General features: G+C 62.3%; 53 protein-coding genes, 2 tRNA genes, 1 pseudogene and 1 riboswitch (1 of these 57 only partly in view). Of the genes and pseudogenes, 21 read left to right on the plus strand and 35 right to left on the minus strand.

Annotated features, from left to right (window positions below; translation table 11 throughout):
- Positions 1-25 precede the first annotated feature (25 nt).
- Positions 26-682 (minus strand): GTP cyclohydrolase I FolE, encoded by a 657-nt coding sequence (folE, locus tag AB5Y70_RS11030; protein WP_010674171.1) that lies wholly within the window; start codon positions 680-682, stop codon positions 26-28.
- A gap of 370 nt (positions 683-1,052) precedes the next feature.
- Between folE and moeA the strand changes: the two genes are divergently transcribed.
- Both moeA and moeB read left to right on the plus strand, forming a co-directional pair.
- Positions 1,053-2,279 (plus strand): molybdopterin molybdotransferase MoeA, encoded by a 1,227-nt coding sequence (gene moeA / locus AB5Y70_RS11035; RefSeq protein ID WP_043154257.1) that lies wholly within the window; start codon positions 1,053-1,055, stop codon positions 2,277-2,279.
- Complete coding sequence (gene moeB, locus AB5Y70_RS11040) at positions 2,276-3,031, plus strand: molybdopterin-synthase adenylyltransferase MoeB (protein WP_043154238.1); 756 nt, start codon at positions 2,276-2,278, stop codon at positions 3,029-3,031. Before moeA ends, moeB begins: the two co-directional genes overlap by 4 nt.
- 67 nt (positions 3,032-3,098) lie before the next feature.
- On the opposite strand, the gene AB5Y70_RS11045 is transcribed toward moeB, so the two are convergent.
- From AB5Y70_RS11045 to moaA, 16 genes are all read right to left on the minus strand, one after another.
- Positions 3,099-3,875 (minus strand): alpha/beta fold hydrolase, encoded by a 777-nt coding sequence (locus AB5Y70_RS11045; RefSeq protein WP_043154236.1) that lies wholly within the window; start codon positions 3,873-3,875, stop codon positions 3,099-3,101.
- Between the two features lie 67 nt (positions 3,876-3,942).
- Complete coding sequence (gene modC / locus AB5Y70_RS11050; protein WP_043154234.1) at positions 3,943-4,998, minus strand: molybdenum ABC transporter ATP-binding protein; 1,056 nt, start codon at positions 4,996-4,998, stop codon at positions 3,943-3,945.
- Positions 4,995-5,675: a molybdate ABC transporter permease subunit gene (gene modB / locus AB5Y70_RS11055; RefSeq protein ID WP_010674165.1), complete on the minus strand. Its 681-nt coding sequence runs from the start codon at positions 5,673-5,675 to the stop codon at positions 4,995-4,997. The genes modC and modB overlap by 4 nt, the downstream gene beginning before the upstream one ends.
- Positions 5,676-5,791: 116 nt before the next feature.
- Positions 5,792-6,520 (minus strand): molybdate ABC transporter substrate-binding protein, encoded by a 729-nt coding sequence (gene modA, locus AB5Y70_RS11060; RefSeq protein ID WP_043154232.1) that lies wholly within the window; start codon positions 6,518-6,520, stop codon positions 5,792-5,794.
- Positions 6,521-6,574: 54 nt separating this feature from the next.
- Positions 6,575-7,054: a molybdopterin synthase catalytic subunit MoaE gene (moaE, locus tag AB5Y70_RS11065; protein ID WP_043154230.1), complete on the minus strand. Its 480-nt coding sequence runs from the start codon at positions 7,052-7,054 to the stop codon at positions 6,575-6,577.
- Positions 7,055-7,057: 3 nt separating this feature from the next.
- Positions 7,058-7,303 carry a molybdopterin synthase sulfur carrier subunit gene (moaD, locus tag AB5Y70_RS11070; RefSeq protein WP_010674162.1) on the minus strand — a complete coding sequence of 82 codons (246 nt, stop codon included), beginning with the start codon at positions 7,301-7,303 and terminating at the stop codon, positions 7,058-7,060.
- Positions 7,300-7,794 carry a cyclic pyranopterin monophosphate synthase MoaC gene (gene moaC / locus AB5Y70_RS11075; protein WP_043154228.1) on the minus strand — a complete coding sequence of 165 codons (495 nt, stop codon included), beginning with the start codon at positions 7,792-7,794 and terminating at the stop codon, positions 7,300-7,302. Before moaC ends, moaD begins: the two co-directional genes overlap by 4 nt.
- Positions 7,795-7,844: 50 nt before the next feature.
- Entirely contained in the window at positions 7,845-8,351 is a 507-nt protein-coding gene (moaB, locus tag AB5Y70_RS11080) for a molybdenum cofactor biosynthesis protein B (RefSeq protein ID WP_039038846.1), read from the minus strand.
- 193 nt (positions 8,352-8,544) lie between these two features.
- Positions 8,545-9,135: a cytochrome c3 family protein gene (locus AB5Y70_RS11085; protein WP_010674159.1), complete on the minus strand. Its 591-nt coding sequence runs from the start codon at positions 9,133-9,135 to the stop codon at positions 8,545-8,547.
- Between the two features lie 11 nt (positions 9,136-9,146).
- Positions 9,147-9,602, minus strand: a complete 456-nt coding sequence (locus AB5Y70_RS11090; RefSeq protein WP_041212738.1) for a nitrate reductase cytochrome c-type subunit — start codon at positions 9,600-9,602, stop codon at positions 9,147-9,149.
- Positions 9,602-10,477, minus strand: a complete 876-nt coding sequence (gene napH, locus AB5Y70_RS11095) for a quinol dehydrogenase ferredoxin subunit NapH (RefSeq protein WP_043154227.1) — start codon at positions 10,475-10,477, stop codon at positions 9,602-9,604. The genes AB5Y70_RS11090 and napH overlap by 1 nt, the downstream gene beginning before the upstream one ends.
- Positions 10,474-11,208, minus strand: coding sequence for a ferredoxin-type protein NapG (gene napG, locus AB5Y70_RS11100; protein ID WP_043154225.1), 735 nt, complete (start codon positions 11,206-11,208; stop codon positions 10,474-10,476). Before napG ends, napH begins: the two co-directional genes overlap by 4 nt.
- A 16-nt stretch (positions 11,209-11,224) precedes the next feature.
- Positions 11,225-13,714, minus strand: a complete 2,490-nt coding sequence (gene napA, locus AB5Y70_RS11105; protein ID WP_041215512.1) for a nitrate reductase catalytic subunit NapA — start codon at positions 13,712-13,714, stop codon at positions 11,225-11,227.
- 189 nt (positions 13,715-13,903) lie between these two features.
- A complete protein-coding gene (locus AB5Y70_RS11110; RefSeq protein ID WP_010674154.1) occupies positions 13,904-14,206 on the minus strand; it encodes a chaperone NapD in 303 nt (100 codons plus the stop codon).
- Complete coding sequence (gene napF / locus AB5Y70_RS11115) at positions 14,203-14,712, minus strand: ferredoxin-type protein NapF (protein WP_041212734.1); 510 nt, start codon at positions 14,710-14,712, stop codon at positions 14,203-14,205. Before napF ends, AB5Y70_RS11110 begins: the two co-directional genes overlap by 4 nt.
- Before the next feature lie 251 nt (positions 14,713-14,963).
- Positions 14,964-15,959, minus strand: a complete 996-nt coding sequence (moaA, locus tag AB5Y70_RS11120; RefSeq protein WP_043154223.1) for a GTP 3',8-cyclase MoaA — start codon at positions 15,957-15,959, stop codon at positions 14,964-14,966.
- Positions 15,947-16,086: riboswitch (molybdenum cofactor riboswitch) on the minus strand. It overlaps the preceding gene by 13 nt.
- Before the next feature lie 78 nt (positions 16,087-16,164).
- On the opposite strand from moaA, the gene narQ reads away from it, so the two are divergent.
- From narQ to AB5Y70_RS11140, 4 genes are all read left to right on the plus strand, one after another.
- Complete coding sequence (gene narQ, locus AB5Y70_RS11125) at positions 16,165-17,877, plus strand: nitrate/nitrite two-component system sensor histidine kinase NarQ (protein ID WP_041215515.1); 1,713 nt, start codon at positions 16,165-16,167, stop codon at positions 17,875-17,877.
- Entirely contained in the window at positions 17,877-18,515 is a 639-nt protein-coding gene (gene narL, locus AB5Y70_RS11130; RefSeq protein WP_039038841.1) for a two-component system response regulator NarL, read from the plus strand. The genes narQ and narL overlap by 1 nt, the downstream gene beginning before the upstream one ends.
- A gap of 146 nt (positions 18,516-18,661) precedes the next feature.
- The gene (locus AB5Y70_RS11135; protein ID WP_041215516.1) at positions 18,662-19,087 is read left to right on the plus strand and encodes a globin domain-containing protein; all 426 of its coding nucleotides are present in this window, start codon (positions 18,662-18,664) and stop codon (positions 19,085-19,087) included.
- Between the two features lie 302 nt (positions 19,088-19,389).
- Positions 19,390-19,965: an LON peptidase substrate-binding domain-containing protein gene (locus AB5Y70_RS11140; protein WP_041212730.1), complete on the plus strand. Its 576-nt coding sequence runs from the start codon at positions 19,390-19,392 to the stop codon at positions 19,963-19,965.
- A 272-nt stretch (positions 19,966-20,237) separates the two neighbouring features.
- Here AB5Y70_RS11140 and AB5Y70_RS11145 read toward each other — a convergent pair whose 3' ends face one another.
- Together AB5Y70_RS11145 and AB5Y70_RS11150 are read right to left on the minus strand one after the other, a co-directional pair.
- Positions 20,238-22,313: an ATP-binding protein gene (locus AB5Y70_RS11145; RefSeq protein WP_049636343.1), complete on the minus strand. Its 2,076-nt coding sequence runs from the start codon at positions 22,311-22,313 to the stop codon at positions 20,238-20,240.
- A gap of 18 nt (positions 22,314-22,331) precedes the next feature.
- Complete coding sequence (locus AB5Y70_RS11150; protein WP_049636344.1) at positions 22,332-23,513, minus strand: FIST signal transduction protein; 1,182 nt, start codon at positions 23,511-23,513, stop codon at positions 22,332-22,334.
- 113 nt (positions 23,514-23,626) lie between these two features.
- Between AB5Y70_RS11150 and yvcK the strand changes: the two genes are divergently transcribed.
- Positions 23,627-24,550, plus strand: a complete 924-nt coding sequence (yvcK, locus tag AB5Y70_RS11155; protein WP_029314269.1) for a uridine diphosphate-N-acetylglucosamine-binding protein YvcK — start codon at positions 23,627-23,629, stop codon at positions 24,548-24,550.
- Positions 24,551-24,562: 12 nt separating this feature from the next.
- On the opposite strand, the gene AB5Y70_RS11160 is transcribed toward yvcK, so the two are convergent.
- The 3 genes from AB5Y70_RS11160 to lpcA all read right to left on the minus strand — a co-directional run bounded on the left by AB5Y70_RS11160 (position 24,563) and on the right by lpcA (position 26,687).
- Positions 24,563-24,898, minus strand: coding sequence for an Hpt domain-containing protein (locus AB5Y70_RS11160; protein ID WP_010674144.1), 336 nt, complete (start codon positions 24,896-24,898; stop codon positions 24,563-24,565).
- A 300-nt stretch (positions 24,899-25,198) separates the two neighbouring features.
- On the minus strand, positions 25,199-25,996 hold the full coding sequence (locus AB5Y70_RS11165) for a class II glutamine amidotransferase (protein ID WP_043154215.1): 798 nt from the start codon (positions 25,994-25,996) through the stop codon (positions 25,199-25,201).
- Positions 25,997-26,108: 112 nt separating this feature from the next.
- On the minus strand, positions 26,109-26,687 hold the full coding sequence (lpcA, locus tag AB5Y70_RS11170) for a D-sedoheptulose 7-phosphate isomerase (RefSeq protein ID WP_049636345.1): 579 nt from the start codon (positions 26,685-26,687) through the stop codon (positions 26,109-26,111).
- Between the two features lie 252 nt (positions 26,688-26,939).
- On the opposite strand from lpcA, the gene fadE reads away from it, so the two are divergent.
- Both fadE and AB5Y70_RS11180 read left to right on the plus strand, forming a co-directional pair.
- Entirely contained in the window at positions 26,940-29,396 is a 2,457-nt protein-coding gene (fadE, locus tag AB5Y70_RS11175; protein ID WP_049636346.1) for an acyl-CoA dehydrogenase FadE, read from the plus strand.
- 174 nt (positions 29,397-29,570) lie between these two features.
- Positions 29,571-31,086 (plus strand): annotated as a pseudogene (locus tag AB5Y70_RS11180) (HD domain-containing phosphohydrolase).
- 75 nt (positions 31,087-31,161) lie between these two features.
- Here the strand turns inward: AB5Y70_RS11180 and AB5Y70_RS11185 are convergent.
- A complete protein-coding gene (locus tag AB5Y70_RS11185) occupies positions 31,162-32,412 on the minus strand; it encodes a TIGR03503 family protein (RefSeq protein WP_043154211.1) in 1,251 nt (416 codons plus the stop codon).
- The gene (gene dnaQ / locus AB5Y70_RS11190; protein WP_039038833.1) at positions 32,409-33,143 is read right to left on the minus strand and encodes a DNA polymerase III subunit epsilon; all 735 of its coding nucleotides are present in this window, start codon (positions 33,141-33,143) and stop codon (positions 32,409-32,411) included. Before dnaQ ends, AB5Y70_RS11185 begins: the two co-directional genes overlap by 4 nt.
- Before the next feature lie 75 nt (positions 33,144-33,218).
- On the opposite strand from dnaQ, the gene rnhA reads away from it, so the two are divergent.
- Positions 33,219-33,683: a ribonuclease HI gene (gene rnhA, locus AB5Y70_RS11195; RefSeq protein WP_043154208.1), complete on the plus strand. Its 465-nt coding sequence runs from the start codon at positions 33,219-33,221 to the stop codon at positions 33,681-33,683.
- A 6-nt stretch (positions 33,684-33,689) separates the two neighbouring features.
- Here the strand turns inward: rnhA and AB5Y70_RS11200 are convergent, their stop codons facing one another.
- Positions 33,690-34,412: a class I SAM-dependent methyltransferase gene (locus tag AB5Y70_RS11200; protein ID WP_010674137.1), complete on the minus strand. Its 723-nt coding sequence runs from the start codon at positions 34,410-34,412 to the stop codon at positions 33,690-33,692.
- Positions 34,413-34,491: 79 nt separating this feature from the next.
- On the opposite strand from AB5Y70_RS11200, the gene gloB reads away from it, so the two are divergent.
- Positions 34,492-35,256: a hydroxyacylglutathione hydrolase gene (gene gloB, locus AB5Y70_RS11205; RefSeq protein WP_039038832.1), complete on the plus strand. Its 765-nt coding sequence runs from the start codon at positions 34,492-34,494 to the stop codon at positions 35,254-35,256.
- 87 nt (positions 35,257-35,343) lie between these two features.
- Here gloB and AB5Y70_RS11210 read toward each other — a convergent pair whose 3' ends face one another.
- A complete protein-coding gene (locus AB5Y70_RS11210; protein ID WP_010674135.1) occupies positions 35,344-35,616 on the minus strand; it encodes a hypothetical protein in 273 nt (90 codons plus the stop codon).
- On the opposite strand from AB5Y70_RS11210, the gene AB5Y70_RS11215 reads away from it, so the two are divergent.
- On the plus strand, positions 35,545-36,867 hold the full coding sequence (locus AB5Y70_RS11215; RefSeq protein WP_223302529.1) for a LysM peptidoglycan-binding domain-containing protein: 1,323 nt from the start codon (positions 35,545-35,547) through the stop codon (positions 36,865-36,867). The genes AB5Y70_RS11210 and AB5Y70_RS11215 overlap by 72 nt on opposite strands.
- 95 nt (positions 36,868-36,962) lie before the next feature.
- Here the strand turns inward: AB5Y70_RS11215 and AB5Y70_RS11220 are convergent, their stop codons facing one another.
- Positions 36,963-37,808, minus strand: a complete 846-nt coding sequence (locus tag AB5Y70_RS11220) for an endonuclease/exonuclease/phosphatase family protein (protein WP_029314263.1) — start codon at positions 37,806-37,808, stop codon at positions 36,963-36,965.
- A gap of 111 nt (positions 37,809-37,919) precedes the next feature.
- Here AB5Y70_RS11220 and AB5Y70_RS11225 point away from each other — a divergent pair, with 111 nt between their 5' ends.
- The gene (locus AB5Y70_RS11225) at positions 37,920-38,144 is read left to right on the plus strand and encodes a hypothetical protein (RefSeq protein WP_010674132.1); all 225 of its coding nucleotides are present in this window, start codon (positions 37,920-37,922) and stop codon (positions 38,142-38,144) included.
- A gap of 6 nt (positions 38,145-38,150) precedes the next feature.
- Here the strand turns inward: AB5Y70_RS11225 and yciA are convergent, their stop codons facing one another.
- From yciA to AB5Y70_RS11250, 5 genes are all read right to left on the minus strand, one after another.
- Positions 38,151-38,549, minus strand: a complete 399-nt coding sequence (gene yciA, locus AB5Y70_RS11230; protein WP_029314261.1) for an acyl-CoA thioester hydrolase YciA — start codon at positions 38,547-38,549, stop codon at positions 38,151-38,153.
- 139 nt (positions 38,550-38,688) lie between these two features.
- A complete protein-coding gene (locus AB5Y70_RS11235) occupies positions 38,689-39,501 on the minus strand; it encodes an NAD-dependent epimerase/dehydratase family protein (protein WP_049636347.1) in 813 nt (270 codons plus the stop codon).
- Between the two features lie 246 nt (positions 39,502-39,747).
- A complete protein-coding gene (locus tag AB5Y70_RS11240; protein ID WP_039038828.1) occupies positions 39,748-40,746 on the minus strand; it encodes a LacI family DNA-binding transcriptional regulator in 999 nt (332 codons plus the stop codon).
- Positions 40,747-40,923: 177 nt separating this feature from the next.
- Positions 40,924-42,840, minus strand: a complete 1,917-nt coding sequence (locus tag AB5Y70_RS11245; RefSeq protein ID WP_049636354.1) for a transglycosylase SLT domain-containing protein — start codon at positions 42,838-42,840, stop codon at positions 40,924-40,926.
- Positions 42,841-42,923: 83 nt separating this feature from the next.
- Positions 42,924-45,443 carry an EAL domain-containing protein gene (locus tag AB5Y70_RS11250; RefSeq protein ID WP_043154202.1) on the minus strand — a complete coding sequence of 840 codons (2,520 nt, stop codon included), beginning with the start codon at positions 45,441-45,443 and terminating at the stop codon, positions 42,924-42,926.
- 392 nt (positions 45,444-45,835) lie between these two features.
- Between AB5Y70_RS11250 and raiA the strand changes: the two genes are divergently transcribed.
- The gene (gene raiA / locus AB5Y70_RS11255; RefSeq protein ID WP_010674126.1) at positions 45,836-46,168 is read left to right on the plus strand and encodes a ribosome-associated translation inhibitor RaiA; all 333 of its coding nucleotides are present in this window, start codon (positions 45,836-45,838) and stop codon (positions 46,166-46,168) included.
- Between the two features lie 63 nt (positions 46,169-46,231).
- On the opposite strand, the gene AB5Y70_RS11260 is transcribed toward raiA, so the two are convergent.
- On the minus strand, positions 46,232-46,744 hold the full coding sequence (locus AB5Y70_RS11260; protein ID WP_043154199.1) for a VC2046/SO_2500 family protein: 513 nt from the start codon (positions 46,742-46,744) through the stop codon (positions 46,232-46,234).
- Positions 46,745-46,870: 126 nt separating this feature from the next.
- Here AB5Y70_RS11260 and AB5Y70_RS11265 point away from each other — a divergent pair.
- A tRNA-Tyr gene (locus AB5Y70_RS11265) sits at positions 46,871-46,955 on the plus strand.
- A 31-nt stretch (positions 46,956-46,986) separates the two neighbouring features.
- Positions 46,987-47,071, plus strand: a tRNA-Tyr gene (locus tag AB5Y70_RS11270).
- Positions 47,072-47,275: 204 nt separating this feature from the next.
- Here the strand turns inward: AB5Y70_RS11270 and AB5Y70_RS11275 are convergent.
- Together AB5Y70_RS11275 and AB5Y70_RS11280 are read right to left on the minus strand one after the other, a co-directional pair.
- Positions 47,276-51,049: a translocation/assembly module TamB domain-containing protein gene (locus tag AB5Y70_RS11275; RefSeq protein ID WP_043154197.1), complete on the minus strand. Its 3,774-nt coding sequence runs from the start codon at positions 51,047-51,049 to the stop codon at positions 47,276-47,278.
- A 76-nt stretch (positions 51,050-51,125) separates the two neighbouring features.
- The gene (locus AB5Y70_RS11280) at positions 51,126-52,901 is read right to left on the minus strand and encodes an autotransporter assembly complex family protein (RefSeq protein WP_042017328.1); all 1,776 of its coding nucleotides are present in this window, start codon (positions 52,899-52,901) and stop codon (positions 51,126-51,128) included.
- Positions 52,902-53,437: 536 nt separating this feature from the next.
- Between AB5Y70_RS11280 and AB5Y70_RS11285 the strand changes: the two genes are divergently transcribed.
- The 5 genes from AB5Y70_RS11285 to AB5Y70_RS11305 form a co-directional block, all read left to right on the plus strand.
- The gene (locus AB5Y70_RS11285; RefSeq protein WP_043154193.1) at positions 53,438-53,833 is read left to right on the plus strand and encodes a hypothetical protein; all 396 of its coding nucleotides are present in this window, start codon (positions 53,438-53,440) and stop codon (positions 53,831-53,833) included.
- 59 nt (positions 53,834-53,892) lie between these two features.
- Positions 53,893-54,171, plus strand: a complete 279-nt coding sequence (locus AB5Y70_RS11290; protein ID WP_010674120.1) for a peptidylprolyl isomerase — start codon at positions 53,893-53,895, stop codon at positions 54,169-54,171.
- A gap of 127 nt (positions 54,172-54,298) precedes the next feature.
- Positions 54,299-55,009 carry a DUF1499 domain-containing protein gene (locus AB5Y70_RS11295; RefSeq protein ID WP_043154191.1) on the plus strand — a complete coding sequence of 237 codons (711 nt, stop codon included), beginning with the start codon at positions 54,299-54,301 and terminating at the stop codon, positions 55,007-55,009.
- Positions 54,999-55,574 (plus strand): carboxymuconolactone decarboxylase family protein, encoded by a 576-nt coding sequence (locus tag AB5Y70_RS11300; protein WP_043154188.1) that lies wholly within the window; start codon positions 54,999-55,001, stop codon positions 55,572-55,574. The genes AB5Y70_RS11295 and AB5Y70_RS11300 overlap by 11 nt, the downstream gene beginning before the upstream one ends.
- Positions 55,571-56,049: the 5' end (the start) of an FAD-dependent oxidoreductase gene (locus AB5Y70_RS11305; RefSeq protein ID WP_043154186.1), read on the plus strand. 1,678 nt of this gene lie beyond the right edge of the window; 479 of the gene's 2,157 nt are visible here — the first part of the coding sequence; it begins with the start codon at positions 55,571-55,573; its stop codon lies beyond the right edge, outside the window. The genes AB5Y70_RS11300 and AB5Y70_RS11305 overlap by 4 nt, the downstream gene beginning before the upstream one ends.

Genomic DNA, 56,049 nt, shown 5'->3' on the forward strand with positions numbered 1-56,049 from the left:
CTGTCGGCGACAGGCCCCGGGAGCACTACCCTTTCAGACCACCGAGGAATTCGGCGCGGGTGTCGGGCTGGGTCTTGAAGACGCCGCCCAGGGAGGTGGTGGTAGTGTAGGAGGTGGAGTCCATCACGCCACGGGCCTTCACGCAGAAGTGGGTCGCCTTGATGCTGATGGCCACGTCCCTGGTGCCAAGCAGGGTCTGCAACGCCAGCAGGATCTGCTGGGTCAGCCGCTCCTGTACCTGGGGACGGCGGGCGAAGAACTGCACGATGCGGTTGATCTTCGACAGGCCAATCACCTTGCCGCGGGGAATGTAGGCCACGTGGGCAAAGCCGTCTATGGTGACGAAGTGGTGCTCGCAGGTGCTGGTGAGGCTGATGTCCCGCACCATGATCATCTCGTCCACCTTCATCTTGTTCTCGATCACCGTCACCTTGGGGAAGGTGGCATAGTCGAGGCCGGAGAAGATCTCGTTCACGTACATCTTGGCAATGCGGTGCGGGGTCTCGGCCAGACTGTCGTCGGCCAGATCCAGTCCCAGCGTCTCCATGATGGCGCGCATATGACCTTCGATTTTTTCCTTTTTCTGCTGGCCGCTCAATTCATTGGCCACCAGAGGTGTCTCAAGGCCCTCGGCCTCGAGCGCCGCCCTGACCAACAGGGCTTCCTGGCTTAAGCTCGTCATCGTGTTTATCTCCCACGCTCAGGGACTGTGCTGGCCTGCGGCATGGTGCCGCGGCGCAATCTTACAGGGCGATTATTGTCATAATTCTGTCTAACTCAAGCCCGGTGCCCGACTTTATGCCAAACCACCCCGTTTTGTCCGCACCGGCCTGCCCATTCGGGGGCAAGGCGCACGGCCGTGCCGCCTCTTCCCCACCTGCCATCCCGCGCAAGCCTCGCCCTGGTTACCCATCAGGAGGTAATTCAACGGGATAGCGCCCCATAATCCGATCACTCCGGGGCATCTGCCCCCCATTACCGCACCTTCGGCCTGCCCATCGGAGCGGATTTTTGGGATAATCCGCCCCCTACACACCAGAGAGGTCATGATGATGGGATTCGATACCGGTGCACTCCTCCCCTTGGACAAGGCCCTGCAAGGGATGCTGGAACAACTCACCTGCTGCTGCGAGACGGAGCGGTTGCCCCTGCCCCAGGCGCTGGATCGGATCCTGGCCGAGGAGATAAGCTCCCCCCTCTTCGTCCCCCCCTTCGACAACGCCGCCATGGACGGCTATGCCGTGCGCCTGGCGGATCTCGCCGCCGGGATGCCGCTCCCCGTGGCGGGCAAGGCCTTTGCGGGCCAGCCCTATGAGGGGGAGTGGCCCGCCGGCCACTGCATCCGCATCATGACCGGGGCCCCTGTGCCCCCGGGTGCAGACGCTGTGGTGATGCAGGAAGAAACGCAAGCCGGCGACAACGGGATCACTTTCCTGACCGCGCCCACGCCTGGCCAGAACATCCGTCGCCGCGGCGAGGATCTGGCGCAGGGCGCCCGGGTGCTCGAAAGCGGCCTTCGCCTGAGCCCCAGAGAGCTGCCGCTGCTCGCCTCCCTTGGCATCGCGAGCGTCACGGTGCGCCGTCCCCTCAGGGTCGCCATCTTCAGCACAGGGGACGAGCTCAAGCCTCTGGGCACCCCGCTCCAGCACGGGGACATCTACGACTCCAACCGCTACGGGGTCAAGGCGATGCTGAGCCGCATGGGCTGTGAGTGCCTGGACCTTGGCATCATCCCCGATGATCCGGCGGCCCTGCGCGCCGCCTTCTTGCAGGCCGACCGCGAGGCCGATGCCCTGATCACCACCGGGGGGGTCTCGGTGGGGGAAGCGGACTTCACCAAGCAACTGCTCGAAGAGCTCGGGGAAATTGGCTTCTGGAAGCTCGCCATCAAGCCGGGCAAACCCTTCGCCTTTGGCCGATTGCCAAACGCCTGGTTCTTCGGTCTGCCGGGCAACCCGGTCTCCGCCATGGTCACCTTCGATCAGCTGGTGCAACCGGCCCTGGCCAGACTGGCCGGTCAGCAGTTTGCACGCCCGCACCCCCTCCAGGCCCTGGCGACAGAGCCGCTCAAGAAGAGCCCGGGGCGCCTGGACTTCCAGCGCGGCATCCTGAGCGTGGGCCCCAATGGCCTCGAGGTACGCAGCACCGGCTCCCAGGACTCCGGGGTGTTCAGCTCCCTCTCCCGGGCCAACTGCTACATCGTGCTCGAACAGGAGCGCGGCAAGGTAGCCGCCGGTGAGACGGTCACCGTCGAGCCCTTCTCGGGGCTGCTGCTGTGAGCGAGATCCTGAGCGACGCCGAGCTCCTTCGCTACAACCGCCAGATCGTGCTCAAATCCTTCGACTTCGAGGGGCAGGAGGCGCTCAAGCAATCCCGCGTGCTGGTCATCGGCGCCGGGGGCCTCGGCTGCGCCGCCAGCCAGTATCTGGCGGTGGCCGGGGTCGGCCACCTCACCCTGGTGGATTTCGATCGGGTGGAGCTCTCCAATTTGCAGCGCCAGGTGCTGCACAGCGACGCGCGCATCGGCCAGCTCAAGGTGGAGTCCGCGGCGACGTCCCTGCGCGCCCTCACCCCCTGGCTCGAGGTGGAGACCCACGCCGCCCTCGCTGACGAGGCGCTGCTCGATGCCCTGCTGCCACGCCATCAGCTGGTGCTCGACTGCACCGACAACGTCGCCATCCGCAACCTCCTCAACCAGCGCGCCCGCCAGCACAAGGTGCCCCTGGTCAGCGGCGCCGCCATCCGGCTGGAAGGGCAGCTCTGCAGCTTCACCTGGCAGGAGGATGAGCCCTGCTACGCCTGTCTCAGCGCCCTCTTTGGCGAGCAGGCCCTCACCTGTGTCGAGGCGGGGGTACTGGCCCCCGTGGTGGGACTGGTGGGCAGTCTGCAGGCGCTCGAGGCCATCAAGCTGCTGGCGGGCATGGGCAAAAGCTACAGCGGCCGCCTGCTGATGATCGACGGTCTGGGTGGCAGCTTTCGCGAGCTGAAGCTTCCCAAACGCCCCGACTGCCCGGTCTGCTCAAGGCCCTGAGCAGTGCCCACAAAAAAGCCGAACCCCCGGGTTCGGCTTTTTTATCTACCTCTGCTGTCTGCTCCCCTCAATGGGTTGAGAGGATCCGCTGCAACAGATGATTGAACCCGGCAGGATCTTCCGCCGGCCAGGCGTGGTGACCATCCGGGGTGTGGATGGTGGCATTGGGCAGTGAGGCGAACTGCTCCACCCGCCGCGCCAGGGGCAGATAGTCGTGACTGGTGGAGATGATGGCCACCGGCTGCCAGAGGGTGCCGAGACGAGCCCGCACCGACCAGCCGGGTAGCGCCTCCAGCAGCGCCTTGTAGGTCTTCTTTTTGTTGCGCACGAAGCGCCCCCGGAAGGTGTGGCGCACCTGGGCGAGATCGGGGCCGGGAAAGAGCTCGCGACCGAGCCACCACGCCAGCGGCCGCATGCCGAACCAGCGCAGCCACTTGAGGCGCATGGCATAGCGCTCCTGCTCCTTTGGCGTCTCCAGCAGAAATTCGCTGAAGCCGTTGACCAGCACCAGCCCCTGCACCTTGTGGGGCAGTTGCAGCGCCAGCTCCAGCGCCACCATGGCACCGAGCGACAACCCCACTACCCAGGCAGGCTCGGGCTGTTCGTCGAGCCAGCGGGCCACATCCGCCGCCAGGGTGGGCACGTCAAAGGGCCCCTCCTGCATGCTCTGGCCGTGGCCGCGCAAGTCGATGGCCACCACCCGGTAACGCTCGGAAAAGCGCTCGATCTGCGCCTGCCAGTCGAGGCTGGAAGAGCCCAGCCCGTGCAGCAAGAGCAGCAAGGGCCCCTCCCCCGCACTGCGCAGGGCCAAGCCATGGGATTTCATTATCTGATTGCGACGCACCCGTCCCCCCTTTCTCGACGCCATGCCGGCCACTCAGGGCCAGCCAATCCGTACTCCGGTCCCCTGTCTACCCCTCTCCCACCAGGCTCACCGCCTTGATGTAGGCGTAGAGGCGCATGGCCGGCGTCAGGGCGAGCCGCTGCGCGGAGCGGCTGGTGATCCGGGCCAGCAGTATCTGCTGCCCCAGCGCCAACTGCAACAGGGTCTGCCCGGGTCGCACCTCCCGCACCTCCAGCAGCCGGGTCTCGAGGCAGTTGGAGAGGCTGGAGTGCACGATGGGCTCGGTGGCGATCACCAGATCCCGCGCCGCCACCTTGATCTGCAAGGGGCCCGCTTCATCGGGGGCATGCTCCATGGTCACCATCAGGGTCTGCTCCCCGAGTCGCAGGGTCGCCATCTGCTCGTGCTCGTCGTAGTGGGACAGGGTCGCCGAGAGCATGACCCCGACGTCGTCGCGACTGGCCAGCGACAGGTCGGTGCGGGCGAAGATCTCCTCGGGGGTGCCCTTAGCCTCCACCCGTCCCTCTGCCAGCAGCACCAGTCCATCGCAGAGCAGGCTCACCTCCTCCATGGCGTGGCTGACGAAGATCATGGGGATGCCGCTCTCCTGCTGCAAGCCCTTGAGCACGTGGGCCTGATGGATGCGGCTGCGCCTGTCCAGCGCCGAGAAGGGTTCATCCAGCAGCAGCAGATCAGGCTCGGCCAGCAAGGCCCTGGCCAGTGCCACCCGCTGACGCTGACCCCCGGAGAGGCCGTGGGCCGGTTGCCCCAGCAGCTCGGCAAAGCCGAGGCGCGCAGCCAGATCCTCTGGCTGCCAGCGCCCCCTCCCCTTGCGAGCCGCCAGTTGCAGGTTGCCGAGCACGCTCAGGTGGGGGAAGAGACGAGCATCCTGAAACACCAGCCCGATGCGCCGCGCCTCGGGGGGCAGGGCTGCAAGCTCGCGCCCCTGCCAGCGCAGGGCATCGCCCGGGGCCCTGTCGAGCCCGGCGATGATACGCAGCAGGGTGCTCTTGCCACAGCCCGAAGGACCGAACAGGCCGAGGATGCGGCTGGGGGGCAACGCCAGATCGCACGCCAGGGTGAAGGGGCCGAAATCACGTCTGGCCTTGAGGTAGAGGCTCATCCGAACAGCCTCCGTTGCCGGCGTTGCAGCACGCCGTAGACCAGCACCAGCATCACCAGGGAGAAGCCCATCAGGCCGCCTGCCAGAATATGGGCATTCTGGTAATCCATCGCCTCCACGTGATCAAACAGGGCAATGGAGAGCACCTGGGTCTCCCCGGGAATGTTGCCGCCAATCATCAACACCACCCCGAACTCCCCCAGGGTGTGGGCAAAGCCCAGCGCCGCCGCCATCACGAAGCTGGGCAGCGTCATGGGCAGGATGATGCGAAAGAAACGCTCAAACGGGCCCATCCCCAGGGTGGCTGCAGCCTCCAGCTCCTTGTTGCCCATGTTGACGAAGGCGGAGGTGAGGGGCTGTACCACGAAGGGGAGCGAGTAGATGACGGAGGCGATGAGCAGGCCGAGGAAACTGAAGGCGAGCGGGGCTCCGAAGGTCTCCCGCCACCAGCCACCGAGGCCGTACTCCGGGGAGAAGGCCAGCAGCAGATAGAAACCGAGCACGGTGGGCGGCAGCACCAGCGGCAGGGCCACCATGGCTTCCACCAGAGGGCGCAGCCGGTGCTGGCTGCGAGACAGCCACCAGGCGAGCGGCGGCGACAGCAGCAGCAGGATGGCAGTGGTGCTGGCCGCCAGTTTCAGGGTCAGCCAGACCGCCAGCAGATCCCCTTCACTCATAGGGTCCCCTCTCGGGTGTCGATAAAAAACAGGGCGCCGTCATGACGGGCGCCGCCTTGGGACACGTCAGACACCGGATCTGGCCAGCACGGAGCTGGCCTGCAGACGCCGGGCGCTTACTGCGGCAGGGCGTAACCCGCCGCCTTGATCTGCGCCTGTCCCGGCCCCTTGAGCCATGCGACCAGGGCATCCACCGCCGCCCCTTTCTTCAGCACCAGGGCCTGCTGCTCGATGGGGGGATAGAAGCTGGCCGGCACCGCCCAGGCTTCGCCGGTCTTGCCCGCCTCCACCAGATTGGCCCAGGCGACAAAGCCCAGCTTCGCATTGCCGGTGTCGACGAACTGCCAGGTCTGGCTGATGTTGGTGCCGGTCAGCACCCGATACTGTTTGGGATCGATCTTGAGATGAGCCAGGGTCGCCATGGCGGCGGCGCCATAGGGCGCTGTCTTGGGGTTGGCGATGGCCAGCTCCCCCTGCCAGTGGCGCAAGGTGGCCTCGTCGGGAGCAGGCCCCCCCTTCTGCCAGAGGCCGAGCTGACCGATGGCATAGGTGAAGCGTTCGCTCCCCTTGCCTTCCGACTCCAGCTTTTGAGGGGTCGCCACGTCGGCCGAGAGGAAGAGATCGAAGGGCGCACCGTGGGTGATCTGGGTATAGAGCACGCCGGTGGCCGCCGAACTGATGACGACGCTGTGGCCGGTCTTGGCGGTGAACTCCTTGCCGATGCGCTCTATGGTGCCCTTGAAGTTGGCCGCCACCGCCACCTTGACCTCGTCAGCCAGCACAGTCCCGCTGTAAATGCCGCTTGCACCGACACCCAGCAACAACACGGATACCCATCTCTTCATTCCGTTGCTCCTTATGTTCCGGCACGGCCGGATCGATTGACACGAGCCCGAGGCTCACTCCCCTTGTTGCCAGCGGGCCAGGGCGGCGTCATCGCTCGCCCTGGCCTCGACCCAGCGTTGCACCCCGTCGGCGGTCAGCTCTTTTTTCCAGAACGGCGCCCGGGTCTTCAAGAAATCCATGATGAAGTGGCAGGCCTCGAAAGCCGCCTCGCGGTGGGCGCTGCTCACCACCACCAGCACAATCTGATCCCCGAGCAGCAGCTCGCCGATGCGGTGAATGAGGGTACACTCCTGCAGCGGCCAGCGCCCGCGGGCCTCGGCCACGATGCCCGCCAGCGCCTTCTCGGTCATGCCGGGGTAGTGCTCGAGGGCCAGCCCCTTCACATGCTCCCCCTGATTGAAGTCGCGCACCTTGCCGACAAAGCTGACAATCGCGCCTGTGTCCTGCCGGGCAGCGAGGCGGGCATATTCGTCGGCCAGCGAGAAGTCAGCCCGCTGCACCAGAATGCGATCTGTGATGGCTACGTCGCTCATGGCTCAACCTCCGGTCACCGGCGGGAAGAAGGCGACCTCATCCCCGTCATGGAGGGGGGTATCCAGCGGCACCAGGGTCTGGTTGACCGCCACCAGGAGCTTGCCGGATTCGAGCGCCAGCGCCCACTTGTCACCCCGCTCGCTCAAGGCGGCGCGAAGGGCATCGGCACTGGCGTAGTCGCAAGGCAGGCTCAGCTCGTCGCAGCCGACCAGCTCACGCACCTGCGCAAAAAACAGAACCTTGATCATGCCTGCTCTCCTTTGGTCGCACCCAGCTGGAAATGACCGGATTTACCGCCCTTTTTCTCCACCAGACGCACCTGCTCGATCACCATGTCCTTTTGCACCGCCTTGCACATGTCGTAGATGGTCAGGGCCGCCACCGAGGCGGCGGTGAGCGCCTCCATCTCCACCCCGGTCTTGCCCGAGAGCTTGCACAGGGTGCGGATATGGACCCGATTGTGCGCCGCCTGGGGGGCTATCTCTACCTCCACCCGGGTCAGGGCCAGGGGATGGCACAGGGGAATGAGATCCGAGGTCTTCTTGGCCGCCATGATGCCGGCGATGCGGGCGGTGGCGAACACGTCCCCCTTGTGGTGCTGACCACTCAGGATCAACGCCAGGGTCTCGGGGGCCATGGTCACGAAAGCCTCGGCGCGGGCCTCGCGTTCGGTCACCTGCTTGTCGGTGACATCCACCATGTGGGCCTCGCCGCTCTGGTTGAGATGGGTCAGGTTCATCTATGCACCTATCGAAAAATAAGATGGATGATCCGGGTTTACTCCCGGGATCACAGATGGGTCACGAAGTTGCACGGCCGGGTACGGGCGTCGAGCTGATCCCGGATAAGCTGTTCCCAGCCCAGACGGCAGGCGCCGGTGGAGCCGGGCAGGCAGCAGATCAGGGTGCGATTGGCGAGCCCTGCCAGCGCGCGGCTCTGCATGGCGGAGCCTTTTATCTCGGCAAACGAGAGCTGGCGGAACATCTCGCCAAAACCCTGCACCGTGCGCTCGAACAGCACGCCGACCGCCTCGGGCACCCGGTTCTGCTCGTTGAAGCCGGTGCCGCCGTTGATGAGCACCACCTGGACTCCCTCGTCGGCAATCCAGTCGCTCACCTGGGCGCGGATGCGAAACAGGTTGTCGGGACAGAGCGCCCGATCGGCCAGCACGTGGCCGGTCTGGGTCAGGGCCTCGACCAGATAGTCCCCCGAGCTGTCATCGGCAGCGGTGCGACTGTCGGAAACCGTCAGGACGGCGATCTTGAGAGGGATGAATTCGCTGTGTTTGGGTGCCATTGGGGCCATTCCTGTCAATCATTGACCACGAGAGGATGAGGTGAACGCGCCGCACCGTGGTGCCAGCCATGAAAGGAGCCGGTGGGCGCCGCGTTGCCGGGAAGGGATTCTATCAAAAGATGTCTGGCTGGGGGGCGTCATTGCCCATTAATCTCGAAGGCCGCCGGATCCCGGGGATCCGGCGGCCTTCCCATCAGAAGCCTGGCACCCCTTTCATGTCAGGCAGTTGGTGCGCAATCCCTTTGTGGCAGTCGATGCAGGTGTTGGCCCCGCTTGCCAGGTTGGTGGAGTGCATCTGGGCGGCCCGACGCCCTTGCAGGGAGAAGTCCATGTACTCGAAGTTGTGGCAGTTGCGGCACTCGCGCGAATCCGTCTCCTTCATCCGCTGCCACTCCCGCTCGGCCATCTCCCGCCGGTGGGATTCAAACTTCTCGCGGGTATCCACCTTGCCGGTGATCATGCCCCACAGCTCCTTGGAGGCCTGCACCTTGCGGATGATCTTGTAGGTCCACTCGTGGGGTACGTGGCAATCCGGGCAGCTGGCCCGCACGCCGGAGCGGTTGGCGTAGTGGATGGTGTCGCGGTACTCCACGAACACGTTGTCCTTCATCTCGTGGCAACCGGTGCAGAAGGCCTCGGTGTTGGACGCTTCCATGGCGGTGTTGAACCCGCCCCAGAAGATGACGCCACCGAAGAAGCCCATCAGCAGGATGACCCAGAGGGCCGCCTTCGACGGTGACTTGAAGGTGGTCCACAGACGCTTCACAAAGCCGGGTAATTTCATCTATGGGCTCCTCAGTTCAGCGCTTCAACCGGTTTGAAGGTATTGTTCACCAGCGGCTTGGCGTCCGCTTGCGGCACGTGGCACTGCAGACAGAAGTAGCGGCGCGGAGAGACTTCGCCCAGGGTCATGCCGTCGCGGGTCTCGAAGTGGGTGGGGCTTATCTTGGGGGCCTTCATGGCACTGGCGTTCTTGAAGCTGTGACAGGCCAGGCACTTGTTGACCTTGTTGTCCACTTCATAGTTGCGGGTGTCGTGGGGGATCAGCGGGGGCTGGTGCATGTACTGGCGATCGTAGAGGTCGCCATCCTTGCGAAAGTTCTTCAGAGGGGCCGCGTCGGCATCCGTTACCAGATCCGTGCTTCCCCGCTCCGACTTGATGCCCCCCGTGCTGTTGGTGATCTCGGGGACGGCCGCCATCAAGGAACCCGCCATCAGGCAGGCCAGCATTGCTCCAATCAGCTTCTTCATTATGTGTTCTCCGACGTTTTCTCTGCCTTGACGGCAAAACCTACAGTGATTTCAAAAACTTGCTCCGCGCAGACATCGATGCAACGGCCGCAGTTGGTACACTCCTGAGCCGCAATCAAGGGCCCGTGACCACGCCTGGCACCGTGAACGGGGCCGCGCAGGATGGGACGCTCCGGGCAGACCGCATAACAATCCATGCAGTTGCTGCACCGCTCGCGCCCCGAGGCTGCAATCTTGATGAACCCGACCCGGTTGACCAGGGCATAGAAGGCCCCCACCGGACAGAGGTGGCCGCACCAGCCCCGCTCCACCACAAAAAGGTCGAACAGGAACAGCACCGCCAGCAGGCCCCAGCCCGCCCCCATGCCAAACAACAGGCCCCGCAGGGTGAGCGACACCGGGTTGACCAGCTCCCACACCAGCACGCCGGCGATGGCAGGTGCCACCAGCACCATGGCCAGCAGCCAGTAGCGGGTAGCGCGGTTGAACTGACCATTGCCCTTGAGCCCGAGCCGCCCCCTGAGCCAGGCGGCGGCATCGGTGACCAGGTTGACCGGACAGACCCAGGAGCAGAACACCCGCCCCCCGACCAGCCAGTAACCCGCGAGCACCAGCCCGGCCCCGAGCCACAGGGTGGGGATGGGCCACTGGCCCGCCGCCACCGACTGCAACAGGGTCAGGGGATCCGTGAGGGGCACCGTCTCCAGCAGCAGGGAGCTGGAGAGGTTGCCCTTGAGGATCCAGATGCCCGCGAGCGGCCCCAGCAGGAACAGCCCCAGCACCCCGAACTGGCAAAGCCGGCGCAGCAGCAGGAAGCGGTGGGCACGCCACCACCCCAGCCTAGCCATGGCCTCGGCCCCTGGATACCGACTCATAGACCCTCCGGTTTGCGGGTCGGCAGGGTGAGCCTGTCGCCGATGAGGGACTTGCCCGCCTTCGCCTTCTCTTCCCAGCCGAGCCGGTAGTGGTGGCCAATCTCTCCCTTGGCGAGCTGGCGAGGCACCACCTTGATGGCCGCCTCCTCCAGCACGCAGGCGTGCTCGCACTTGCCGCAGCCGGTGCAGAGATCGCTGTGCACCGTGGGCAGGAACATGGCGTGCTTGCCTGTGCGCGGGTTGTGCTGCAGCTCCAAGGTAATGGCCTTGTCGATGAGGGGGCAGACCCGGTAGCAAACGTCGCAGCGCAGCCCCAGGTAGTTGAGGCAGGTCTCGTGATCGATGAGCACCGCCACCCCCATCCGCGCCTGATCGATATCGGTCATGGCCCGATCCAGCGCCCCGCTCGGGCAGGCCGCCACGCAGGGGATGTCGTCACACATCTCGCACGGGACGGCGCGCGCCTTGAAGTAGGGGGTGCCGGTGGTCACGGGTTCAAACAGCCGGGCGAGCTTGAGGGTGTCGTAGGGGCAGGCCAGGGCGCAGAGTCCGCAGCGCACGCAGGCGCCGAGAAACTCGGCCTCGTCGAGGGCGGCCGGCGGGCGCAGCGCCTGGGCAGGCAAAGCCTGCACCTGCTGGCGCGCCACTCCGCCGAGCCCCACACCAAGCAGGCCCACACCGCAGGCCCCCTTGGCCATGTCGGCCAGAAACTGGCGCCGACTACGACTCATCTCGCGCTCCCCCGCCTCAGGCCTTCATGACCTTGACGGCGCACTTCTTGTAATCCGTCTCCTTGGAGAGCGGATCGGTAGCGTCCAGGGTCAGCTTGTTGACCAGCTGGCTCGCGTCGAAGAAGGGCATGAACACCAGTCCCTTGGGCGGACGGTTGCGGCCCCGGGTCTCGACCCGGGTCTTCACCTCGCCCCGGCGGGAGGAGACGATCACCTCTTCCCCACGGCGCACACCGCGAGCCTTGGCATCTTCCGGGTGCATGAAGAGCACCGCATCCGGGAAGGCGCGATAGAGCTCGGGCACGCGACGGGTCATGGTGCCGGTGTGCCAGTGCTCCAGCACGCGACCGGTGGAGAGCCACATGTCGTACTCTTTGTCCGGAGCTTCGGCAGCCGGCTCATAGGGCAACGCGAAGATGACCGCCTTGCCGTCGGGCTTGCCGTAGAAACGCACCCCCTCCCCCGCTTTCACATAAGGGTCAAACCCTTCGCGGTAGCGCCACAGGGTCTCCTTGCCATCCACCACCGGCCAGCGCAGGCCACGGGCCTCGTGATACTGATCGAACGGCGCCAGATCGTGGCCATGGCCGCGACCGAAGGAGGCGTACTCCTCGAACAGCCCCTTCTGGACGTAGAAACCAAAGTGCTCGGCCTCGTCGTTCAGGGCCCCCTTGCTCTGCTCTTTCGGGAACTGGTTCACCTGGCCGTTGGCATAGAGCACGTCGAACAGGGTCTTGCCCTTCACTTCCGGCATCTTGGCAATCAACTCAGCCGGCCACACCTCTTCCACGGTGAAGCGCTTGGAGAACTCCATCAGCTGCCACAGGTCGGACTTGGCGCCTTCCGGTGCCTTCACCTGCTGGTGCCAGAACTGGGTGCGACGTTCGGCGTTGCCGTAGGCCCCCTCTTTCTCCACCCACATGGCGGTGGGCAGGATGAGGTCGGCCGCCTGGGCGGTCACGGTCGGATAAGGGTCGGAGACCACGATGAAGTTGGCCGGGTTGCGATAACCGGGCAGCGCCTCTTCGTTCATGTTCGGGCCGGCCTGCATGTTGTTGTTGCACATCACCCAATAGGCGTTGAGCTTGCCGTCTTTCAGCATGCGGTTTTGCAGCACGGCGTGGTAGCCCACCTGCTCCGGGATGGTGCCTTCCGGCAGCTTCCAGATCTTCTCGGCGATGGCGCGGTGTTTGGGATCCGTGACCACCATGTCCGCCGGCAGACGGTGGGCGAAGGTACCCACTTCACGGGCGGTACCACAGGCGGAGGGCTGGCCGGTCAGGGAGAAGGGGCCGGAGCCTGGCTGGGAGATCTTGCCGGTCAGCAGGTGGATGTTGTAGCAGAGGTTGTTGGCCCAGACGCCGCGGGTGTGCTGGTTGAAGCCCATGGTCCAGTAGGAGACCACCTTCTTGTCTGGATCCGCATAGATCTGGGCCAGCTTCTCGAGCTTGTCCTTGGGCACGCCGGAGAGCTTGGAGACGGACTCCAGATCGTAATCCGCCACGAACTTGGCGAAGTCCTCGAAGCTCATGGGGGTGGAGTCGCCGCTGTCCGGGTTCTTGGCCTTTTGCTGCAGCGGGTTGGTGGGACGCAGGCCGTAGCCGATGTCGGTCACTCCTTTGCGGAACTGGGTGTGCTTGTTGACGAACTCCCAGTTCACCTTGTCGTTCTGGATGATGTAGTTGGCGATGTAGTTGAGGATCGCCAGATCGGTCTGGGGGGTGAACACCATGCCGTTGTCCGCTAGCTCGAAGCTGCGGTGCTCGAAGGTGGAGAGCACGTGCACCTGCACATCCTGGTGGGACAGACGGCGATCGGAGATGCGCGACCAGAGGATGGGGTGCATCTCGGCCATGTTGGAGCCCCACAGCACGAAGGCGTCGGCCTGCTCGATGTCGTCGTAGCAGCCCATGGGTTCATCCATGCCGAAGGTACGCATGAAGCCCACCACCGCGGAGGCCATGCAGTGACGGGCATTGGGATCCAGGTTGTTGGAGCGCAGGCCTGCCTTCATCAGCTTGGCGGCGGCATAGCCTTCCCAGACGGTCCACTGGCCGGAGCCGAACATGCCGACGGCGGTCGGGCCCTTCTCTTTCAGGGTCGCCTTGAACTTCTCGGCCATGATGTCGAAGGCCTGATCCCAACTGATGGGGGCGAAGTTGCCGTTCTTGTCGAACTTGCCGTTCGTCATGCGCAGCATGGGCTGGGTCAGGCGATCCTCCCCGTACATGATCTTGGAGAGGAAGTAGCCCTTGATGCAGTTCAGGCCACGGTTGACCGGTGCATCGGGATCCCCCTGGGTCGCCACGACGCGGCCAGCCTGGGAGCCCACCAGCACGGAGCAGCCAGTCCCGCAGAAGCGGCACGGCGCCTTGTCCCAGGTGATGGCGGTCTTGTCGGTACTGGTGATCAGGTTCGCCGCCAGAGTGGGGGCACTGACACCGGCCACGGCAGCGGCTGCCGCCACCGCATTGGCCTTCATAAAGTCGCGTCGACTCAGCTTCATGACATATCCTCGCATTGCTTAATCACATCAATGACAGCCATTGTGACGAGCCGCGCTGGCTCAGCTCCATGGCGCTTTATTCCTTTGCTCTGGGCTTTTCGTTCATCGAACGCAGACAACAGACCCGGCATCCCGTGTATTACCCGTGGCGGTCAGCGAACGACTCTTGCGCTTCTGCCGCATGACGCCTTATTCCCCATCTTCGGCGTCCATTTCATCGAACTGGTGGTAGATCAGGGCCGCAGAGAGCACCCCGGGCAACCCCTGAATGGTGTCGATGGCCGCCATGATGGGACGCTGGCTCGGCCCCTCCAGGGTCACCACCAGCTTGCCCTCCTCGCTGACGGCGTGGATCTCGGCCCCGTCCAGGGTCGCAATCCGCTCTGCCAGGGCGTGGCGCAGATCGGGCTGGGTCAGCACCACCAGGCTGGATACATGGAACTCTTCTCGCGTCATATCACCGTTTTCCAACTTGTTCGTCTCTTGGGTCATCGCGAAGCCTCGCCACGAGACAGACCGATGCTGATACTGCCCACCGGGCAATCCGCCACGCAGGCCCCGCAGCCATTGCACGACTCGGCATGGATGCCGGGGGTGGGTACGCGCCCCAGCCGGGGGGAAAAGCGGATGGCCTGCTGCTCGCAGCTGTCCTGACAGCGCTGGCAGAACACCTGGGCAGTGGCCAGACAGCCCGCCTCGATATGGGCCACATACTCCCAGGGTGTCTGGGTTGTCGGCCTGAACACCGGCGCCTGGCAGGCGCTGACGCACTCGGTGCAGAAGGTGCACTCGCCGCGGTGAAAATCCACCGTGGGGAAGCCTCCGTCTCCCTTGATCAGGATCTGCTCCGGACAGGCCGCCAGACAGTCGCCGCAGCGGGTGCAGCCAGCCACGAACTCGTCCCAGGAGACGGACCAGGGCAACTGGATCCCGGCCTTGGGGGCGCTCAGGCGTCCCCGAAACAGGCCTCTGCGTGACAAGTTGACCCCGTCGGTCATATCGACTCCTCTTTTCGGGGGCGGATGCCCCCGCGCGGATCCCGTGACTGGCATTTTCAATACCAATTATAAGCGTGGGTGTATATTGCGGCCCTGACAAGTCAGGGGATATACCACCAGGGAGATAAACAGGGGGGATTCTTGCGCTGGATCAAACCCTTGGCGCAATTAGACACAGCAGGGGCAAGGTAAATTACCCCTATGTGAGGATTGATAATTAATCGAAGGTTATTTGAGGTGCACGGCGGCTGTCAGCCGCCGATGGAGGCCAGGTGGGGGGTCATGCCTGCATTGCCTTCATGGAGGCGATGGGTGGCGGCCTTGCCGGTCAGCGCCTGGCGAATACGCCATTGCAGCGCCTCCTGCTGGCTGTCATCGGTGAGCAGATCCCGTAGTTCCACCCCGTTGTCGCCAAAGAGACACAGGTGCAGCTTGCCCTTGGAGGAGACCCGCAGCCGGTTGCAACCGGCGCAAAAATCCTTGCTGTAGGGCATGATGAGCCCCACCCCGCCCCTCGAGTCCGGATGCGTGAACACCTGGGCAGGGCCATCATCGAGGCCGCGCAGCTGCTGCACCCAGCCGCTCTCTTGCAGGCGCTGCTTGATGAGTTCACCGCTGGTATGGTGATCGCGAAACAGGGCGTCCATCTCGCCGGTCTGCATCAGTTCGATGAAACGAAGCTCGATGGGTTTGTCCAGGATCCAGACGAGGAACGTCTCGAGCTGATGATCATTGAGTCCCTTGAGCAGCACGGCGTTGATCTTGACCGACCGAAAACCGGCACTCAGGGCGGCGTCTATCCCCGCCATCACCTCCGCCAGCTTGTTCTCGCCGGTGATCTGGTGGAACTGACGGGGATCCAGGCTGTCGACGCTGACGTTCAGGGCCGTCAGCCCCGCATCGAACCACTCGCGGGCACGCTCCTTGAGGCGATACCCGTTGGTGGTCATTGCCACCTTCTCGATGCCGGGGGTATTGGCCACGGTCTCGATGATGGCCGTGAAGTCGCGGCGCAGGGAGGGCTCGCCTCCGGTCAGACGCACCTTGCGCGTCCCCATGGCGGCAAACCCGGAGACGACGCGACGGATCTCCTCCAGGGAGAGGAAGGACTGGCGCCCCTCACCATCTCCTTTCGGCGGGTGATAGCCGTCCGGCAGACAGTAGGTACAGCGGAAATTGCAGACGTCGGTGACCGACAGACGCAAATAGTAAAAGCGACGGGAAAAACCATCTTCAAGTGGCAACATAAACACCTTTCCAAATACGGGAGGCCAGGGCATTTCTTTCCTGACCCTTTCAGCTCGAACATCGGCTGACGGCGATCTCCCCCTATCTCAATGACTTAGGCAAAATCGCTCGGAGTTCATCTAGTTTTTCGATGCTAGCACAACTTGGAGTACACTCCCATGCTACTTTGTGGGGTCTTTGTGGGTGAAAAGGGAGCCGGTCGGCATGGGAAAATGGTTCAGAGTGCAGTCGGTCAGCAGCGCCATCGGTCGCTCCATGGTGCTGATCCTGTTCATGGCCAGCCTGATCGCCGTGGTGGCCATGGTCACCCTCTTCTATTCGGTTCCCGATGCCAAGGCCATCAACCTGTCGGGATCCCTGCGCATGCAGGCCTACCGCATGGCCTATGAAATCGAGAAGGATCAGGTCGTCCTCGGTCGGCTCGCCCAGTTTGAACAGACCCTTCATGCCCCCGAGCTGCAGGAGACCCAGCGCTGGATCACGCCCGCCTCCCTGCGCCGCACCTATGGTGAAGTCCTCTTGCAATGGCAAGTGATGCGCGAACACATCGAGAATGCCACGCCCAGCCGTTATACCGACAATACGGAACAGTTCGTCGCCGCCATCGATGACTTCGTCAACCAGATGCAGTACCACGTGGAGTTCAAGGTGCGCATGCTGGCGCTGGCCGAGGGGCTAGGGCTGCTCGCCATCATCACCATCGCCTGGTGCACGGTGCGCTTCACTCGCCAGCAGGTGGTGGCGCCCCTCAATCAGCTGGTCTATTGCGCACGCCAGATCCAGCGTCAGGAATTCGATCTCACCCTGCCCCCCCACTGTGAGAACGAGCTGGGAGAGCTGTCGGGAGCGTTCGCGACCATGGCCGACGAGCTTGGCAAACTCTACCGGGAGCTGGAGAGCAAGGTGGAGGAGAAAACGGCCAAGCTGCAACAGGCCAACGACACCCTCTCCTTCCTCTATTCCACCGCCCAGAAACTGCACGCGGCGCCCCTCAGCCGCCGCACCCTGCAAAAGCTGCTGGAGCGGGCCGCCGCCCACCAGCACATCGAGTACATCCGCCTCACCCGCTTCGAGCACAATGCGATGCCGGTCTACATCACAGGTCGCAAGGGGTGGCCGGGGGATCTGGACGCCGTGGTGAGCTTCTACCTGCAGATGGATGACGAGGAGTACGGCCGGCTCGACATGATAAGCGACCACCCCATCGACGAGCGGCTGATGAAGAACTTCTCCATGTTGCTGGCCCAGGTGCTGCACAAGGATCAGACCCTGCTGCAGCACCAGCGCCTGCTGCTGATGGAAGAGCGCGCCGTCATCGCCCGTGAACTGCACGACTCCCTCGCCCAGGCCCTCTCTTACCTGAAGATCCAGGCCACGCTGCTCAAGCGCTCCTTCGCCAAGGGGGACAGGGCCAAGACCGAGGCAGCCATGGAGCAGATCGACGAGGGACTCAGCAATGCCTATACCCAGTTGCGCGAACTGCTCGGCACCTTCCGCCTCAGCATCGGCGATGCCAACCTGGGTGAAGCCATCGCGGTCATGCTCGAGCAGCTCAAACCCCAGACGCACGCCGACATCAGGCTCCAGTACGGACTGACGGACACCGACCTTGAAGCGGGGCAGCACATCCACATCCTGCAGCTGATCCGTGAGGCAGTGCTCAATGCCATCAAGCATGCCAGCGCGCGGCACATTGACGTTAGCTGTGAGACCCTGGCTGATGGTAACATCCAGGTTCAGATTGCAGACGATGGTGTTGGAATAAGGGGCGCAAGCTCGGCGGTGAATCACTACGGTCTCAGCATCATGAATGAACGCGCCAGCAAATTGCGCGGCCAGTTGACCATCAGTGAACCGCCCTCCGGGGGCACCCGCATACACCTGACCTTTCCCACCAGCCTAACAAGAGACGCCTGATGGACGAGATGAAATACAGTGTTCTGGTCGTGGATGACCACCCCCTGATGCGCAAGGGAATTGTGCAACTGCTGGAGTTGGAAGATAACATCGACGTGGTTGGCGAGGCCTCCAACGGCACCGACGCCGTGGCCATGGCCAAGGAGTCCGAACCGGACCTTATCCTGCTCGACCTCAACATGAAGGGGTTGTCAGGTCTCGATACCCTCAAGGCGCTGCGGGCCGAAGAGGTGACTTCCCGCGTGGTGATCCTGACCGTCTCTGACGCCCGCCAGGATGTGGTTGCCCTGCTCAAGGCAGGCGCGGACGGCTATCTGCTCAAGGACACCGAGCCTGACATGCTGCTGGCCCAGCTGGCTGACGTGATGACCGGCAAGCAGATCCTGAGCGAGCCGCTACGTCCCTATCTCGAGAACATCTACGAGCTGGACCACCTGCAGCAGAAGCTGGAGAGCCTGACCCGACGCGAGATGCAGATCATGCGTGAAATCGCCAAGGGGTTGTCCAACAAGCAGGTCGCCTCCGTGCTCCATATCTCCGAGGGAACCGTCAAGGTCCACGTCAAGAGCCTGCTGAAAAAGCTCGAGGCCCAAAGCCGCGTCGAAGCAGCCGTCATGTACCTGGAACAGCGCAACTGAGGTCCAGGCCTCCTGCCAGCAAGGGGTCACCATCCGTGCCTCCTTGCTGGCCCCCTCTTCTTTTCCCCAAATGGCGCGGAACCCGGTGCTCTATTGAGTAGATGGATTATTATTTTCATGACATTGCACGGGAAGGAAACATCGACATGACCTTTGAGCAGATAGAGCTGGTCCAGAAAGCTTGGGGCAGGGTGAGCGCCCTGAACAACAGCTATGTCCAGGAGGTGTATGAAGAGCTGTTCAGATTGTCCCCCGAACTCAGGGCCCTCTTTCCCCCACATCAGGAGCTGCCCGTTGCCAAGGTGTCGGACACCCTGAACACCGTCATCACCAGCCTCTCCCAGCTGGATGCACTGGGTTTCATCATTCGCGATCTCGGCAGGCGTCACCAGCGATTCAACGTTCAGCCCCACCAGTTTGCGCTGCTCAAGCAGGCGCTGACCCAGGTACTGGCACGGCGTCTCGGCAGTGGTTTTACACCGGCACTGGCACAGGCCTGGTCGCAGATGTATGACGAGATAGCCGCCCTGATGCTGGACGGCATGACACAGCACACCGAATTGACCACCTGATCCCCTGGCCTTTGCCCCCAATCGCTGAATGGGTCTGTAACAGGCATTTTGCATGAATCAAATTTGCAATATGCGAAAATAGACTCATTCTGCACACGGGGTATGTTCGGCGCCCTAACACCTCACCTGAATCCCTTTCGCACTACCTTGCTTGCATTCGCGACATCAAATCACAATAGATTGATTTTAAATGGATATTAAAAATAACCACGGGAAATGGCTCACCCCTTCGCCACGCCCCCTCTCTCTGGCACGGTCACTGCATTGTCACATTCAGCAATGACTGATTAGGAGGATGGAACATGAAACTTCAACAACTGGCACTGTTCCCCTTGCCGTCCCATATTCTGCCCGGCGGCAAGCTCCCCCTTCGCCTGTTCGAGCCGCGCCACCTGCAGATGCTCAAGGAGTCCTTCCTCGAGGATCGGGGTTTTGGCATCGTGATGGAAGAGACTACCAGCACGGGTACCTGCGGACGGATTCTCCCGGTCGGAACCCGCGTCAAGGTGACTGATTTTTATACCCTCAACGACGGTTTGCTCGGGGTCACCGTGCTCGGCCTTGAACGCTTCTGCATCCACGAGATGGAAACGGATGACGCAGGCCTCAGGCACGCCCAGGTCGAGCCACTGCCCAACTGGCCGAGTGCGGATTCTGATGTCAGCGACAACCAGCTGGTCAGCCGATTGAGAGAGGTCTTTGCACAATACCCGGAACTGGATGAGCTCTACCCGGACAAGCAGTTCGACGATGCAGCCTGGCTCTGCCAACGCTGGCTCGAGATCCTGCCCATGCCGATCTATGAAAAACAGATGTTGATTGCCAAGCAGAACAGTGAAGCGGCGCGTCAGTTCTTGCGCCGACTGATCGCACAGTGAGTCAAAAAGTGAGTCAACGGTTGGTTTGCAAAACGCGAATTCTCGGCACTGCATTCTTATAATGAAAAAATGAGAATTGCATTTTGCAATCACGGTAGCGATAAATAACACACAATTCAGCTACAGGCCGCAAATAACAGGTTTTGAAAAGTTGGCACGACTTTTTCATATAAAACCGTACAACCCGATTTATCCCGTGCTCTCTTCAGTATTTGCTGAAGAATTGGTCAACCACCAGGTTGACCATTTTTTTTACCCAAAATCGGCCGGCATCACCTGCAATGGCGGAGCAGGCAGCTTCGCAGCCTGGCAAGACTGATGGGTTTGGCCAGAAAATCGTTCATGCCCTGGGCAAGGCAGCGGGCCCTGTCCTCCATCATGGCATTGGCCGTCAACGCGACGATGGGCACCTCGCACCCCATGTCCCGCAGGCGCCGGGTCGCCTCCAGCCCATCCATCTGCGGCATCCGCATATCCATCAGGACAAGGTCCGGCTGCTGCTTCGCCACCTGTGCCAGGGCCTCCAGACCATTGCCTGCCAGCCTCACTCTGCACACTAGCTTCTGCAACATCAGGGATACCACCAGCTGATTGACCGGACTGTCTTCCACCACCAGCACATCCAGCTCCAGTCTGGCGCACTCTTCACTGCCGGGGGCGGCGGCCGGAGCACAGGGAGAGGCCATCCCGGGCAGCTCGAACCAGAAGCAGCTTCCCAGCCCAGGCGTGCTCTGCACGCAAATGTCTCCCCCCATCAGCTGCACCAGCCGCCTGCAGATGGCCAGCCCGAGCCCCGAGCCGGAGAAGCGGCGGGTTGCCGAACTGTCGACCTGATAGAAGGGTTCAAACAGCAACGCCTGATCCTCGGTGGAGATGCCGATCCCCGTGTCGCTGACCATGACCCCCAGCTTTTCCTCCTCCCAGGTCAACGCCAGACGCACGCTGCCGACGGAGGTGAACTTGACGGCATTGCCAAGCAGGTTGCCTATCACCTGGGAGAGGCGGACGGCATCCCCTTGAAGGCGTTCAGGGAGCGTCTCATCCAGATGCCAGTGCAGTGTGATGCCCTTGGCACTGGCCTGTGCCTGCAAGGGCTCCACCAGGGCACGGCACAGCTCGGCTGGCTGAAAGGGTTCACAGTGCAGCGTCAGGGTATGTGACTCTATTTTCGAGAAATCGAGCACATCGTCGATGATGGTCTGCAACAGATGCGCAGAGTGGGTGGCATGGCCGATGAGGGTCTGTTGCGGAGTGTCGAGCCGGCCGTGCTGCAGCAGATCCAGCATCCCCAGCACGGCGTTCATGGGAGAGCGGATCTCGTGGGTCATCATGGCGAGGAACTGGGATTTGGCACGGTTGGCCGTCTCGGCATCATCCCGCGCCCGCGCCAGCTCCTGCTCGCGGCGGATCTGGCTGCCTATCTCCCGCGCCGTGCCCCGATAGCCGAGGAAGCGGCCACCGGCATCATGGCAAGGCTCCGCATTGATCTCCATCCAGCAAGGCCCGCCCACCAGCATCACCTGGGCCCGCATTCCCCGCACCGGCAGATGGTGGGCGATCAGGTGCCGGTAGTGGCTCCAGGCCGGGTCCTGCTTGTCGTGGGCAAAATCATAGAGGCTTCTCCCCGTCTGGCGGGCCAGCACCTCTCCCTGATAGCCAGGGGCAGAGACATAGCTGAGCCTGTGCTGGGGATCGGTCTCCCAGAACCAGTCGGAGGCCATGGCGGCAAAACTGCGAAAACGCTGTTCGCTGGCCTGCAGGGCCAGGGTCTTGAGGTCAACCTGTTCTTGCAGGCGAGCCCGATAGGCGATGTTGACCAGGGCCTGGGAGATGAGCGGGCGACAACGCTGCATCGCCGCCTTGCTCTTGAGATCGAAGGTGCCCGCCACGCTGTGCCGGCAGATGAGCACACCGGAAAACCCCGGTCCCTGCAAGCCTGTCATCATGACGCTGGCCCAGCCCGGTGCCCCTGCCAGCGGCGCCAGCTCAGGCAGTTGGGCGGGATCATAGATGACAAGGGTCTCCCCCTCGATGGCCCTGGAGAAGAGCGGTGTCAGCGACCAGGTCCGGCCCACCTCGTCCGGCTGGGTGCTCAGATGGGTGCTGCCCCCCACGGCCTCCCAGGCAACCACGTCCGCCTGTTCGAATCCGATAAAGGGCTTGAGAGCAAGAATGAGACTCTCCAGTACCTGCTCCAGACTCTGGGCCTGTGCCAGGGTCGCCACCCCGCACAGCAGGGCTTGGGACTCCTCCCGATATCTGGCCTCCCGCTCCCGGCAACGCATCAGCTCCACCAGCGTGGTTTGCAGTTTGTCACCCAGGGTTTCGAGTTCGCTATTGCCTATCATCTTGAATCCAGCACAGTGTCAGCTCTCGAGGAAGATTACGCTCGACACCATGAGGTTGCCGTGTGCCAGCTCACCATGGGGTAATCGTCCCTGTTCACCGAAGGTAAAGGGCGTGATGAAGGGGATCTCACCCAGCCTCTGACTGAATTGACTGACGATGTCCCCCAGCCTGTCCCCCAGTGCCAGCCGACAACCGGCACAAAACACCACCAGGGCGCCAAAGGGGCGCATATTGCTCGCCATGCCATATTCAGGCTCGATATTCACCGCATTCAGGCTGCGCTGCAACAACCCTTCCTGGCTGCTGTACATGAGCAGCAGCCGCTCTCCCAGTCGGGTCTCGGTAAAGAGGCGCAGCCCCTCCCGCGCCGTCACCGCCTCGGGATGGGAGAGCTTGTAGTAGGGCAGGTCATCGAGCATGCCGACCTGACGGGCCAGTGGCGAGAGCGTCGTCTCCCTGAGGATGGGGCCCACCGGCCAGGGCGTCGCACGCTCGGTCCAGCGACCATAGACCCGGGCCGCCGGCTCGTGATCGATGGTCAGCACCTCCCGCCCGTCTATCCCGGTAATGATGCCGCGACACTCGGTGGGTACATAGCCTGAATGAAACTGGAACGCCAGTTGGCAATCGGGGTAAAGCACCGCCAACACGCACCCTTGTGATCCCTCCCCTTCGTCCCAGCACAGCTGCCACTGCCCGACCACGCCGTCGTCTGCCGCCGACCCGCCGACGACGGGAACGGTCGCGCCAAACTCGGCGTCGATCCCCGCGAGCACAACCTCCTCCAGCCCCGGGCTGGTGTGCAGCAACACGAGCTGCGGCAGCTCTCCCGGTCGCCCACCATCGGCGATGGCGCGGCGCAGCAATGCCCGCACATCCGGTTGATCCCCCATCTGGCCAGCCACGCCATAGGCCCCCTTGTCATCATAAAGGGCGGCGACCGACAGGCTCCAGCCATGCCGACCATGATGGCCATCCTGGGTCAGGATACCGCCGCAGGAGCTGCAACCGATCAGCCGGGTATCGGGAAAACGTGCCTTGAGCGCACGGCGCAGTTCCGCCGCCTCGTGTGCTTGGGTAAAATAGACCAGCAACAGCGATGGAACATGGGACGACTGGGCATGCAACCGCTCTGTAACTTGTTGGGCGGCCAGTGGGGTCGTCTCGGCAAGCGAGTGAGCCGTCAGGAAGTTCAACATCGTCTCCTAGGGGTACGGGATGCTGGCATCAAGCAAAAATCATACCCTTATCAAACAATTACCTAGCCATGGAGACTAGAATGGTGCTCACTGGCCTCCCACGGGATCACTGCATGTGGCAGAAAAATATCAATGACTTCGACCGGGTTGTCGCCATCGGCGGCGGGCACGGTATGGGCCGGGTGCTCTCTTCCCTGTCGTTCTTGGGATCCCGGCTGACGGGCATCGTCACCACCACGGATGATGGCGGCTCCACCGGACGCCTGCGCAAAAGCCAGGAGTGCATCGCCTGGGGGGATCTGCGCAACTGCCTCAACCAGCTGGTGACCACCCCCAGCATCGGTAGCCAGCTGTTCGAGCACCGCTTTACCGGCCGCGGCGAGCTGGCGGGCCACAACCTCGGCAACCTGATGCTGCTGGCCCTCGACAACCTCTGCGTGCGCCCCCTGGATGCCATCCGGCTCATCAGCGACATGCTGGAAATTGAGCCCAATCTGCTGCCCATGTCCGAGCACCCCACCGATCTGTGCGCCCACACCGTCTGTGGCGATCAGATCCTGGGGGAGGTCTCCATCGATCAGCTCACCACGCCGCCACGGGCCCTGAGCCTGAAACCGGTCGTGCCCGCCACGCGCGAAGCGGTCGAGGCGCTGAGCCAGGCCGACATGATCATCCTGGGGCCGGGCAGCTTCCTCACCTCCATCATGCCTCCTCTGCTGCTGCGCGAGATTGCGGAGGCGATCCGCAGCAGCCGCGCCATCGTCGTGTTCATCAGCAATCTGGTGGACGAAGAGGGTCCGGCAGGCCAGTTGTCACTGTCCAGTCAACATCGTTGGCTGGAAGAGCGGATAGGCAGCGGCCGGATCGATGCCATTCTGGCTCCCGAGGGCCCCCAGGTACCCGAGCTGCAGCACTGCCTCGTTCGGGCCGAGCTGGGTGAAGCGGCCCTCCCCCACCGCCACGACCGCCTCAAGCTGCGGCTGGCACTCGACACCGTGATCCTGAGCAGGCTTGGCGAGCGCGACATGGCGGGCTGATGCCCTTCTGGATCAGTGAAACTGGGCCAGATGGGTGAAGACCTGGGGCAGGGAGTGCTCCAGCTCAGCCAGCAGTCTGCCGGCCTCTTGCTCATCTTCCCGGCGACAGGCGGACTCCAGATCCATCACCTGCTGATAGCTGGGTTTGGCGCCATAGCTGCCACAGGACGATTTCATGCTGTGGGCAAGACGCGCCAGGGCTGACCAGTCCCGCTGCTCAAAAAGCGGTCTTAATTGGGCCAACTGCTCGCCTACCTCTTCGACAAACACCGAGATGACGACCGGCATCATCTCGTGACCGATATCATCTGCCAGTTGTCGCAGCACTTTCTGATCCAGCCACTCCATCTTCTCTTCCCTATGATGGTATTCAAACAGACCACAATATAGCGGACCCACAGCCCCGCTGTCACCCGTCCTTCGGGCATGCCCGTATCGCTCCGGATGCTCTTGCGACACCAGAATGTGAGCAGCTTCAAGTTATCGGTATGTCAGTCAGAATGGAGAGAGATAAAGGTTGTCACAAAATTAACATTAAAGTAACAATGCAACCCATGAGAATGATGCGGCTCAGCAACACCTCTCTCATCCCTTTTTGCCTGTATGGCTGCTGCGAAGAACCAGGGTAGACATCTACCCTGGTATTTTTTATTTCTGGTTCAACAAGTTGGCTGCATTGCCATATTCCAGCTCGCCCAGCCTGAACAGGCAGAACTCCCCGGGCACCATCTTCACCCAATTCTCGTTGCCGGTGAGCGGCCGGGTGGCGATCAGGGTCACCACATCGTTCGGCGTGGTTTCACTCTGAAAGTCGATGGCCACATCCTCATCCAGCAGACGGGCTTCGCCAAAGGGAGCCCTGCGCGTCAACCAGTAAAGGTTGTTGCTGCAATAGGTCATCACGAACTCTCCGTCCGACAGCAGCATGTTGAACACCCCGAGCCCGCGCAGCTCGTCGCACAGGGTCGCGAGGTAACGGAACATGGCGGGGAAATTTGCCGGCCGTTTGGGGTACTTGTGCTCCAGCCTGTCGAGCAGCCAGCAGAAGGCGTGCTCGCTGTCGGTGTCGCCGACCGGACGGTGGCGCCCGGTCGGCAGCTTCTTGTAACCGGTCAACTGGCCATTGTGGGCAAAGGTCCAGTAACGGCCCCACAGTTCGCGGGTAAAGGGGTGGGTGTTTTCCAGGGAGACACACCCCCGGTTCGCCTGCCGGATATGGCTGACCACGGCACGGCTCTTGATGGGCAGTGCCTGGACCAGCTTGGCGATGGGAGACTGGGCACTGGGTTCGGGATCCTTGAAGGTGCGAAAACCCCGCCCCTCATAGAAGGTGATCCCCCAGCCATCCTTGTGGGGACCTGTCTTGCCTCCCCGCAGCATCAGCCCGGTAAAGCTGAAGCAGATGTCGGTCGGCACATTGGCACTCATGCCGAGCAGTTCGCACATATACCATCCACTCCCTGAATATCTTGACTCTGGTTTCGTCAATCAACCGTCACTGCTGGATGAGAGGGCCGGGATGGTCGCCCATCACCCCCTCTCAATCCCGGATCGTTGATTACTTGGCCATCTCTTTTTCAACCAGCTGGATCAGGATGTGGATCACCTTGATGTGCACTTCCTGGATGCGGTCGGCATAACCGAAGTGCGGCACACGGATCTCCACATCGGCCAGACCAGCCATCTTGCCGCCGTCCTTGCCGGTCAGGGCAATCACCTTCATCCCTTTGGCATGGGCCGCCTCGATGGCTTTGAGGATGTTGCCGGAGTTGCCGCTGGTGGAGATGCCGAGCAGCACGTCACCACGGCGGCCGACGGCCTCCACATAGCGGGAGAAGACATAGTCATAGCCAAAGTCGTTGGAGACGCAGGAGAGGTGGCTGGGATCGGAGATGGCGATGCCGGCATAGCCTGGGCGGTTCTCGCGGTACCGACCGGTCAGCTCCTCGGCAAAGTGCATGGCATCGCAGTGGGAGCCGCCGTTGCCGCAGGAGAGTACCTTGCCTTCCTGCTTGAAGGAGTCGGCGAGCAGCTTGGCCGCCGCCTCGATGTTTTTCAGATTTTGCTCATCTGCCAGGAACGCCTGAAGCACGCTGGCAGCTTCGGTCAACTCATTGCGGATCAGTTCTTGGTACATGGTTCTTGAAATCTCGTCGTCCAACATAGGGTGGCGGCATTGTCGCACAAGCCAGTCCAATCGTCGCCCCCCGCCCGCCAAGATGGGGCGGGCAGCGCGTTATGCCGATCACAGAGCCAAGGTAACAGGCTTGTAAACAGCTTGATAAGTTTGTGCGTATGAATTACAACAGGGGCCACATCCAACAGGTCAGACCTCTGGATCAGTTAACGCCAATTTCCCAACCTCGGCAATTCATGCAAGGAGCAAACAATGACGACGACCCTCACTCTGCTCGGGGTGATCCTGGTGATCGGCGCCATGGCCTATCGCCGTGCGTCCCTGTTCACCGCCACGCTTGCCACGGCCGCCGCCCTGGTCGCCGGCACCTTCTATGGCCATGTGCCCCTGCTGGTGTGGGCGCTGTTCGCGGTGATAGCCCTGCCCCTCAATCTGGTGGAGTTTCGCCGCAACCAGCTGACCAAGCCGCTGTTCAAGATCTACAAGTCCATCATGCCGGAGATGTCCCGAACCGAGAAGGAAGCCATCGAAGCGGGGACGACCTGGTGGGAAGCGGATCTGTTTGCCGGCAACCCGGACTGGAAGAAGCTGCACGCCATTCCGGTCAGCACGCTGTCTGCCGAAGAGCAGGCCTTCATGGACGGTCCGGTTGAAGAAGTGTGCCGCATGGTCAACGACTGGGAAGTGACCCACGAGCGTGCCGATCTCTCTCCCGAGGTGTGGCAATACCTGAAGGACAACAAGTTCTTCGCCATGATCATCAAGAAGAAATATGGCGGGCTGGAGTTCTCCGCCTACGCCCAGTCCTGCGTGCTGCAAAAGCTGTGCGGCGCCAGCGCCGTGCTCGCCTCCACCGTCGGCGTTCCCAACTCCTTAGGGCCGGGTGAGCTGCTGCAACACTACGGTACTGACGAGCAGAAGGATTACTATCTGCCCCGTCTGGCTGTCGGCAAGGAGATCCCCTGTTTCGCCCTGACCAGCCCGGAAGCGGGTTCTGATGCGGGCTCGATTCCCGACTTCGGCATCATCTGCAAAGGCGAGTGGGAAGGGGAAGAGGTGCTCGGCATGCGCCTGACCTGGAACAAGCGCTACATTACCCTGGCTCCCATCGCCACCGTACTCGGCCTCGCCTTCAAGCTGCGTGACCCTGACCACCTGCTGGGTGAGGAAGAAGAGCTCGGCATCACCTGCGCCCTCATTCCGACCCACATCAAGGGGGTCGACATCGGCCGTCGCCACTTCCCGCTCAACGTGCCGTTCCAGAACGGCCCGACCCGCGGCAAGGACGTGTTCGTCCCGCTCGACTTCATCATCGGCGGTCCGGCCATGGCCGGTCAGGGCTGGCGCATGCTGGTGGAGTGTCTCTCCGTCGGTCGCGGCATCACCCTGCCCTCCAACAGCACGGGCGGCGTCAAGATGCTGGCCCTGGCCACCGGTGCCTACAGCCGCATCCGTCGCCAGTTCAAGCTGCCGATTGGCAAGATGGAAGGGATTGAAGAGCCGCTGGCACGCCTGGGTGGCAACGCCTACATCATGGGCGCCGCCGCCAAACTGACGGTCACCGGCATCGATCTCGGTGAAAAACCCTCGGTCATCTCCGCCATCGTCAAGTACCACCTCACCGACCGCGCCCAGAAGTGCATCATCGATGCCATGGACATCCATGGCGGCAAGGCCATCTGCATGGGGCCGAACAACTATCTGGCCCGTGGCTATCAGGGGGCGCCCATCGCCGTGACCGTCGAAGGTGCCAATATCCTGACCCGCAGCATGATCATTTACGGTCAGGGAGCCATCCGTTGCCACCCTTACGTGTTGCCGGAGATGCTGGCAGCCAGCCACCCCGACAAAGAGCAGGCGCTGAAAGATTTCGACAAGGCGATGTTCAGCCACGTGGGCTTTGCCATCAGCAACCTGGTGCGCAGCTTCTGGCTGGGGCTGACCGGTGCCCGCTTCGCCGCAGCGCCCTACAAGGATCAGACCAAGGGCTACTATCAGCAGCTCTCTCGCCTCTCCGCCAACCTTGCCTTCCTGTCAGACATGGCGATGGGCACCCTGGGTGGCGAGCTCAAGCGCAAAGAGCGGGTCTCTGCCCGCCTCGGCGATGTGCTGAGCCAGCTCTATCTGGCCTCCAGCGCCCTCAAGCGCTATCAGGATGAAGGACGCCAGCAGGCCGACCTGCCGCTGCTGCACTGGGCACTGCAAGACGCTCTGTTCAAGGCTCAGGAAGCGATCGACGAGTTGCTGCGCAACTTCCCGAATCGCTGGATTGGTCTGGCCCTGCGCGCCATCGTGCTGCCCCTTGGTCGCGACCTGAAGCGTCCCTCCGACAAGCTCGACAGCCAGGTGGCCCGCCTGCTCCAGGTGCCAAGTGCCACTCGCAGCCGTCTGGCCGAGGGCCAATATCTGACGCGCGAGGAGGGCAACCCCTTCGGGCTGCTGGAACAGGCGCTGGACGATGTGCTGACCGCAGAGCCACTGTTTGACAAGGTGTGCAAAGCCGAAGGGAGCAAACGCCCCTTCACCCAGCTCGACAAGGTGGCAGAGGCGGGCCTGAGCCTCGGTGTCATCGACCAGGCCGAAGCGGACCTGCTGCGGCGCGCCGAGGAGAGTCGCCTTCGCACCATCAACGTCGATGACTTCGATCCCGTCGACCTGGTGGCCAACAAGGCACTGTTTGAAGCCTCCGCTTATCACAGGGCAGCTTGATGCCTCTGATGCCAGAACGCCTCCCTTGTGGAGGCGTTTTTCATGAAAGGGCTGGTGGATGGCATCCGATACAAAGAAAGAGAAACCGACTGGATCATATTTTGGATATCAATCCGTTTCCTATATTGAATGAAGCGGTTAAGGTAAGCACAGGATCACACACAGGATTGCATAATGGATGATCAAATCCTGATTATTGATGATGAAGATCTTCCCCAATCAGCACCGCGTCCCGCCGGCTGGAAGGTGATGATAGTGGACGATGAACCCGAAGTGCATCGCATCACCAAAATCACCCTGAACAAGTTTGAATTCGACGGCAAGCCGATCGATTTTCTGCACGCCTACTCTGCGGCTGAAGCCAAAGCCTTGCTCGCCCTCACCCCGGATGTCGCCCTGCTGCTGCTCGACGTCGTCATGGAGGTCGATCATGCCGGTCTCGAGGTGGTCAAGTTCGTGCGCGACGAGCTGCAAAACAAGATGGTGCGCATCGTGCTGCGAACCGGTCAGCCCGGCCAGGCCCCGGAAGATGACGTGGTGACCAACTACGACATCAACGACTACAAGGACAAGACCGAACTTACCTCCCAGAAACTGCGCACTCTGTTGCGCTAGCCTGCGTTCTTACCGGGACATCCGAACCCTTGAGAGCAATCGACAGGGGCTGGAGAAGGTCATCGAGGCGTCCAAGGGGATCTTCGAGCAGCGTGCCCTGCGCCAGTTCGTCGAAGGAGCCCAGACCCAGCTCAGCGCCCTGCTCAATCTGGAAGAGTCCCAGATTTACGATGTGAAGCACCTGGCGTATGAGGTGCGGGATCAGGTGCTCGAGCCTCTGCTCAGCGATGGTCCCATGCTGCGCCTCGTCGATGCGCCGGAAATACTGCGCTGTGCCATGGCCAAGGGAGCCAATGTCTACGATGGCAACCAGATGGTGCTCTATTGCCAGAATGCCCGTCATCACCTGCTGTTCCACATCGAGACCACTCGCCCGCTCAGCCAGATGGATACCGGGCTGCTGAGCCTGTTCACCGAAAACATCATAGTGGCGCTGGAGAATATCCGGCTCAACGAGGTGATCGGTGACAACCAGCGAGAGATCATCTATCGCATCGGCGAACTGGTGGAGAGCCGCTCGAAAGAGTCCGGCTTGCACGTCAAGCGGGTGGCCCTCTACACCGAATTGTTCTGCAAGCTGCTCGGCATGAATGAGGACAGGTGCGAGCTCATCAAGCGTGCCTCTCCCCTGCACGACATCGGCAAGGTGGGGATCCCGGACGCCATCTTGCACAAACCGGGCAAACTCACTCCCGAGGAGTGGGAGATCATGAAAACCCACGCCCAGCTTGGGCAGGACATGCTCTCCGGCAGTGACCTGGCCCTGTTCCAGATAGGCGCCACCATCGCGGGCAACCATCACGAGAAGTGGAATGGCAGCGGCTATCCCCGCGGGTTGAAGGGAGAGGACATTCCGCTGGAAGGACGCATCGTCGCCCTGGCGGATGTGTTCGATGCCCTGGGCTCGGATCGTTGCTACAAGCAGGCCTGGCCGCTGGATCAGGTGCTGGCGCTGATCAAGGAGGAGAAAGGAGAGCACTTCGACCCCCTCCTGGTGGACCTGATGCTGGCCAATCTGGAGAAGTTCCTCGATATTCGCGAGCAGTACAAAGACATCTATATCGGCGCTCACTGATATCGGATTCACCCCATCCACTTGCCACCATGAAGAAGCCGCCCATTGGGCGGCTTCTTTGCAATGTGCGCGGAATTATTGCTCCGGCAGATTGAGATCCAGTTTGGGGGTTGCTGGCGTCTCTTCAAGTTGCGCCTTCTGCGCCGCCATCGCCTTGTGCAGGGTGCGGCGCTTTTGCAGCAGAATGAAACCACCGGCCCCCAGCAAGAGCAGCAACACGCCACCTCCCCCCAGCGCCCAGGGCAGCCAGACCGGACTCTCCCGCTCCTCGAACCGGTCGGGGGTGGCGGCGGATGCAGGCATGGCCGCAGAGAGTGCGGGAGGGGGGGGAGGCGGTGCTATGGTGAACGACTTGGCCGGCAATTGCAGTTGCACCTCGCGACCGAGCCGGGTTGTTCCAAAGAGGGTGGCCTCCACCTTGTACTGCCCTGCCGCCTTGAGGGCGGAGAGATCCACGCCAAAACGCGGCGCTGTCGCCACCTCGTTGAACGTCATGCTACTGCCGCTGCCGTCGATGGCCTTGCCCTGGATGACCACGGAGGCGGGATCCAGTTCATCCACATCGATGACCAGAGAGAGCTTGGCTCCCCCCTCCCCGGAGGGGGGATTCAGGGAATAGCTGACCGGCCAGGGGTAGAGCAGCACCTGCTGTGACTGGGCTCGTGAGAAGACCTCATTGCCGGTGCTGAAGAGGGCTCGGTATTTTCCCGCAGGGACGTCCAGTACCGCCTCGGCGGTCAAGATACCGTCCCCCGGCACTTCGTCCACCCCCTTGCCATCATCCATGTAGCGTCCCAGGGTCTCCTCGAACACGGGATCCCCGCTCTGGCTGGCATCGTTGAACTGCTGCAGCTTGACGGTCATGCCCAGATCGGTGAGGTAGTAACCCGCCCCAGGCGCCGCGCCATCGATCAGCAGACGGGATTGCAGTTTGACACGCTCACCCTGATAGAGGCGGGCCGGCAGCGGCTCGCTCTCGACCTGGATGTCGGTGAGCAGGCGCACCCGATTGTCGGGGTCCACCTCCCCGATCGCCTGCCAGGGGCCGGGCATGGGGTCGCGGATGGTGATGAGATCCTGATCCTTGAGGGGCAACCAGCCCACGTCGGGCGGCTTGACCTTGCCCACATAGAGCTTGCTGCCATCGGGTCGCACCAGGATCACCGAGGGCGTCCCCGGCTTGCGCTTGATGATGAAGGTGATCTCCTTCACGCCGTAATCGATGCGAAAGCGGTTGTCGAGCAGAGGAATGTCGGAAGGCGCAAACACCTCGTTGGCCGCGGCCGGGAGGGAGGCCAGCAGCAGCAGCCCCCAAAGCGATCTCATTGCCGCCACAGGCAGGCACCTCCTTTTTTCTGTACCAGATCCAGCCTCGCTTCATGGACAGCCGCCACCTCGTCGCTCGCGCGCACCACCCTGAGCGGTGGGCGATTGCTCTCCAGACGACGAATGCCGGTATCCTGGTTGGTCTCGCTCTCGCTGGTTTCGCTCGCCAGATTGAGTTTGGTCTGGCCACCCGTCATCAGGAGGTAGACGTCCGCCAGGATCTCCGCATCGAGCAAGGCACCGTGCAGGGTACGGTGAGAGTTGTCGATGCCGTAGCGATCGCACAACACGTCCAAGTTATTGCGCTTGCCCGGGAAGAGATCCCGCGCCATCGCCAGGGTATCCGTGATGCCGCAGATATCCGCCGTCTTGAAGTTCAGACCGAGCTTGCTGAACTCATAGTCCATGAAGCTCACGTCAAAGGGGGCGTTGTGGGCGATGAGCTCGGCGCCGCGAATGAACTCGATGAAATCGTCCGCTATCTGGCTAAAAGAGGGCTTGTCCGCCAGGAAGGCATCCGTGATGCCGTGCACGGCGATAGCCTCGGGGTCCACCAGCCGATCCGGCTTGATGTAGACGTGGAAATGGTTGCCGGTGAGTTTGCGGTTGATCACCTCCACACAGCCGATCTCGATGATGCGGTGCCCAAGATAGACAGGGCCGCCCGCGGTGTTCATGCCGGTGGTTTCGGTATCCAGAATGATCTGGCGATTCAGTTGGGGTGTGCTCATGATCAAATCCATGTCAAACTTCGGTTTTACTCGCTAGTTTACCCCAAGCCTCTCGCTAAAACAGATTGATTGCTCATGTTGAAACAGATTGATTTATTCACGGATGGCTCCTGCTTAGGCAACCCGGGCCCCGGCGGCTATGGTGCTGTCATGGTCTATGGCAAGCATCGCAAGGAGATCTCCGCCGGTTTTCGATTGACCACTAATAACCGGATGGAGCTGATGGCCGCCATCATGGGGCTGCGGACCCTGAACGAACCCTGCCAGGTGCGGCTCACCACCGACAGCCAGTATGTGCGCCAGGGGATCACCCAATGGATCATCGGCTGGAAGAAGAAGGGCTGGATGACCGCCAACCGTCAGCCGGTCAAGAACGTCGATCTCTGGCAGGCCCTGGATGCGGAAGTGGTCCGTCACCAGATCGAATGGCTCTGGGTAAAGGGACACTCGGGCCACCCGGAAAACGAACGCTGTGACGAGCTTGCCCGTGAGGCCGCCAGCGGCAAGCAGCTTGCTGAAGACAGCGGCTACCAGCCCTGATGCCCGCTAGCCGCCCTGGCGCGCCATTCCTGGCGCGGCCATCGACTCCGGCAGCCGCCAGCGGCGACGTACCGGTGTCACGGGAAAACGCCGCTTGCGGGCGGCAATCACGTAAACAGACGCCAGAGAGCGGCAATAGTCCCGCCCCAGACTCTCCCGCCACCAGCCGATCTTGCTCTGCCTGCCCATGAAGGAGAAACCGAACCGCTCGTCGAACATCACCTCGCAGCCGAGCAGTTGTAGCCAGTCGGTCACCCGTGCGGGCGTGAACATGCGGGCAGACCAGGGCAGATGCCGCCGCATGAAGGGCAGATAGTGACCCAGCCCCACCAGGCTGAGCGGGTTGTAACCGCTGACAATGAGCCAGCCATCGTCGGTCAGCACCCGTTCTGCCTCCCGCAGCACCTGATGAGGATCCGGCGAGAAATCGAGGCAGTGAGCCAGCAGGCAGGCATCCACGCTCCCCGATCGCACCGGCAAGGCGAGCGGATCCCCCTGGATGTCCAGCAGCCGTCCGCCGGGGGCGACACCGATTTGATGACGAATGGTGGAACAGCCGCAGGAGAGTTCGGCGCTCAGGGCACCTATCTTGAGCAAGTGATAGCCAAAGAGGTGGGGGCACCAGTTGTCGAGGCGCTCCTGAAGCTCGGCGGCCACCCAGTCCCCCATGGGCAGTGCGGACCAACTGGTCGGAAGCGCGATCTGTTGTTCGGTACGTGCCAGTTGCATAATGGGACCAACTCGGGGGCGAATGCCATCCAGTTATATAAGATCCCTTCCTTAAAGAGAACACAAGAGACCTCGACCCATGTATACCGTCATCACAGTTCCCGCCTTCAGCGACAACTACATCTGGTTGATCCGTCATGAAAATCACTGTCTGGTCGTCGATCCGGGCGAGGCCGCTCCCGTGCTGGAGCGGCTGGCTGCGCTGGATCTGGTTCTGGATGCCATCCTCCTGACCCATCACCACCGCGATCACGTCGGGGGCGTATCCGAGCTGCTGCAACACTTCCCCCACGCTCGCCTCTATGGTCCCAAGCATGACCCCATGCCGGACCATCACGGCCAGTGGCTCGACGACGGGGATCAGATCAACTGGCATGGCCTGAGTCTGGATGTCCTCCATGTGCCCGGACATACCCTGGGGCACATCGCCTATTACGGCCAGGGCATGCTGTTTTGTGGCGATACCCTCTTCAGCGCCGGTTGCGGCCGTCTGTTCGAAGGGACCCCGGCACAGATGCACACTTCCCTGCAACGGCTCGCGGCACTGCCCGATGAGACCCTCCTTTATTGTGCCCATGAATACACGCTCTCCAACCTGCGTTTCGCCCATGCGGTCGAGCCCGACAACCTGGCGATCCAGCGGCAGATCGGCGTGATCAGCAAACTGCGTCAGCAGGGCCTCCCGAGTCTCCCCTCCCGGCTGGGAGATGAGCGGAATTTCAATGTTTTTCTGCGCTGCGAGCAGGACTCGGTAAAATTTTCTGCTGAGAAATACGCCCTTAAATGCTTGGAAAATCCAGAGGATACCTTCGCTGTTCTGCGGGCGTGGAAGGACGTTTTTTGAACAAACCTTGATCAGGGGGGCATTGCCCCTTATGATGCGAGCTGTTTTTCCACAGATGACCTGAGCGAGATGAAGCTACGAACGGCCTTATTGGCAGCGCTGTTTCTCAGCGGCTGTCAAAACCTGAGCCATCAGGATGACCGGGCGGTAACGGCAATCGAGCCGATCAAATCCCCCCAAGTCAGCAAGAAAACGTACAAAAAACACTCTTCGCGGATGCTGTTCGGCGACGAACAGATAGAAGAGCTGGATGACACTGATAACCTGTGGGTGCGTATCAGCGATGATATGCAGCTGGACTCGCACGATAATGCCCGGGTTCGCCAACAGCGTGATTGGTTGTTGCGCAATGATAAGCATATGGCGACCATTGCCAGCCGGGCTGAGCCCTACCTGTATCTGATGGTAGAGGAAATCGAACGGCGTGAGCTGCCAATGGAGCTTATTACCATCCCCATGATCGAGAGCATGTTCGATCCCAATGCCCGCTCCCGCAGCAATGCGGTCGGTCTTTGGCAGTTCGTTCCTGCAACCGGCAAGAATTTCGGCCTGCGCCACGACAACTGGTATGACGGTCGACGCGATGTCCTGGCATCCACCAATGCCGCACTGGATTACCTGGAGTACCTGAACCGGTTCTTCGATGGTGACTGGCTGCAGACCCTGGCCGCTTACAATGCCGGTGAAGGTCGGGTGCGCAACGCCATCACCCGCAACGAACGGGCTGGTCGTCCGACCGACTACTGGTCGCTGGACCTGCCCCGCGAAACCCGGATGTATGTGCCCAAGATCCTGGCCATGGCCGACATGATCCGCAATGCGGACAAATACAATGTCACCCTGCCGGTGCTGGCCAACAAGCCGCAATTGCGAACCATCAATACCGGTGGTCAGATTGATTTGAACGTGGCCGCCCAGCTGGCTGGCGTTTCCGCCTCCCAGCTCAAGGCGCTCAATCCTGCGCTCAAGCGTGGCATGACCTCACCGCAGGGCCCTTACAACCTGCTGGTCCCCGTCGAGTACGCCGACACCCTGGAGCTGGCCCTGGCCGATCTGCCCCAGCGTGAACGTACCCGTGGCGTGCGCTCCTATCAGGTCACCAGTGGTGATACGCTGTCACGGATCGCCCAGAATCACGGGGTGACCGTGCAACAGCTCAAGCTGGCCAATAACATGCGTGGCAACAACCTGCGCCGTGGCCAGAGCCTGATCATCCCCAATGGCGGGCGCGCAACCCAGGTTGCCCAGAGCAAGCCGCAGCAGCTCGCCAGCCGCAGTGGTGGCAAGGTCAACTATCAGGTGCGCTCCGGTGACAACCTGTGGAGCATCAGCCAGGCACACGGGGTCACCCACGCCGACCTGGCCAAGTGGAACGGCCTGAACGCCAAGTCGGCCCTCAAGCCTGGCATGAAGCTGGTGGTCTGGCCCAAGCAGGGCAAGAGCAGCAACAAGTCCATGGTCTATCAGGTGCGCCGCGGTGATTCCCTCTCCTCCATCGCAGCCCGCTTCCAGGTCGCCGTCAACGATGTGATGCGCTGGAACCAGCTCGGCAAGAGTGACTATCTCAAGCCGGGTCAGGAGTTGACTCTGTTCGTGAAGAACAACAGCTGATCGCTCGTCGCAATCCAAAAAATACCCCGCTTGATGCGGGGTATTTTTTTGTCTGCATGAACCAGCGGCTACGCCGCTCTCCCCTGAGGGATGACTCAGGGAGTGATGGCCTGGGCCGCAAAGCGCGCCAGAATGGGGTTGTGGTCAGAGGCATCGGTAGCCGGTGAACTCACCTCCACCAGATCCAGATTGCGATAGTAGAGGTGATCCAGCGGGCGGCCAAAAGCGGTGCGACGCAGATCAGGCACAGGTATGGCCTCCTGCAGGCCAAGCTCGCCCACCAGCTTGTTCAACCAGAACGCGCGCTTGTCGCTCCAGGTGTTGAAATCGCCGCCCAGGATGACCGGCCCCTGGTGGCGATGGATCAACGCAGTCAGATCGTTGAGCTGCTCGCGGAAGGTCGCCATGCCCAGTTCGAAATTGACCGCATGGAGATTCACCACCAGCACGCCGTCAGGATCCCCCTGCAAGGGATAGAGACTGACCAGACCTGACTTGGGGATACGCAGCAGGGGTTCGGGGGAACGGACGCCACAGACAAACGCCTGCGGCGTTTTCGCCACCGTCATCACGCCAAAGGAGACACCTCCCTGGGTGAAGGCCTGCAACTGCTGCCACTGGAAATCCCCTCTCTTCAGCCAGTCCAGCATCTCGGGCCGGGTCGCCGACTCTTGCAGCAGCACCAGATCCTGGGACTTGGCATACTCATCCAGCCCTTCCCGCCAGTTCTTGCGTTGTCCCTTGTAGAGGTTCCAGACGGTGATGCCAAACTCCCTCGGCAAGGCCGTGGAGGCGAGCGCCACCAGAGGCGGTCTGTCACAGCTTGCGCCAGGTATGATACCTGCCGCAGTCACCAGATGATCTTGATCCGGTACCTCGAAGCAACCGACCAGCCCCAACGTCAGCAGGGACGTTCCCAGAATCCGATAACTATTTTTCATTGGCTAACAATCACCTGCCTCTGCAAGACGACATGGCCCTCACACAGGCCACGGTCGCCGACTAGTCTCATTATTCGTGTCCGGCCCGACTCATCCAGAAGGAATTCAACGATGGCGAGACAGCACCAGTACCGCGTGACATTTTACGATCAACAGGGAACCTGTCATCAAGTGGAGCTTTCCACCGTCTATCAAATCAGGCGGGATCCCCAATGTGATCTCTGTCTGTTCGACACCCGGCAGTGCGTGGGGTCGGAAGAGATGCTGGAGCGCATGATACGGCAAAAAACCGGGCTTGAGCAGGAAATATCCATCATCAATGCCCGGCTCATCTGAGCAGACTCAGACCGGGACGGGGCGGGATTTGCCCTGATCGTCGATGGCCACATAGGTGAAGACGCCCTCGGTCACGCAGTACCGCTGGGCTTCGTTCTCCCGCAATACCGGCTTGACCCAGACCTCCAGCTTGAGTCGCATGGAGCTGCGACCAATCTTGAGGCAGCGACCGTAACAGCACACCACGTCACCCACCTTGACCGGGCTGTGGAAGGTCATCCCCTCCACCGAGACGGTACAGATGCGCCCTTTTGCCAGTTCCTTGGCCATGATGCCCCCACCTATATCCATCTGGGACATGATCCACCCACCGAAGATATCGCCATTGGGGTTGGTATCGGCTGGCATTGCCAGGGTTCTCAGCAACAGCTCCCCATCGGGGTGGCGCTTGGTCTCTTCCATCATTACCGCTCTCTTTATCATGGATGGCGGCATGATAGGGGGCGATCCCCCCCTTGGCAAACCTCAATTGTCCCGGAGCGCGCGCCGTATCTGGTTTGCACGCCAGATGACCGACTCCGGGGCCCGGATGGCGATGACCCGTTCAACCCTTCAAGGCCGCCCCGTCCGCAAACCAGTGGGCCGGATCCGGCCAGCGATAGACGAAACCAAGCTGCTGGCAGATGCGCTGGCCTTCAATGGGAGCAAACTCCCCCGCCGGCTCGACAAACTGAGGCGGCACCAGCCCGAGCAGGCGGCTCGCCAAGGGGTAGAGCTGCTCCCGGCGCGGGTGGACGGGGGCACTCAGATTGTAGGCATCCCCATCCTGCCCCCGGGCCAGCATCAGCTCACAGGCGGCCACCACGTCGTCCAGATGCACCAGGTTCACAGCCTGGCCTCCCCCGGCCAGCGTCTTGCCCGCCAGAAAACGGCCAGGGTGACGGTCAGGACCATAGAGTCCGGCCGGGCGCAAGATCATGGCGCAGTCAACATGTCCTTCCAGCACGGCAAGCTCGGCCGCCCGCATCCGCAAGCCTCTGTCATGGGCTGGAGCGGGCGTATCCTCCTCCCCCTGTCCGGCCCCCCAGACCGAAGTCGCGCTGATAAACAGAACCCTCTGAACACCCACCTCCCTCGCCTGTCGGCACAGGCTGGCCACGGATGCCGGGTAATCCCCGGTCTTGCTGGGGGGCACGCAGATCACCAGGTCATGACAGCGAAAAGGCAGTGATCCCATGTCAGGGGTGAGCAACAGCGGCCAGGCGGCAATACTCTCCCCCCGCAGCCGTTCAGCCTTTTCGGCCGTACTGACCGTCACCGCGACAGATTGCCCCTGCTCTTGCAATGCCCTGGCCAGGGGCAACCCCAGCCAGCCGGCGCCCACGATACCCGTCTGATACTCAAATTCGTTCGTCATACCCGGATCCTGACAAAAAAAAACGGCCATCCAATGATGACCGTCGAAAGTAACGAAGGAAATAGCCGGATTAACCGGTTACCTCCCACAGCGGGAAAATCGGGAGCGCACGCTCCTAATTCGTGGGCCTATCCTAGTGGCAGCGCGGTCAAAAAGCTTTGAAGCGGATCACAGTTGAAAAGGATTTCTGAAAGCGCTTTCACTGTTTTACAAAAAAGTCGACCCGCACGGGGCCAACTTCATGACTCAGGCCACAGATTCCCGCCGTACCAGTTCGGCTTCGAATTTGAGCGCCAGCCCCTCTACCGGCTTGTGATCCAGCAGCCTCAGGGCCAGCTCAGCGGCCCGCTCTCCCATCTCCTCGATGGGGTAACGTACCGTGGTGAGCTTGGGATAGATGTATCGGGCATAGGGGATGTCATCAAAACCGACCACAGAGACCTGCTGGGGGATCTTGTAACCCCGCTCCAGCAGACAGGAGATGGCCCCCGCCACCATGGCATCGTTGAAACCAAGCACAGCGCTGAACTCGACGCCGCGCGCCAGCAGCTCGCTCATGGCCACATAGCCACCTTTTTCGTCGGCATAGGCACGGCCGATGAGGGCAGGATCCAGCTCGATACCTGCCCGTTGCAGGGCGAAGCGATAGCCGGCCATCCGCTGCTGACCATCCACAAACTCCTCGTCATCGGAGGTGACGAAGGCAATCTTGCGATGTCCCGCGTCCAGCAGATGCTGGCAAGCCGTGGTGATGCCGGCCTGGTTGTCCAGCCAGACGCAGCGATCCTCGCAGCCTGGCACCTGACGGTTGATGAATACGATGGGGGTCGTGCCCGACGCCAGCTCGCTGAGCTCTTCGTCAGGCAGCGCCTTGCTGTGCAGGATCAGGGCATCGCACTGGCGCTGCAGCAGCGCCTGGATGGCGTGCCGCTCACGGGTCGCGTCGTGGTTGCCGGACACCACGATGGTGAACTTGTTCGCCTTGTCGACCATGCTTTCGATGCCGCGCATCATCTGGGCGAAGAAGGGGCCGCCACACAGATCCCCCACCAGCACACCGATACAGTTGGAGCGTTTGCTCACCAGGGCCTGAGCGAAGCTGTTTGGACGAAAGCTGAGTTCCTTCATGGCCGCGAGGACAGCCTCGCGCTTCTCGGGCGCCACCTGCGCCGTGTTGTTGATCACTCGAGACACTGTCGAAATGGAGACATTCGCCAGCTGAGACACATCTTTGATCGTTGCCACTCTCGATTCCTTTGTTGGAAAAGCCTGTCAGTGATGATCGGGCATTGTATCGAACCTGACAGACCAAGACGCGGCGCCCGATCACCTGGCAGGTTTCCTTTTGTAACAAAGCTTAAGGGATGATAACCATTCTGGGGCAAGAATGGGAGGCAGCCGCGACAACGACTGCCCCCGAACTTAATAGGCGTGATTCAGCTCGCGTTCCGACATGAAACGCAAAGGCTGCTGCAGCTTGTGTTGATAGATGAGATCGAAAGAGAGCACGTTCTGGACATAGTTGCGCGTCTCCCGATAGGGGATGCTCTCCACCCAGACATCCATCGGCTTGTTGTCGCTCTGCTCGCGCCAGCGCTTGACCCGACCAGGACCCGCATTGTAGGCCGCCGCCGCCAGGATCCGGTTGCCGTCATACACATCCAGCAGGCGCTTGAGGTAGGCGCTGCCAAGACGAATGTTCATGGCCGGGTCGAACAGTTGCTGCTCGTTGCGATAGGGCACCCCAAGCTTGCCAGCCGTCTCTCTCGCGGTGGCAGGCATCAGCTGCATCAACCCCCTCGCCCCGACCGGTGACTGGGCCAGGGGATAGAGTGCGCTCTCCTGACGGGAGATCGCGTAGAGCAGACTGGTGTTCATGGTGCGCTCTTGTGCCATCTGGGAGAAGGTGCGCTTGAGGGGCAGCGGGAAGCGCAGGTCCAGCGCATCCCAGGCCTCGGCACGGATGCTGGAGAGGATCGCCAGCTCGTGCCAGCCCTGGTTGAGGGCGATGTGGCCAAACTCCAGGCGCTGGGCCACGCTGTTGCGATCCATGTTGTGGATCCACTCAGAGCGGGCCGCCGTGATCTCGTTCATCGCCAGCAGTTCACGCACCCGCAGCAGGAAGGGCCAGCGGCGACTGGCACTTTGCCAGTCCGGCACCTTGTGCGCCACGCTCTGGTTCTTCATGCGATAGGGCACACCGGTGCGCTGGGCCGCCATGAAGCCGTAGAAGCCGCGCAGGTTCGCAGTCTCGAGATAGAGGTCCCGCGCCGGTTTCTGCCGCCCCTGTTTCTCCAGCGAGCGCGCCATCCAGTAACGCCAGCGATCCTCTTTTTGCAGCCCCATGGGCATCCGCTTGACCCAGCCTTCGAGGCCGCGCCAATCCTGCTCCCAGATGGCAAGACGGGCCCGCAGCTCCACCAGCTCCGGATCCTTGAGCCGCACCAGGGCCGTATCCAGCCAGGCACGCTGGTCAGAAGAGCGGTCCAGCAACAGGCGGCGGGCGGCCGCCTTCTCCACCCGATTCACCTCGGCATGGTTCAGGCCGAAGCGACGGGTCATCTCCCCCAGCTGGCGCAGAACCGCGTCGGGCTCCTGATTGGCGTAGCGGGCCAGCCCTAGGGAGAGCAGATGGCGCGACGGGGGCGCCGCCGTGAAGTTGGCCGGATTCATCGCCCGCACGGGTTGGTCATACAGGGCGATCATCTGATCGCCATACCCCTTCATGCCGCTGCCGAGCTGGGCACCGAGGTGGCGAATGAGGTTGGGGTTCTGGGCCTCGAAAGCCAGGTTCATGCGCTCCCAGATCTTCTCCTGAGTGCGCAGACCTGCCTGCTGCCAGAGCTGGAACAGGGGATCGCAGGCATCGGGCCTGGATTGACCGCTCAACCAGAGCTTGCCTGCCTCCTGCAGGGCTTCACTCTTGTGCCCCGTGTAGTAGCGGGCCTGATAGTGCTGACAGAGCAGGTCGGTGGAGCTTGGCTTGGCCGGATAGAAACGCAGAAACTGGGACCACTGCTGGCTCTGGGCAAGATAGGTGAGATAGCTGCGCTCGAGCCGGTTGGACTGGGGGGTGTCCCCGTGCTGGCGGATGAAGCGGGTCACATCGTTGTAGTCTGCCGCCCCGGGACGGAACGCAAGCTGGTAGTAATCCAGATAGGGCAGCAGCGGATAGTGGATCAGGCGTGCCCGAAGCTGGCTGAATTTGACCTGATCATTGGCACGCACGGCCTCATGGGCCTGGCGATAGAGAGACTGCTCCATGGTCTGCGCGAAGGCAGGAGCCAACAGCCCCGGCATCCAGAGCGCAGACAAGATGATTCCCTGCACGACTTTCACGAATGGCATTCTCCCCTTGAAGGCATAACCACCGCCAAAGTGCGGTGGTGACATACCTTCATTCTACCCGCTAAGCACGGGGGCTACGCCACACTATTTTTATCGGTGCAGACGGGGCGATCACCGCGTACCTGGCGGCTGACATAGCGTTCAAGGTAGGGAACAGGGAGCGGCTTGGAGGCGAGGTATCCCTGGAAGAAATGGCAGCCCTGCGCCTGCAGAAACTCCAGTTGCTGGCGGGACTCCACCCCCTCCGCCGTCACGTTGAACCCCATGTGGCGGGCCATGGCGATCACGGCCTCGACGATGGCCATGTTGTCACCATCCTTGGGAATGTCCTGGATGAAAGAGCGGTCGATCTTGAGTTCGTCAGCCGGCAGCCGCTTGAGGTAGCTCAGGGAAGAGTACCCCGCCCCGAAGTCGTCGATGGCAAAGCTGATGCCCAGGGTCTTGAGTTCCGCCATCTTGCTGATGGTGTCTTCCGCATGACCCAGCACCACCGACTCGGTGATCTCCAGGTTGAGGCAGGCGGGATCCATGCCGGTGGCCGCCAGCACATCGTGAATGCGATCGACGAAGTCGGGAGCATGGAACTGTTTGGCGCTCACGTTGACCGAGAGCTGGGGGACGTGGATCCCGTTCTCCTCCCAGGAGACGTACTGGGTACAGGCTTCGTGCAATACCCAGTTGCCGATGTCGACAATGAGATCCGTCTCCTCGGCAATGGGGATGAACTCGGCAGGCGACACCAGGGCACGCCCGGGGGGTTGCCAGCGGATCAGCGCCTCAACACCGATGATCTCCCCCCCCGCCACCATGTGCTGGGGCTGGTAGTGGAGAGTCAGTTCCCCATTGTCGAGGGCACTGCGCAGCTCGTTGTGAATGTGCAGACGCCGGTCGGCCTGCAACTGCATGGAGGCATCGAAGAAGCGCCGGGTCTTGCGGCCCGCCGATTTCGCCTGATACATGGCGGTGTCAGCCTGCTTGAGCAGATCCCCCGCCTCCTGCTCCCGACCGGGGAAGAGGGTGATGCCGACACTGGCGCCGATGTGCAGCACCTGGCCTCTGAAATCATAGGGGGCGGCGATCTCCCCGATGAGCCGCTCCGCGATGAGGTCGGCCTGCATCTCCGCCTGGGGCGGGCTGATGGAGAGCGCTGGCAGTAACAACACGAACTCGTCGCCGCCGAGACGGGCCAGACAATCCCCCTGGCGCACCAGCCGCTTGAGACGGCTGGCCACCTCCTTGAGCAGCCAGTCGCCGGTGGCGTGACCCAGGGAATCATTGATGGTCTTGAAGTGGTCGAGATCGATGAACAGCAGGGCCCCGATGAGGTGACTGCGATTTGCATCGGTGAACGCCTGGGTCAGGGTTTCGTGCAGCTGACGACGATTGGGCAGGCCGGTCAGCTCGTCATAGAAGGCGAGATCCTGAATGCGGCGCTCCGCCGCCTTGCGCTCGGAAATATCCTCGAAGAAGATGACATAGTGGCTGATCCCCCCCTTCTCATCCTGCACCGGCGTGACGATCTCCCACTGGGGATAGGCGTGACCGTCGGCGTGCAGGCGCAGGGTTTCCCCCTGCCATCGATCCAGGGCGTTGAGCTCGTAACCCAGCCCTCCCAACCCCGACCAGAGATCGTTGCCAAGATGCAGACCAATCACCCCCTGGTTGTCAAAGCCGGTGATCTGGCTGAAGGCGTAATTGACCCGCAGGATCTTGAACTCGGGATCCGTGATGATGATCCCTTCGTGAGTTTCAAAGGCCACCGCAGACAGCCGCATCAGGGCATCGCTTTGCAGGCGCTCCAACTCGGCCACCATGCGCACCGAGAAGATGGTCAGGACAGAGTCCAGATCCGTGGTCCGGGTCTGGCTTGGGAACAGCAGGGCGAGATGGCCCAGGATCTGACCGTTGCGATCGAGCAGCGGCTGGGCGTAATAGTGCTGGCCCGGGGGCAGGTCAGGATACCCGGTCAGGGGTTCACTCACGGGGACAGCGCAGGAGGCCCCCTGGCGATAGAGCTGCTGGCAGGGCATGTCACAGAGAGCATACTCCTTGACGTCGATGCCGTGGCTCGCCAGCACCCTGAGCCTGTCGAGACCGACCCGCTCCGTCAGCCAGACGGCAGTGGCTCCCAGGATATGGGCCAGCTCGTTGACCAGGGTCTGGCAAAAATCGAGCCCCGTCTTGGCGGAGAGCGCCTGCGCCAGCTTGGCCAGCAAGGGGGCCTGCAACATGGGAAGCGGCGGTGTCACGCCTGCGGGGGAGTTGGCGCGATCCATCTCGCGATGCATCATTTCGAGGGGGGCAAGCCAACCACAACAGAGCCCCTGTGCAGGCACATACTGACCGTACCAGAGCGCATGGTGTACCTTGCCGTCCTCATCGCGCAGGTGACCGATGAACTGGCCAGGCTGGCCGGAATCGTGGAGTCTTGCAAGAAAATCGGCGAAACCCGCTTCATCTTCCCGCTCAAGTTGGGTGGCCCAGGGGTGGGTTCCCTCCCCTGCCCAGGGTTCACAAGAGACATGATCAGACAGGCTCCATTGCCCATGCTGCCGATCATAAAACCACATCATCTGGGTGGCTTGCTGCTTCATCTACGACTCCAACCACTACAACCACGTTATCCACCCCGACTCCTGCAGAAAAGCATATCCGTTTGCGCGCATATCTCCACCGGCGCATGGCAATGATTTTGCGATGCGATGAGGCGATGTGGGTGGAGAAAATTCGAGACTATGCGGCAAAAACCAAACATCGGGTCGACACAAGGCGCTGCCGAGGGGGGACAGAAACGATCCTATTTGCTGATACTGCCTGCCTGTTTCACTGAGCTCAAGCGGTTTTTGGCATGAAACGGGAAAAGCTCACAATTTATGGACAGCGGGATTCCCAAGGGCATTTTTCGTGACATAGATCACATTTTGATTTGGCGACATGGGTAATCTGGAGGTGAAGACACAAGCAAGACGACCCGAAGGGGGCCATTATGAAAATCGAAATGACCAGTAAAATCATCGACATCACCCCAGCCATCCGCGAGCGCATTGAATCCCGTTTTGAAAAGCTCGAGCGTCTTCAGGTGCCTCTCATCACACCCCATGTGATCATCTCCAAAGAGCGTTTGATGTATATCGTCGAAGCCACTATCGGCATTCCCAACGGCAAACTGTTTGCGCAGGCAGAGCACGAGGATCTCTATGCTGCCATCACGGACCTGGGCCAGAAGCTGGAACGCCAGCTCAACCGTCACACGGAAAAACCCATCGCCCGTCGTGCCGCCGGCAAGGAAGTGCCCCAACCGGACGAAGCAGACGCCTGACAAGGTTCACCACTCATAAAGCAAAAGGCGGGTTATCCCGCCTTTTTGCATTCTACCGTGCCGTCACCCCAGCCAGCGCAGCCTGGCATCCACCCCATGCGCAAGCTCATCGAGCAGCGGCAGCATCATCAGCGGAGCCTCCTCCCTGGAGTCAGCGCCCATAGGGCGGGCCTGCCATCGCTCGCGACCCAGTGCCGAGAGGTTGTCATACACCGCGGGATCCAGCGCGGGCGTTCGGCTCACCAGTGGCGGGGAGCGCAGCGCCAGCCAGAGTCTCACATCCGTCATGCACCCGCCCTGTTGCAGACGCTCGTTGAGGCTGGTGGCATCGCTCTCTTCCACCCCGCCTTGCAGGGACGCCCGGGGCATCAGACCGAAACGGGAGCGCCAATCCAGCTCATCCGATGCAGGCTTGGGCGGGGTATCAAACCAGGGCTGCTCTTCCACTGCATCAGTCAGCAGCGCCAGATGCAGCCTGAAGTCGGCACGGTCCCCCGAACGGAGATCCTGGTTGAGCCGTTGGCCCAACTGGGCCTCATCCACGAGCAAGCGGTCACGAATCGCACTGGGCAGCATGAGATAAATCTTGGAAATGAAGGTTTCATTGCTTATCGGCCATCAACCCGATCCTTTAAGCATTAAAAATCCCGGCAGAGGGGTTCACAAGCGCGGCAGATCTGTTAGTATGCGCCTCGCACTTGGGGAGGGGTTCCCGAGCGGCCAAAGGGATCAGACTGTAAATCTGACGGCTCTGCCTTCGAAGGTTCGAATCCTTCTCCCTCCACCATTCAAGTGCGCACAATCAGGTCATGCCCCGTGGAGGGGTTCCCGAGCGGCCAAAGGGATCAGACTGTAAATCTGACGGCTCTGCCTTCGAAGGTTCGAATCCTTCTCCCTCCACCATCTTTCAGAGAACCCGGCCTTGTGCCGGGTTTTCGCTTTTCTGCCTTCCACAAATCCCCTTCTTCTACAAAAAAACGGGAGGCCAGGCCTCCCGTCAATATATGCACGCTCTCACCCCGAACCTGCTGGCGACAGCTGTCATCGGCAGGTCGGGCAGAGGGGGATCAGCGTCTCCCCAGGCACCTGTCTTGTCATCCGCGCCCCTTACAGGGTGAAGCGATAGAAGATATCCACCGCCTGGGCCACCCCGCTCATGGCCTGCAGATAGAGCCTTGGCATCAGCTCGTAGCGCAGCTTGAATTCGGCGATGGGGCTGAACACCCCGACCCCGTACTGGAACTGCAAGCCGGGCAGCAGGTAGGCCGACAGGGTCACCTGGGTGTCATCACCACTGCCTGCGGTATCGAGGGCCACGTCGCTCATGCCGAGGGACTCCCCGATGCTGGAGACCACGCCGCTCGCCTGGCTCACGGCCCCCGCCACCAGCAGGCCGTTGAAGCCGCCATCCTCGCCGCTGGTCTGCAATCCCTTGCCCCGCAACAGATAGGAGAGCTGTTCGGACTGCGCCATCTGCGGCTCGGAATAGACGGTGATCTTCGGCTTGGCGGCCGGCCCCGTCACCCGCACCCCGACGGTCACGTTGTCCTCGATGGTGTCCGGATCCCGATAGGTCTCGATGTTGAGATAGGGCTGATCGATGGGGCCGGAGAAGAGGATCCGCCCCTCCTTGATGATGAGGTTCTGACCATAGGCCTTGAAGCGCCCGTCCCTGAGCTCCAGTTGCCCGTTGCCCGAGAGCGGCTTGGAGGGATCCTGGCGAATGTTGAGGGCCCCTCCCACCTTGGTCTTGAGTCCCATGGCTTCAAGGCGGACGTCGTCCCCGAGCCGGATGGCGAGCCTGATCTCCATGGGCAGCGGTGCCGCCTTGGGGACCGGCGGCAGATCGTCGTAGATGACGGTGACGTCATCGGAGACCGCCACCGCGCTGTCTGGCAGGCTCTTGACCAGGATGCGCGACCAGGGGATGTCCACCTGCCCGGTCACTCTGGTCTCCTCCCCGAGAGAGATGGCGATGTCAGGTGTCACCCTGACCCGGCCCATGCCCGGGTACTGGGCCTCCAGCTCCTTGCCCTGAATGGTGAGGCTGCCGGTCACCGGCTGCTGGGCCCAGCTCAGCCAGCCCCCCAGCACCAGGGGGCCCCTGCCCACCATCATGGAGCCGTCGAGTTCGGCCCGGTTGCCTTCTATCTTGAGGCGGGTCACCAGCTTGGAGAGGGTCACCATGTCGGAGTGGGTCTGAACCTCCCCCTCCTTCAGGTTCAGCTCGCCATACAGCAGGGGGGCAGCCAGGGTACCGTCGAAGCGGGCATCCGCCGAGATGACCCCTTGCAGGGAGCGCACTTCGGGTATGAGCGGCGCAAAGGTCGCCAGCTTCAGATCGTCAAACCTGAGTTGACCGCCGAGGTTGCCGCGGCCGGCGGGATCCCGGATCAGCAGATCGGTGTCGATGTTGCCGATCTGCTCGGAGGCGAAATCGACCCGGATGGCGGCCTGCTGGCGCTCGAAGTCGATCCCGAGCTCGAGGCGCTGGTAGTCGGTCTTGAGTTCGTCGGCGACGAAGGTCCCAGGCGTGGTGCGCACGGTGGCGTGCAGGGTCGGCTGGTTGCCGCGCCAGCTGGCGCGCCCGTCGGCCGACAGCACCGCCTGCCAGCGGAAATTGTCCGGCAACCAGGGGCGCAGCCGCTTGAGATCAAATTCGTTCAGGGCAAATTCCAGATTGCCCTGGGACTGGGCTATCCGGCTCCCCTTGACGCAGAGACTGGCCTTCTGGGACGCGAGGCAGAGATCCCCCATGGTCAACTGCTGTTTCGGCAGATCCAGGTCCAGAGACCAGGGGGCGGCCAGCGCCCAGCGCTTGAGGGGGGTCTTGAGCTTCAGCTCGGCAAGGGCGCCACGCCAGTGGTCACCGCGCAGGCTGCCATTCAGGCTGAGGTCTGCCGCCAGGGGATCCCCCTTCATGGTCAAGGTGAGCCCGTGGCGCTCGAGATCGCCGCTCAGGTTCAGGGCGATTTGCGAGAGCTTGGTCTCCCCCTGCGCCAGGCTCGCCACCGTCACCGCCACCTCACCGGCGGGCTTCTCCCCGACCAGGGCGTTGGCCTTGATGACGGTCTCCTTGAGGACGGTGCCCGCGTAGGCGAGTCGGCCCGACACCAGGTCGGCATTCACGCGCGGCGCCTGCTGGTTGCCGGTGACGCGCACCTGGCCCTTGATGTCCCCTCCCAGACCCGGGTAGATGCCCCCAAGCTTGGGCGCATCCAGATCCGCATCCAGCTTCCAGGCCTGGGTCGTGAGCGAGCCTTTGGCCTGCAGCCGGTTGGGGCCGCTTTGCAGCGCCAGGGCCGGGATGGTCCACTCCATCTTGTCGTTGCCGCTGAGCCTGCCCTGCAAGGCCAGGGGATACTGGTTGAGCTTGCCATCCACCTTGAGCTCGGGCAGGGCAAGCTGCCAGTGGCCCGCCTCATCCAGATCGAAGCGGCTGGTGATCTTGCCCGCCAGTGCCCCCTTGATCTCGGGCACCAGCTCCGCCGGGTTGATCCCCTTGAATTCGGTCGTCCCCTGCCACTGGACCCCCTTGCTCCAGGCCAGCTTGCCGTCGAGCTTGAGCTCCCCCTTGAGGGCCCCCAGCAGCAGCTCGATACGGCTCAGCTGGTTGAGATCCCCCTTGCCCGAGAGCGCCACCTTGAAGGGGGGCACATCGGTCCCCTTGCCGGCGGTGTTGAGCGCAAACTGGTAACCGGAGAGCTTGCCCTTGGCGCTCAGGGTGCCCTTGTCCAGCCGATAGCTGGGCTCATCCTTGGCGGGCTTGTGCAGGGGCCAGGAGAGGCTCTTCCAGTCCAGCGCCAGATCGAAGGGCAGATCCGGGTCGAGGGCCGCAAGGGATCCTTTGAGATTGGCGCCCACCGGCCCCTTGGCCTTGAGTGCCAGCCCAAGCTTGCCCACAGAACCGTCCAGGACGAGATTGACCTGCTCCCCCTTGAGCTCCCCGTCCAGCAGCCCTTGACGCGCCTTGGCATCCAGAGTCAGGGCGAGGGGGTAATCCTCGTGCAGGCGCACCTGACCACGCAGGGCCAGATCCGCCATGGCATGGCGCAAGGAGAGCTCCCGGATGTCGATGCGCTCCTCCTCGGCGGTGGCCGACAGCAACAGGTTGTCTAGCCCCTCCACCAGCTCACCTTGCTGATAACGGAACGCCGTGGCTTTCAGCCCCTCCAGCTGGATGGGGAAAGGCAGTCGCACCGCCGGCAGCACCATGGGCTCGGGCTTGCTTGCGGCCTGCGTCTTGTCACCGGGGACAGCCTTGCGCTCGCCGGCCGCCAGGGTGGCGCTTTTCTCATCCGCCGGTTTGGCGCCCTTGTCACTGGCCGCCTCCACCGGGGACGGTGCCACCACCACGTTCAGGCCATCGAGCACGGGGCCGCGCACGATGAGCCCGGCGCGATCCAGGGCGGCGCCAATGTCCAGATCCTTGAGGGTGATCGTCACGCCGGGCACCGCCACATCGAGATCGGCAACCTTGAGGCTGTCGACCTGGATTTTGAGCGGCAACGGATGCCAGACGAAGGGCTCCGACGGCTCTTCCGGCACCGGCTCGGACTCCGCCACCCGGACCACGGGGCGAGTCACCGCCAGAGTCTTGATCCAGAGCTTGCCCTGCAGGAGCTTGCCCAGATCCCAGTCCAGCACGGCCCGCTCCACGGTGACATCCACCAGCTCGTCCTGCCAGCCAACCCCTTCGAAGGTCCAGCCATAACCGAGTTGCCCCGCCACCAGCTCCCCCTTGAGGGAGGGCAGCGCGGCTCTGGCCTGTTGCCACAACCACTTGTTGCCCTGATGGGTGAAGCCCAGCAGGCTGACGCCGATGAGCAGCAGGAAGAAGAGGCCCATGAGCCACAAGAAAATGCGTTTTACCCAGATCACGATGCAGACCCCTGCAAGGAAATCAGCCGCAGCGGCCAGAAAAGAGAAAGAAGAGGATATGCGCCTGGTTGCCGGGTCATAGTTCCGGCCCCAGTGCGAAGTGCAGCCGCAGCGGCTTGTCCTCCTCGGAGATGCCCACCGCCAGATCGAGCCTGACCTGACCGATGGGGGTGACCCAGCGCACCCCGACCCCGGTGCCTATCTTCCAGGCCTCGCTGTAGTCGACGGTGGCGGTCCCGGCGTCCACGAACAGGGCGCCGAGCCACTTCTCGCTGAAGCGGTAGTTGTACTCCAGGCTGCCGACGCTGGCGTAGCGTCCGCCGGTCAGCTTGCCATCGTCCCCCCGTGGCGAAATGGTCTCGTAACCGTAGCCCCGGACCGTCTGATCGCCGCCGGTGAAGAAGCGCAGGGAGGGGGGGACCAGGGAGAAATCATCCCCGACGATGGCCCCCTGTTCGGCCCGCATCAGGAAACGGTGATCTTCGCCCAGGGTGCGCAGCCACTTGCTGCGCCCCCACACCCGCATGAAGCTGATGTCGGACCCCCAGTAGGGGCTCGAGAACTCCATCGTCAGTTGCTGGCGATCCCCCCAATCCGGCACCAGACCGCCGCGCACCCGCAGCCGTGACCAGGAGACGCCGGGGATCAGCAGCAGGCTGTTCCCCTCGTCCTGACCCTGGACGTAGCGCTCGTTCTCCAGGCGCACAAAGACGTCTCTGTCCCAGCTCTCCGGTCGGCGTGTCCAGCGGTGCACCCCGAAGGTGGCCAGATCGGAGCGGGTGTCGTTGTTGTCGGTGTATTGATAGCCCGCCTGCAGGGAGTAGTAATCCCGCAGCGGGTTGCCCACCGGGATCTGGTAGTCGAAGCTGAGCTCCGCTTCCGGCGCCGAGATCTTGGCGGTGCTGGAGAGGCGGTGACCATAGCGGTTCACCCAGGGTTTCTCCCAGGTGGCACTCAGGCGCGGCCCCACGTCCGTGGCATAACCGATACCGGTCTCAATTTCGTGATCGACCCGGTTGGAGAGGGTCACCTGCACCGGCACCCGGTTGCCCTCGGCCTGGCTGATCAGGGGTTTGATGTCCACCTGCTTGAACAGCTTGGTGGAGGAGACATCCTGGGACATCTCCGCCAGACGGATCGCCAGATAGGGGTCGCCGCTCTTGATGTTGATGAGCGGGCGGATCAGGTGCAGTGCCTCCGGCGTCGCGTCATAGCGGATCTCGCCGAAATGGTAACGCGGGCCAGAGCGAAACAGGATGTAGATCTCCGCCTTGCCCTGTTCCGGGAAAACCTTGACCTGGCTCTTGCTGATCTTGGCGTCAAAATAGCCGCGGGCCAGCCCCAGACTGCCGAGATCCGCCTTGATGGATTCATATTTGCCGTGGTTGAGGGGATCTCCCTCCTTCAGGGGCAGCTTGTCCAGCAGCTCGCTGTACACCTCGTCGCTCCCCGCATCCCCTTCCAGCAGGATGTCGAGGCGCGAGATGATCACGGGTTCCCCCCGCTCGATCTCGATCACCACCTTGGCGGGCGTCTTCTTGTCGCGGTTCAGGGTGATCTTGGGCTGGTAGTAGCCATAGACCTGCAGCGCCTTCTGTACGCTCTCGGTGATCTTGGCGCGGGCGGGGCGGTACTGGCGTTCCTGGTAGACGGGCAGGGCGTTGAGGTAGGCCTCGACGTTGTCTTTCTGCTCTCCCCTGACCCCCTTGATCTGGTAGGTCAACTTGGCCGCCATGGCGGGCATCGCCATCAGCCAGAGAGCGAGGGCGAGCAGCAAGAGACCGGGCCCGGGGCGACGGGATCGCCCGGATGAAGTGCTCCCGGTGAGAAAAGTAGGATAGCATCCTGTCAAACGTCAGTTTCCCCGAATAACATGATTTAAAGATTGTGTTATTTAGTACGATACCGAGACTCATCCCGGGCGAGTGCCGCTCATCCTAGCATAATCGCGACGGCGAAATCCCACGCTCGGGGCCCCTTTGCGTGCCGCTCTGCCGCCCCCGGTGCGGGGATCGCTTCGGCCCTGCAAGGAGCCAGCCGGGTGTGAGGAGCCAAACTGCGCACAATCCGGGCAAGGGGCGAACAAAACGCCACCACCTGCCCCGCCACGCCGGATCTCCCCTGGCGCCCTTGGGCTGGCAGCAGGGTCCGGCTCGTCGCGACAACCCTTGTCGGACACCCCGCATCCGGCGGGTTTCGTCAACCCGTCCCCCTCGACTTGCTCCGTGCCCTCTTCCCCACCCTGCCTGCTATTGAACAGGAAAATAAGTTTAAATCAATCACTTGAATAGATGGCACTAAAGCTTCGTTCAATTCAATCGATTTATCCCGCTGCCCCTGCGCTCCTGCCTGTCCCACACTGATCCCAATCATCGCAGGAGAGACCCCATGCACCTACGTAGCGAACAACTGGCTGACTACATCGCCGACCGACTCGAGTTCATCACCTTCCTGGCCTGCTGCAGCGCCCTGCTGGCCCTGCTGACCGGCATGAACGGCCAGCAGGCCCTCGCCTTCACCGCGCTCAATCTGCCCTTTGGCCTGGCCCTGCTGCTGGGCATGGCCCTGCTCGCGCCCCTGTCTGCCCACTGGCGCCTGCCCGGCATAGTTCTGCTGCTGGTGAGCGCAGCCCTGGCCACCCTGCAGATGGGGGGCAACTGGCTCAACCCCCTGGCCATCTGGAGCCTCTATGCCCTGCTGGGGCTGGAGATCCTCTGGCAATCCCGGGCCAGGGTCCCCCTGGCCGCCGGCCCCCGGAGCCGGGTCTCGCGCCCGAGGGGCTGACGCGGAGGCGCAATTGCAGTAATCTTGCGCCCCCTTTCCCCTCGCCGAGGAGCATTCCGATGAAAAAAGCCTGTGCCCAGCACATCCTGGTCAAGACCGAGAAACAGTGTCTGGAGATCAAGGAGAAGCTCGCCAAGGGCGCCGATTTCAGCCAGATGGCCAAGCGTTTCTCCACCTGCCCTTCCGGCAAGCGTGGCGGCGATCTGGGAGAGTTCTCCAAGGGGGACATGGTCAAGTCCTTCGACGATGCCGTGTTCAAGGGGGAGCTGCTGACCGTGCTGGGGCCGGTGCGCACCAAGTTCGGCTTCCACCTCATCAAGGTGCTCTATCGCAGCTGATCCAGGGCGACGAGGCCATCGGCTCTCTGAGCCGCAGGCCTGGGATTGATGATCATTTACTAACGTTATCAGGCAATTAAGTTTATCCTTCTGGGCATAGTTCCATCCTGACCCGTGGATCCCTCATATGCACAGCTCTTTGTGGTGGCCGCTGCTGACCTGGCTATTGCCCCTTTGCGGGGCCCTTGGCAGCCGCGCCCATCTCTGGCCCTGGTGGCTCGGCTTCATCCTCTGTCTCGCCAGCGCCCTCCTCAGCCTCGTGCTGCTGCTGCGCCTGCCCTGGCGCTATCGCCGCACCACCAACCTCTGGCCGGATATCTGGGGCATAACTCCCCTGCTGCTGCCCCTGCTGTTTCTCGTCCAGGCGCTGCGCTCCCCCCTCACCAACGACGTCAGCACGGATCCCTACCATCCGCCACGGCTCCAGTGGGCCGAGCAGCTCAGAAGCCCGGAGGATCTCCCGGTCTCCCCCCCGCCCCTGCAACTATTTCCAGGCAACCCCGGTCCTCTCTATACCCGGGCATCCCCGGTCGAAGTGCTCGCGGAAGCCGAGGAACTGATGACGGAGCTGGGCTGGCAGGTTCGCCCGGGCAGCGAGGGTATCGATGCCGTCGTCACCACCGGCTGGTTCGGGTTTCAGGATGACGTGGCCCTGCGGGTCTTTGCCGGGCCCAAAGAGACCCGTATCGACATGCGCTCCGCCTCGCGCCAGGGGCGCAGCGATCTGGGGGTCAACCGGGCACGGATCATCGATTTCCTGAATCGGTTGAACGAGCGTCTGGGCGGGGCCTACAAGCCCAAGATGGAGAAGCTCAAAGAGGAACAAGATGCGCATTGAGGTCAAACCGGACCGGGCCTACGCCTGGTTCATCCGCCCCTTCTTCTGGCTGCAGAAACGCAACTACGGTCAGGTGCTGATCCCGGGCAAGTGCTGGGGGCGCTCCCCCAGGCTGTTCGCCGCGGTCGCCACCCTCTACGGCGTCATCAACCGCAAGCGCTCCCCCATCGACCCCGTGCTGCGCTCCCTGGTGACGGTGCGGGTCTCCCAGCTCAACTGGTGTCGTTTCTGTGTCGACATCAACGCCATGACCCTCGTCAAGCGGGCAGGCTCCAGCGACAAGGTGGAGGCGCTAGCCCGGTGGCGCGACAGCCCCTTGTTCGACGAGCGGGAGCGGGCCGTGCTGGACTATGCCGAGGCCATGACCGGGCTGGATGGCGTGAGCGACGAGCAGGCCGCCCGCCTCAAGCCCTGGTTCGATGACGACGCCCTGGTGGAGCTCACCGGCCTCATCGCCTTCCAGAACATGTCCGCCAAGTTCAATGCCGCTCTCGACATCGCTCCCCAGGGGTTCTGCCAGTTGCCGGTGCAACCCGAGCACCCCCTCGACAAGGGGCAGGGATGAACCAGGCACGCCTGCTGCTGTTGCTGGCGATGGGGGCCCTGGTCGGCACCTTCTTTGCCCTCGACCTTGACCACTATCTGAGCCTCACCCAGTTGCAGGCCCACCAGGCGCGCTTGGCCCTTTGGGTCGACCGCCATGTTGTCGCGGCCAGCCTGCTGTTTCTGGTGCTCTATGTGCTCACCACCGCCCTCTCCCTGCCGGGGGCTGCCCTGCTCACCCTGGCGGGCAGCGCCGTCTTCGGCATCCTGTGGGGGCTCTTGCTGGTCTCCTTTGCCAGCTCCCTCGGCGCCACCCTGGCCTTTCTCAGCGCCCGCTTCCTGCTGCGGGACTGGGTCGAGACGCGCTTTGGCGACAAGCTGACGAGCGTTCAGGCCGGCATGCAAAAGGAGGGGGCCTTCTATCTGCTGAGCCTGCGCCTCATCCCCCTCTTCCCCTTCTTTCTGGTCAACCTGGTGATGGGGCTCACCCCCATCAG

Origin of the sequence: Aeromonas sp. s1(2024) (genome assembly GCF_040908005.1) — a bacterium.
Classification (GTDB): domain Bacteria; phylum Pseudomonadota; class Gammaproteobacteria; order Enterobacterales; family Aeromonadaceae; genus Aeromonas; species Aeromonas caviae.

Coding starts and splice junctions, on each gene's coding strand:
- folE (WP_010674171.1), bottom strand. CDS start 682: ATGACGAGCTTAAGCCAGGAAGCCCTGTTGGTCAGGGCGGCGCTCGAG.
- moeA (WP_043154257.1), top strand. CDS start 1,053: ATGGGATTCGATACCGGTGCACTCCTCCCCTTGGACAAGGCCCTGCAA.
- modC (WP_043154234.1), bottom strand. CDS start 4,998: ATGAGCCTCTACCTCAAGGCCAGACGTGATTTCGGCCCCTTCACCCTG.
- modB (WP_010674165.1), bottom strand. CDS start 5,675: ATGAGTGAAGGGGATCTGCTGGCGGTCTGGCTGACCCTGAAACTGGCG.
- modA (WP_043154232.1), bottom strand. CDS start 6,520: ATGAAGAGATGGGTATCCGTGTTGTTGCTGGGTGTCGGTGCAAGCGGC.
- moaE (WP_043154230.1), bottom strand. CDS start 7,054: ATGAGCGACGTAGCCATCACAGATCGCATTCTGGTGCAGCGGGCTGAC.
- moaD (WP_010674162.1), bottom strand. CDS start 7,303: ATGATCAAGGTTCTGTTTTTTGCGCAGGTGCGTGAGCTGGTCGGCTGC.
- moaC (WP_043154228.1), bottom strand. CDS start 7,794: ATGAACCTGACCCATCTCAACCAGAGCGGCGAGGCCCACATGGTGGAT.
- moaB (WP_039038846.1), bottom strand. CDS start 8,351: ATGGCACCCAAACACAGCGAATTCATCCCTCTCAAGATCGCCGTCCTG.
- AB5Y70_RS11085 (WP_010674159.1), bottom strand. CDS start 9,135: ATGAAATTACCCGGCTTTGTGAAGCGTCTGTGGACCACCTTCAAGTCA.
- AB5Y70_RS11090 (WP_041212738.1), bottom strand. CDS start 9,602: ATGAAGAAGCTGATTGGAGCAATGCTGGCCTGCCTGATGGCGGGTTCC.
- napH (WP_043154227.1), bottom strand. CDS start 10,477: ATGAGTCGGTATCCAGGGGCCGAGGCCATGGCTAGGCTGGGGTGGTGG.
- napG (WP_043154225.1), bottom strand. CDS start 11,208: ATGAGTCGTAGTCGGCGCCAGTTTCTGGCCGACATGGCCAAGGGGGCC.
- napA (WP_041215512.1), bottom strand. CDS start 13,714: ATGAAGCTGAGTCGACGCGACTTTATGAAGGCCAATGCGGTGGCGGCA.
- AB5Y70_RS11110 (WP_010674154.1), bottom strand. CDS start 14,206: ATGACCCAAGAGACGAACAAGTTGGAAAACGGTGATATGACGCGAGAA.
- napF (WP_041212734.1), bottom strand. CDS start 14,712: ATGACCGACGGGGTCAACTTGTCACGCAGAGGCCTGTTTCGGGGACGC.
- moaA (WP_043154223.1), bottom strand. CDS start 15,959: ATGTTGCCACTTGAAGATGGTTTTTCCCGTCGCTTTTACTATTTGCGT.
- narQ (WP_041215515.1), top strand. CDS start 16,165: ATGGGAAAATGGTTCAGAGTGCAGTCGGTCAGCAGCGCCATCGGTCGC.
- narL (WP_039038841.1), top strand. CDS start 17,877: ATGGACGAGATGAAATACAGTGTTCTGGTCGTGGATGACCACCCCCTG.
- AB5Y70_RS11135 (WP_041215516.1), top strand. CDS start 18,662: ATGACCTTTGAGCAGATAGAGCTGGTCCAGAAAGCTTGGGGCAGGGTG.
- AB5Y70_RS11140 (WP_041212730.1), top strand. CDS start 19,390: ATGAAACTTCAACAACTGGCACTGTTCCCCTTGCCGTCCCATATTCTG.
- AB5Y70_RS11145 (WP_049636343.1), bottom strand. CDS start 22,313: ATGATAGGCAATAGCGAACTCGAAACCCTGGGTGACAAACTGCAAACC.
- AB5Y70_RS11150 (WP_049636344.1), bottom strand. CDS start 23,513: ATGTTGAACTTCCTGACGGCTCACTCGCTTGCCGAGACGACCCCACTG.
- yvcK (WP_029314269.1), top strand. CDS start 23,627: ATGTGGCAGAAAAATATCAATGACTTCGACCGGGTTGTCGCCATCGGC.
- AB5Y70_RS11160 (WP_010674144.1), bottom strand. CDS start 24,898: ATGGAGTGGCTGGATCAGAAAGTGCTGCGACAACTGGCAGATGATATC.
- AB5Y70_RS11165 (WP_043154215.1), bottom strand. CDS start 25,996: ATGTGCGAACTGCTCGGCATGAGTGCCAATGTGCCGACCGACATCTGC.
- lpcA (WP_049636345.1), bottom strand. CDS start 26,687: ATGTACCAAGAACTGATCCGCAATGAGTTGACCGAAGCTGCCAGCGTG.
- fadE (WP_049636346.1), top strand. CDS start 26,940: ATGACGACGACCCTCACTCTGCTCGGGGTGATCCTGGTGATCGGCGCC.
- AB5Y70_RS11185 (WP_043154211.1), bottom strand. CDS start 32,412: ATGAGATCGCTTTGGGGGCTGCTGCTGCTGGCCTCCCTCCCGGCCGCG.
- dnaQ (WP_039038833.1), bottom strand. CDS start 33,143: ATGAGCACACCCCAACTGAATCGCCAGATCATTCTGGATACCGAAACC.
- rnhA (WP_043154208.1), top strand. CDS start 33,219: ATGTTGAAACAGATTGATTTATTCACGGATGGCTCCTGCTTAGGCAAC.
- AB5Y70_RS11200 (WP_010674137.1), bottom strand. CDS start 34,412: ATGCAACTGGCACGTACCGAACAACAGATCGCGCTTCCGACCAGTTGG.
- gloB (WP_039038832.1), top strand. CDS start 34,492: ATGTATACCGTCATCACAGTTCCCGCCTTCAGCGACAACTACATCTGG.
- AB5Y70_RS11215 (WP_223302529.1), top strand. CDS start 35,545: ATGCAGCTGGACTCGCACGATAATGCCCGGGTTCGCCAACAGCGTGAT.
- AB5Y70_RS11210 (WP_010674135.1), bottom strand. CDS start 35,616: ATGCTTATCATTGCGCAACAACCAATCACGCTGTTGGCGAACCCGGGC.
- AB5Y70_RS11220 (WP_029314263.1), bottom strand. CDS start 37,808: ATGAAAAATAGTTATCGGATTCTGGGAACGTCCCTGCTGACGTTGGGG.
- AB5Y70_RS11225 (WP_010674132.1), top strand. CDS start 37,920: ATGGCGAGACAGCACCAGTACCGCGTGACATTTTACGATCAACAGGGA.
- yciA (WP_029314261.1), bottom strand. CDS start 38,549: ATGATGGAAGAGACCAAGCGCCACCCCGATGGGGAGCTGTTGCTGAGA.
- AB5Y70_RS11235 (WP_049636347.1), bottom strand. CDS start 39,501: ATGACGAACGAATTTGAGTATCAGACGGGTATCGTGGGCGCCGGCTGG.
- AB5Y70_RS11250 (WP_043154202.1), bottom strand. CDS start 45,443: ATGAAGCAGCAAGCCACCCAGATGATGTGGTTTTATGATCGGCAGCAT.
- raiA (WP_010674126.1), top strand. CDS start 45,836: ATGAAAATCGAAATGACCAGTAAAATCATCGACATCACCCCAGCCATC.
- AB5Y70_RS11260 (WP_043154199.1), bottom strand. CDS start 46,744: ATGCTGCCCAGTGCGATTCGTGACCGCTTGCTCGTGGATGAGGCCCAG.
- AB5Y70_RS11285 (WP_043154193.1), top strand. CDS start 53,438: ATGCACCTACGTAGCGAACAACTGGCTGACTACATCGCCGACCGACTC.
- AB5Y70_RS11290 (WP_010674120.1), top strand. CDS start 53,893: ATGAAAAAAGCCTGTGCCCAGCACATCCTGGTCAAGACCGAGAAACAG.
- AB5Y70_RS11295 (WP_043154191.1), top strand. CDS start 54,299: ATGCACAGCTCTTTGTGGTGGCCGCTGCTGACCTGGCTATTGCCCCTT.
- AB5Y70_RS11300 (WP_043154188.1), top strand. CDS start 54,999: ATGCGCATTGAGGTCAAACCGGACCGGGCCTACGCCTGGTTCATCCGC.